Here is a 43655-nt window from a genome sequence, read left to right on the forward strand (position 1 = left end):
GAAGCGCCAGAAGGACATCGGCGGCTTCGAAGAGCTCATCCTTTCCATGTATGCCAAGGGGATGAGCACCCGCGATATCCAGCACCACGTCAAGGAAATCTACAACCACGATATCTCGCCCGAGACGGTCAGCCGCATCACCGATGCCGTCATCGACAAGGCCAAGGAATGGCAGAACCGACCGTTGGAGCCGGTTTACGCCATCGTGTTCATGGACGCGCTGTTCCTCAAGCTCCGCATGGATGGTCGGGTCAAGAACGTTGCGGCCTATCTGATGGTCGGCATCGACCTGGAGGGACGCAAGGAGTGCCTCGGGATTTGGCTTGGCCAAAGCGAATCCGCCAAGTACTGGCTCGGCGTGCTCAATGAGTTCAAGAACCGGGGCGTGAACGACGTGCTGATTTTCGCCGTGGATGGGCTGACCGGCTTCTCTGAAGCCATCAGAGCCGTGTATCCCCAGGCTGAAATCCAGCGTTGCCTGGTTCACCAGGTCAGGAACTCACTGGCGCAGATGGCCTGGAAGGACCGCAAGGAGGTTGCCAGCTCCCTGCGCTCGATCTACACCGCTCCAACAGAGGAAGCCGGCCTCATGGCACTGGCCGAATTCGAGGAGACCTGGGGCCGGAAGTACCCCCATGTCGTGCTGTCCTGGAAACGGCACTGGCCGGAGCTGGCGACGTTTTACAACTATCCCGAGGCAGTACGACGGTTAATTTACACCACCAACCCCATTGAGAGCCTCAACAGCCGGGTCAGAAAAACCGTGAAGGGGAAAAGCGTCTTCCCGACGGAGATAGCCCTGTTCAAGGCCCTGTATCTGGCGGTGGCCGAAGCCGAGAAGCGCTGGACGATGCGGACGAGGAACTGGCAGGAGATCATGGCCCAGCTGTCGATCTTCTTCCAGGAAAGGCTCAAAGACTATCTCTGCTAAACCATCAACCGGGGTGGTTTACACAGTTTTTGGGACACTCCCTTCTGGGTTGGCCCATCCACTTTTTAACGACACTTACCGGCATCAAAACTATCAATTCAAAGAGAGAACTAAATGCTCTGAACATTTCAGCCTTGCCTCCAGTGATTCTAATACCACACAACAAGTCAATTGTCACGCGATACTATTTTTTTAATTAAGCAAAATATAAAATACAAAATTACTACAAACACAATAAATAAAAAACACAGTCTCATATATTCAAAAACAATGTTGTCAAACGACTTCACTGAAAAAATTAGTTCAAATATGACTCCAATTACGATGAACACTAGATAGTCAATAGCTGAGCTATATTTTTTTAAATAGGCTGTCAACTTCTTAAATAACAAGCTCCGGGGAAAAAATGTGTCAAGCAGTATGCTTAAAATATAAACTATGAACACAAGAAGAAACATGAAAGCCAATACGCTTATTCGCATATCACTTTCATTGTATATCCTTTTGACCAACAATGCCAACACAATTGCCGAGCATAAAATCGCCACAAACTTTCGCATAGATCGTTTCACTAGTAGATGGGATAGATGTTTATTTTTAGCAGCTGCTTTGCAAACTGCAGAATATCCCGGCACCTAAGTTCCTTTCGACAACGAGAGCTAGAAACGTTAATCAATCGAACTCTAAAATATAAACGCAATTGAGACTCAAGGGCACACTTCTTCAATATGCTATCAAGGGCAGGGAGCTTTACCAGATCCACCCGAACCGCTACCAGATCCACCCGAACCGCTACCAGATCCACCCGAACCGCTACCAGATCCACCCGAACCGCTACCAGATCCACCCGAACCGCTACCAGATCCACCCGAGCCATTTATTGACCCATCAGCGTCTTTTGGATTTATAATTGCATCAGCAATAATTCCTATAGCAGTACCAAACTTGCTTCCCAAAGCGAACCCTTCACCAGCATCTCCTCCAACCATCGCTCCGGCAAAGAAATCCCCAGCCGCTAACCCTAACGGACCAACTATCCCTGCACCGGCTAGTCCTCCTGCAACAGCGCCAACAGCCCCCCCTATTAATGCACTTGTAGCAGCAGATGTAATAATAGCACTCGCATTGCCACCTGTAATGATAGCAGAAGCTGCACCTGTTATTGCACCAGCAAGTGAACCACCTATCGCACCAGCCACAGCGCCTCCGACGATAGATGCAAATTTTCCTATTGGGTCTACCCTGTTTATCGGATCCCCAACCACATACCCATACAGATCCGTATCCCCGCCCTCGAACAGGATCGGGTCCTTCGCCGTCCACCGTCCCACGTCGGCGTCATAATCCCGGAAGCCAAACCGCGTCAGCCCGGTGTCCGTGTCAAAGAGCCCGCCCGCGAAGCCAAAGGGCACCGCAAGGGCGGCATTGCTGTCGGTGATGACGTTGCCGAAGCTGTCGTAGGCGACGGTCTTGACCGCGCTCCCTGAGCCGTCCGTCACCGCCCGCAAGGACCCGACCTGGTCGTAGACCAGGAAGTAACGCGTGCTGCCAACCGTCATGGCCACGGGCAGGCGAGCGTCGGCGTACTCGAAACGCTGTTTCAAGGAACCGGAGCCGTCGTAGACGGCCAGCAGCCGGGTACGGCCCTGCCACAGGTATTTCTCAACGATGGCCCCGCCCACCTTCTTGGCGATGCGCCGGCCAAGCGGGTCGTGGACGTACTCTACCACCGTCCCGTCAGGCAGGTCCACCCGCAGCAGTTCCCCACGGCTCGAATACGTGTACCCGGTCGTCTGGCTCCCCACGGTCTTCCCCGTCAGGAATCCGTCCTTGTCGTAGGTGAAGCTCGCGTCTCCGGCCGATGTCAGATGGTCTTCGTCGTCGTAGGCGTAGGTCCGGTTGGTCAGGCCGCGCAGCGTGTTGGTCTCGGACGTGCGACCGGTCCCCGGGCCGGCGTAGGCGTAGCGCTCCACCACCGTGCCGTCGCGCGTCACCTGGGTCAGCCGGCCGACGTTGTCGTAGGTGTAGGTAAAGTCGTGGCTCTCGCCGGCCACGGTTTCGGTGCGGGTGGCGATGTTGCCGGCCGCATCCCGGGTCAGGGCATACGTGGCCGCCGTCTGGCCGCCCACGGTCACCGTCCAGCCGTCCGGCTCGCCGTACTGGTTGAAGGTCCGGCTCTCGCTGAAACCGTTGCCGGCAACCGAAATCGGCAACCCGTTCTGACTGTCGCGGCCAATGGTGTAGCCGCCGGAACCAGTCAACAGGTTGTCATTGTCATAGGTGTAGGCGTTGGCCGAGCCGGCGTAGGTCAGGCTCTTGACCTTGAAATCGCTGTTGTAGGCATAGCTGATGGTCTGCGCCAAAGTGCCGGACTGGGCCACGGATGTGACGAGTGGCCCGTCGTGGCCATAGGTGATGCCCTCCGTGCCGAAGGAGAGGCTTTTCACCGTGGAGCCGCACGTCTCATAGGTGTAGTTGACCGTGCCTTCCGGCATGGCCACACTGGCAAGCTGAGCATCCTGGTAAGTACGCGTGATGGCCTTGCCCGAGGGAAAGCTGATTTTGGTCAGCCGACGGTCGCGATCGTAGCTGTAGACGTAGGAGCCAGAACGCGGCGTAACATAGGCCGAGTTGCGATTGACGGCATTGTATTCGAAATCGTGGGGCACGTTGGCCGGCGTGGTCAGCACGATCATATTGCCCATCTTGTCGTAAGTAAAACGCACCACCGAGTTGTCCGGCCGGAAAATGGCCGTGCGCCGCCCCAGATCGTCGTAAGCGAAGCTGGTGGTCAGGTTGCGCGGATCGGTGACCGAGGCCACGTTGCCGGCGGTATCGTACGTGGCGGTGACACTGCGCGTTCCGGCGGACTGGCCGCTGATACGGCCCCGAGCGTCGTAGCTAAGGTTCGTGGTGGCCAGGCCCGGCACGGCCACCGATGCGGTGAGCAGGGAGGTCGGGTCATAGGTGACCGTGGCCGTGCGGCCCGCTGGCGTGGTCAGGACACGGGTAGAGGTGGTCAGGTCGGTGCGGAGGGTGCTGGCTTTGCTGTTGACCGTCACCGTGCGCAGGATGGACTGCAACGTATTATCCGTGCCGGCAGTGTAGGCCACGGTGGATTCGGTGACCCGTTTGAGTCCGGACGGCGTGCTTTTCTCCTCCCTTTGCTCATACGGATAGAAGAAACGCGGATCGTCGGCGTACGTGAGCTTGAAGGTCCAACCGCAGGAGGTGGTCTTGGTCACGCGCTTTTCGTCAGGAGTTCTGGAGTATGCGGTCTCTCCGCCGCTTGGGTCGATAATGGTGGAAAAATACCCTGTGGAAAGATTCTGGTCCTCGTAGGTGGTGATGAGCCCTTCAGCGGTCGTTTCCTCATAGACCGTGTGATCGGGCTGGATAGACTTGGTGTAGGTCCACTTGCCGCCCAAAGGATCGGAGACGGTGCTCACGCGGCCGTTGGCGTCATAGGCGTGGACGAAGTGATTGCCGTTGGGATCGGTCTCGGTCAGGAGCAGCCCGCCGGCATCATAGTTGAACCCGTAGGCGCCGCCATCTTGATAGGCGGCCTGGGTGAGAAGTGCGCTGTCGTTCACGGACAGGGCCATGCGCTGGCCGTCCGGAGAGACGATGGCGGTAGCTGCGTCGCCGCTACGCTCGATGGTCAGGACGGCGCCGAAACGGTCCGTGACGGACGTCAGGTTTCCTTCCGCGTCATAGCCGAAGGAGTAGATGGTCTTGCCGGTTTCCTGGTCCTCGGTGCGCAGATGCTGGCCGGCGCTGGACATGACGTAGCGCTGGCCGTTATCATCGTTGATGACAAGTGAAGACGGCGCCAAGCGGCTGATGTTTGTATTTTGTTTGTATAAATTGTCTGTATAGAATAGATCTCCATTGGGCGCTACTGTTATGTGAAATGACTCTGCAGGAATGTCGAAGTTAAATCCAACATTTGCTGGGGTTCCAACTGTTATTTTCCCAGCTATTGTAGAAACTATGCCATCTGAGTTTATTCTTAAGATAGAACAATAAGCCCCTGGAGCGGTTGATACAACATAAAATCCGCCATCGTTGTCAATTTTTATATCAAAAAAACCAAAATTAATATAACTTGTTATGGAAGTGTTTGGCTGAATATGGTCAGACGACCTCTTTCCGCATCCGCCAAGGACTGTTACATTCCCAGTTTGTTCAATCCGATAAAGTCTCGATGAAGTTCCTACAAGAAGCCGGCCTTCCGCATCGATGTCCATGCCTCCGAAAGGCCCGAGAGCCAACGTATCGGCTCGGACGTCAGCCGGAGGACAAGAACTGGACGCCCCGGCCCCTGTGCCGGCAAACGTCGTGATGATGCCGTTCTGATCAACTTTTCGGATGCGGTTGTTATACTGATCAGCGATGTAGAGATTGCCTTGGGCGTCAACAGCCAAGCCATTTGGGTGATAAAGACTCGCGGCTGTGGCCGGGATGCCGTCGCCGTTGTAGTGCGTGGATCCGTTGCCGGCCACGACCCGTATCGTCCCGTCCGTATCAAGCCGAAATACCTTGGTGGCGCTCACCATGTACAAACTGCCGTTCGCAGCAAAGCGCATGACTTTTACGCTGCCGAGGCTCGCGGTCAGCGCCTCAATCGGTGTCGTTGTGACACTCTTGGTGCCGCCTCCGGCGATCAGGACAGGATTGCGGCCATCTAACTCCATGCGATATATTCTTTCCTTCGCGTCACCGACATAGAGCATTCCATCTGGGCTGATACCTATAGGTTTTTGATAATACCAATCAAGCGTGGGACCATTGGTGCCATTTGTCTGTTGAACAATAGCGAGTGGGCCTTTGCCGGCATTCTTGAGAATACTGCCGTCGCCTTTATACAGAATGCCTGGGTTTACAGGATTCATCCGATGATGGACGGAAAGTGTCCAACCCTGGGCAATATCACCACCCATGTCGAAATCTGAGCGGTTTAGCGTCACTGTCTGTTGCTTCCAAACAGTGTATTCCTGTCTGGTCCTGACCGCAGTGATGATGTCCCCGAGCCGAGCAAAGGCTGGAGTTGGGGTCTCGGCGGCTTTTGACGGGTCGGGCTTATAATACACCGCATCATAGGTGAAACCGATTTCCACCTGTGCTGTGGCAGCCTTGGAGTGCTCTCCCATCTGATCCAGACCGTCCCAGACGAATTCCACCGTCTTGTTCGGTTCGGGCGGCAAGACCTGCTCAAAGACTCTTCCGGCAATTGTGGCTCGAGCCGTCATGCTTTTGAGCGTGGCCGGCACCGTGGCTCCGCTGACAGGTACAGTAATGATGTGTTTATATCCAGGTACGCGGTCACTAGCGTAATGCACTGTCAGATCTGTACCGGGGACGGGAATGTCCTCGTGAAGAAACCGCATGCGATTGCTGACCGAGGAGCCGGATGAGGTTTTGCAGTCGTCGTCGTCCGATCCTCCGCCGCCATCGGGATTCTGCCCGGGATTGGGCGGCTCATCGCCCGCTGCCGGCCCATAAGGGAAATTGCAGTCCCATGGCGTGAAATGGCTCATGCTAAAGCGCCAATAGGTCTCCCCGGGCTTGTAGCGCGTGGAGTCGCTTAACCCTTCCACTTCATCGACGAAGGAACCGTCGCCGTTTAAATCATCGGGCTGCCCGTCGCCGTCCGCGTCCAAGGCATCCACGACCCCGTCGCCATTGGTGTCGAGTAGTTTGACCACGAGACCATTGTCGGAAGGTACCCATACGGCCTTGTCCCTATCGTAGTAACCGACCGGAACAATCGTCCCCACCTCGAAACCGAGAAAATTGTCCAGCCAACCAATGACCGGCTTGTCGAAACGCACCCGGCTCGCGCCGTCCACGACCATGTCCGCACACCAGGTGAAGGCCGAGGTCGGTGGAAGCTTGGCCGGCATGGACGCTGGCGTGGTGAATTCCGTGGTGCTGACATTGACCTCAGTCAATTCTCTTAACGTATTGCCAGAGGCGTCCACCTCGAAGGCCTTATTGTCACCCGTGAACACCAGGGTAGCGGAGCGCTTGCCAAAAGCGTCTGTCACCGGCGAGCTCTCATGCGTCATAACCGAGCCGGGATTACCGTTAAAGATGACGCTCGTTGTCTTGGCATCCGGCATCAGGAGCAAAGTGTCTTCGACCACGGCCGTATCGTTCCAGCGGACCGGAACCGTGCGCTGGGCCGGCAGGTAGCCGGCCAGGGAATAGACCACGGTCATGCTCCCAGTAGACTCGAGAGGCAGGTTGTAGCGGCCGTCGGCGTCGGTATGCGTGGAGCCGTATTCGGTCCGGCCGGCCACCGAGACCGTTACCCCGGGGAGTGGTGTGCCTGCGGCGCTAAGGACCCGCCCGGTCACCAGAGCAAAACGCTTGGCGTCATACGAGGCGAGCTTGGTGTTCCAGGGGATGAGATCCTGATATTGCGCCCCGAAGCTCCCCTCGGGTTGTGGCGCGACATCGGCGCGTAAGCGAATGGAAGCCTGTGCCGTGGCCTGGCCCACAGCGTTGGCCGCTGTCAGGGTGTACGTCGTCGGCTGTGCCGGTGTTACGGACAGAGAGCCAGAAGTGGGCACCTGGCCGATGCCGTTGTCGATGGTCACGGTGTCGGCGTTCTGGCTGGTCCAGGTCAAGGTGGCCGAATTGCCCACGGTTACCGCCGTGGGATCGACGGTCAGAGAGGCCGTGGGAGGCAGGGCCTGCTTCTTGATCCGAAATTCCACGGTCACAGCCGAGCCCTTTTGGCCGTGCCAATAAATCCAGAGATTGTTTTTTTTCTTGAGTGTCACCGGGACTTCAAAAACGGTTTTGTCGCCGTGCAGGTCGTTTTCGCCAAGCAATTTTTTGTCGTTTAGCCACAGGAAACCGCTTTTGAATTTCTTGCCGTTGTCCACCTTGGTGACGACGCAAGTCGCCTCCTGGGTTTCGTTCACGGAAAAGGCATCATGGGAAACGAGCACGGTGGGCCAGCCGACGGTGTAGGTCTTGTCGAAGACCACCGTGTCGGCCTGGGCCAGAGAAAATGTTCCTGGAACGAGCAGGAACAGGCCAAGAATAAGACCCAGAGCGCGGCGCGACATGATGCCTCCTCTCGGGAACGGGCTAGAAAATCTGTGCTCAACAAAAACAAGGAAACAAAACTTTGATATGAATAGGTGATAAATTTGCCCTTGTAAATAATTTCACGTTATACAGATATTAATTCCGTAGCATTTTAAGTTTTTAGAAATTATTTCAAATAAATATAGCCCGCAATATATACTGACTCCGCGTGGTTGCTCGGGTGCGACAAGGTATTTGGTTTCATGAGAGAGAGTCTCTTCCACCTATCTTACTGAAATAAAAATCAATACCGCTTGATTGCCCGGAATTCGGTAGAGTCCACGGAGGTGGTGTAAATTCTGGAGTCGTCCAGGCCGGGGGGGGGACCTCCAGCCTGGACGGGATGAGCGAGGTGGCCATCGGGCCGATTGGCTGTAAGGTGAAGTTGCGAAGCCGCACCTGCAACCAAAGGAGACCACGATGGCCGAGGACAGCATGGCATTAATCGAGCTGATGCAAAAGGCCGACGGCGGCGATTTTCTCCGCTCCCTGGCGGAAGCGGTCTTGCAGCTTCTCATGGAAGCCGATGTGGACGGTCTGATCGGAGCCTGCCGCCACGAACGAAGCGCCGAGCGGGTCAGCTATCGCAACGGCTATCGGGACCGCAGCCTTGATACCCGCGTCGGCTCCCTGCAACTGCGCATCCCCAAGCTGCGCCAGGGCAGCTACTTTCCGCCCTTCCTGGAGCCACGCAAGACCAGCGAGCGCGCCTTGGTGGCCGTCATCCAGGAGGCCTGGATCGGCGGCATATCGACGCGGCGCGTGGATGATCTTGTCCAAGCCATGGGCCTTTCCGGCATCTCCAAGTCCCAGGTGTCCAAACTGCGCAAGGACATCGATGAACGGGTCCATGCCTTTCTTTCTCGGCCGCTGACGGGAGAATGGCCCTATTTGTGGCTGGACGCGACCTACCTCAAGCAGCGTGAAGGCGGCCGGGTGGTCAGCGTTGCCGCCATAATCGCCGTGGCCGCGAACACGGAAGGCCGTCGGGAAATCGTGGGGCTGCACATCGGCCCCAGCGAAGCTGAGCCGTTCTGGTCTTTTTTCCTCAAAGGCCTTCTTCGTCGAGGCCTCGCCGGTGTGAAGCTGGTCGTCTCCGATGCCCATGAAGGTCTCAAGGCCGCCATCGCCAAGACGTTCGGAGCCACGTGGCAGCGTTGCCGGGTCCACTGGATGCGAAACGCTTTAGCTCGCGTCCCTAAATCGCAGCACGCCATGGTTTCCGCCGCCCTACGTCAGGCCTTTTTGCAGCCGGACGCGGCCAGCGCCAGCCAAACCTGGAGGCATGTCGCCGATCAGCTTCGCGGAAAATGGCCAAAGCTCGCCAGTTTCATGGATGAAACCGAGCACGACGTGCTGGCTTACATGACGTTCCCGACACAGCACCGGGTCAAGCTGCACAGCACCAATCCCCTGGAAAGGCTGAATAAAGAGGTGAAACGGCGGGCGGATGTGGTCGGCATCTTCCCCAACGAGCAGTCCATCATCCGGCTCATCGGGGCCATCTTGCTGGAGCAAAACGACGAGTGGCAGCTGCAAAGCCGCTACATGCAGGTTGAGGCCATGGCCGAACTCAACACCCAACCCAACGAGGCGCAGCCAGCCCAAATTCCACCTAGGGCAGCCTGACCGATTGCCACCTCAAGCACACTGGAATTTACACCACGTTGACGGACGTGACCGACTTCGAAGTTCAGATAGGAAGCTGTCTTCCCTGGATCCCATCTCCCAAAATGATTGTAATTGATGAGCCGGAGGCGTACAGTTTGTTGATTAATAATAGAACAAGCTCATATATTTCAAGGTATACGGAATGACGTTTTGGAATCATAAGCTCAAGGATTGTCCAGTACGCCGGAACTGGTACGAGAAGACGCCTTCTTGAGGATTCTGCCGTGATTTCCTTTAATTGCTGGCCCTGGCGAGCCAAAAACGTTTCGGGGCAGGATGAGCGCACTACGTGGGATGAAGCCGGCTTGCCTGTGCCGTACCTTGAGGATCTTCTGGTCGAGGAAAGTGGCAAGGACCGTCATGAAGTCCGTGGGATCCTAGAGTCGCTCAGTAAAGGGAAAAGCCGGGAGTCTCTTGGCCGATTGTTGGTGGAGCAAAAATATGTTAACGAGGATAATTTTCTCAATTTTTTCGCTCGCCTGTTCGGCTTTGAGATGCTTTCCTCCATCGAGGATGACAGGCTGGACTTCGGCCATGTCGAACCGTTTCCCATCGCCTATCTGAAAGCAAATCTGTCCGTGGTCCTGCGCGAGGAAGATGGAACCTTGCAGGCGGCTGTAGCCGATCCGTTCAACTTCAACGTTTTGGATGATTTTCGTCAGCTCCTAGGCTTGCCCCTGGCAAAGCCCAAACTGGCCCCGGCCCGGGTCATTCTTTCGGCGATCAACCGTTCGTATGGAAAAGCCGAGGGGCGACTCGACGCTGCCTTGTGGGACATGGACGAGAACGTGGGCCTTCAGTTTGAGGTCCCCGCCGAGGAAGGCATTGGCCGCGACCTTCTTGACGAGACCAGCAGTGCCCCCGTGATCAAACTCGTCAACCAGATTATTTTCAAGGCGATCAAAAATAACGCCAGTGATATTCACATCGAGCCCGGACAAGCCGACTTCAAGGTGCGGTATCGTCTCGATGGCGTGCTCCATCCCATAGACAATATCCCCAAGAACCTGCAGGCCCCAGTCCTGTCCCGCCTCAAGGTCATGGCCCGGCTCAATATCGCCGAAAAACGTCTTCCCCAGGATGGACGCATTGAGATTCGGCTGGGGGAGCAAGTAGTAGATATCCGCATCTCCATTTTCCCCACGGCCCTTGGCGAGCGGGCCGTATTGCGGCTCCTGGACAAGAACGCCAAAATTTTACGCTTGACGGAACTGGGGCTTTCCCCTGAATCCCTTGAGGATCTGCGTGCATCCGTGTCCCTGTCCCATGGCCTGATCCTGGTCACCGGCCCCACGGGCAGCGGCAAGACCACCTCCTTGTACGCTGCCCTCCAACACATCAATACGCCCAACAAAAATATCCTCACGATCGAGGACCCCGTAGAATATCAGATCGAAGGCATCGCCCAGATGCAGGTCAACCCCAAGATCGATCTGACGTTTTTCTCTGGGCTGCGGTCCATGGTCCGTCAGGACCCGGACGTCATTCTCGTGGGAGAAATCCGCGACCGCGAGACCGCCGGCATCGCTGTCCAGGCCGCGATGACCGGACACCTCGTGTTTTCCACCCTGCACACCAACGATGCAGCCACAGCCATCACTCGACTCGTGGATATGGGCATCGAGCCCTTTCTGTTGGCCTCCGCCTGCCGGGTGCTCGTCGCTCAGCGGTTAATCCGGGTGTTATGCCCGGCCTGCAAGCGGCCTGATGTCCTCTCGGACCAGGAAATAGCCAGCCTGAGGCTAGCCGACCGTCCTGCTCCACAGGTTTTTCGCGCCGTTGGCTGTGAACATTGCCTGGGCACCGGGTTTAAAGGACGAACTGCCATCTATGAAATGATCAAGATGACCGATGGTATTCAAGAGCTCATCATGGAGACCTCGGACACGCGGCGCATTCGGCAACTGGCCATGACCGAGGGCATGATCCCCGGGAGTGTCCCAAAAACTGTGTAAACGCCCCTGGTTGACGTTTCAGCAGAGATAGTCTTTGAGCCTCTCCTGGAAGAAGATCGAAAGCTGGGCCATGATCTCTGGCCAGTTCCTTGTCTTCATCGTCCACCGCTTCTCGGCTTCGGCCACCGCCAGATACAGGGCCTTGAACAGGGCGATCTCCGTCGGGAAGACGCTTTTCCCCCTCACGGTTTTTCTGACCCGGCTGTTGAGGCTCTCGATGGGGTTGGTGGTATAAATCAGCCGCCGCACCGCTTCGGGATAGTTGAAGAAAGTCGCCAGTTCCGGCCAGTGCCGTTTCCAGGACAGCACGACATGGGGGTACTTCCGCCCCCAGGTTTCCTCGAACTCGGCCAGGGCCATGAGACCGGCTTCCTCTGTTGGAGCGGTGTAGATCGAGCGCAGGGAGCTGGCAACCTCCTTGCGATCCTTCCAGGCCATCTGCGCCAGCGAATTTCTGACCTGGTGAACGAGGCAGCGCTGAATCTCAGCCTGGGGGTACACGGCTCTGATGGCTTCGGGAAAGCCAGTTAGGCCATCCACGGCAAAAATCAGCACGTCGTTTACACCCCGGTTTTTGAACTCATTGAGCACGTTGAGCCAATACTTGGCTGATTCACTCTGCCCAAGCCAAATGCCCAGACACTCCTTTTTTCCCTCCAGGTCGATACCGACCATGAGGTACGCAGCCACGTTTTTGACCCGGCCATCCACCCGGAGCTTAAGGAACAGCGCGTCCATGAACACGATAGCGTAAATCGGCTCCAGTGGCCGATTCTGCCATTCCTTGGCCTTGTCGATGACGGCGTCAGTAATGCGGCTGACCGTCTCGGGTGAGATGTCGTGGTTGTAGATTTCCTTGACGTGGTGCTGGATATCGCGGGTGCTCATCCCCTTGGCATACATGGAAAGAATGAGTTCCTCGAAGCCGCCAATGTCCTTATGGCGCTTCTTAACGATGGCTGGCGCAAACTCGGATTTTCGGTCCCGGGGCACATCGATGACGATGGGGCCGACCTTCGAGGCAAGCTCTTTCTGGCTGTAGCCGTTGCGTCGGTTACCAGGACCGCTGTCCGGAGTTTGGTAGCGGTCGTAACCGAGGAAGCCGGTCATCTCGGCTCCCATGGCCGTTTCGACCACGTCCTTGATCATCGAACGGAGAACGGAATTGAGGTCGTCCAGGCTGGTGATCTCTCCCTCGAGCACCTTCCTGGCCAGTTCGTCACGGTTGATCAGCACGGAAACCTCCTGGGGCTTTCGCCCCTTAGTGGAGGTTTACACAGATTTCGTTACAGGCCCTCATGAAGCGCTGGCTGACCTGGGTGAAGAAGTCAGATCTGTCCCCGATGCGCAACGTCGGGCGGCACCTGGACAACATCCTGACCTTTTGCCGGCATCGGATCACCAACGGCGTGGTGGAGGGGCTCAACAGCAAGATCATGGCCATCAAGCGGAGGGCCTGCGGCTACCGGAATCGAGAACTCTTCAAGACAGCCATTTACTTCTTCTGTGGCGGATTGGACCTCTATCCTAAACAGGTATGAGTGTCTGGTTACCCACGGAAACCCGGAAGGACAAAAAAAAGCCTAATTTTTATAAACGCATGTAGTAATAAATATTAATTGAACTATTGCTAGTGATTCCTGGAAATCGATTTGCCGCAATTTGAAAACATCTGCTAGGAATATATTCCAAAAATACTTCAAAATTGCGACGGCTGAGATTATTATTGTTATTATAAAAATAACGACCAAGGCAATTGACATATTTGGATAGAGGGCGTCAAATCTATCCCAAGGAGTTTTTATTTCGTTGTCAGCAGTAAAAAAATATTGTAAGGCATTACAGTAAATGTAAAAAGAAAACAACGCCGCATTAAACTTAGTTGAAATTTTCATATGATAAAATCCTTGTCATAGGTGTTTATTTATCAGGGCAAGAATTTCCCCCGCCATTCTTATCCTTGCCGGCATCATCACCATCCCCATCGCCACTGTTTGCTGGATCTTTTTGACCTGAGTTTGGATCCTTGTTGCTATCATCATCTAAATACTTTTGCAATTGTTCCTTTTCATATTGCTCTGGCCATTCATCAGTATCTCCTCCAGCTAGCTTGTCGCCAATCTTTTTCCCAATTTGTTTAAAAAGCTTCTTCACAAGATAGTTAAGTAATCGACCATCTGGATCCACTCCATTTACCGGATCATTGACAACATACCCATACAGATCCGTATCCCCACCCTCGAACAGGATCGGGTCTTTGGCCGTCCACCGTCCCACATCGGCGTCATAATCCCGGAAGCCAAACCGCGTCAGTCCCGTGTCCGTGTCAAAGAGCCCGCCCGCGAAGCCAAAGGGGACGGCAAGAGCCTCGTCGCTGTCGGCGATAACATTGCCGAAGCTGTCGTACTCGACGGTCTTGACCACGCTCCCCGAGGCGTCCGTCACCGCCCGTAGCGATCCGACCTGGTCGTAGACCAGGAAGTAGCGCGTGCTGCCAACCGTCATGGCCACGGGCAGGCGGGCGTCAGCGTACTCGAAACGTTGTTTCAAAGAACCGGAGCCGTTATAGACGGCCAGCAGCCGGGTACGGCCCTGCCACAGATACTTCTCGGTAACCGTGCCGTCCACCTTCTTGGCGATGCGCCGGCCGAGCGGGTCGTGGACGTACTCTACCACCGTCCCGTCAGGCAGGTCCACCCGCAGCAGTTCCCCACGGCTCGAATACGTGTACCCGGTCGTCTGGCTCCCCACGGTCTTCCCCGTCAGGAATCCGTCCTTGTCGTAGGTGAAGCTCGCGTCTCCGGCCGATGTCAGATGGTCTTCGTCGTCGTAGGCGTAGGTCCGGTTGGTCAGGCCGCGCAGCGTGTTGGTCTCGGACGTGCGACCGGTCCCCGGGCCGTCGAAGGTGTAGTTCTCCACCACGGCGCCGTCCTTGGTCACCTGGGTCAGGCGCCCCACGTTGTCGTAGGCGTAGGCATACTCGTGGCTCTCGCCGGCCACGGTTTCGGTGCGGGTGGCGATGTTGCCGGCCGCATCGCGGGTCAGGGCGTAATTGGCGACCTCCTGGCTGCTCACGGTCACCGTCCAGGCGTCCGGCTCGCCGTATTCGTTAAACGTCCGGCTCTCGGTCAGGCCGTTGCCGGAAACCGAGGTCGCAAGCCCGTTCTGGCTGTCGCGGGCAATGGTGTAGCCGCCGGAACCGGTGAGTAGGTTGTCGTTATCGTAGGTATAGGCATTGGCAGAGCCTGCGTAGGTCAGGCTCTTGGCCTTGAAATCGCTGTTGTAAGCATAGCTGATGGTCTGCGCCAAAGTGCCGGACTGGGCCACGGAGGTGACGAGTGGCCCGTCGTGGCCATAGGTGATGCCCTCCGTGCCGAACGAGAGGCTTTTCACCGTGGAGCCGCACGGCTCATACGTATAGTTGACCGTGCCTTCCGGCATGGTCACACTGGCAAGCTGGGCATCCTGGTAAGCACGCGTGATGGACTTGCCCGAGGGAAAGCTGATTTTGGTCAGCCGACGGTCGCGGTCATAGCTGTAAACGTAGGAGCCGGACAGCGGCGTGTCATAGGCCGAATTGCGATTGACGGCATTGTATTCGAAATCGTGGGGCACGTTGGCCGGCGTGGTCAGCACGGTCATGTTGCCCATCTTGTCGTACGTAAAGCGCACAACCGAATTGTCAGGCCGGTGGATGGCCGTACGCCGGCCAACGGCATCGTAGTCGAAGCTTGTGGTCAGGTTGCGCGGATCGGTGACCGAGGCCACGTTGCCGGCGGAATCATAAGTGGTCGTGATGCTACGCGTCCCGGCGGATTGACCGGTAATCCGACCACGACCGTCGTAGGTAAAATTCGTGGCGGCAAGGCCGGTCATGGCCACGGATTTGGTAAGCAAGGTGGCTGGATCATACGTGACAGTGGCCGTGCGGCCGACAGGCGTGGTCAGCGTGCGCGTGGCGGCGGTCAGGTCGGTGCGCAAGGTACTGGCCTTACTGTTGACCGTTACCGTGCGCAGGATGGACTGCAACGTGTCGTCCGTGTCGGCAGTATAGGCGACTGTGGATGTGGTGACACGGGAGAGCCCGGAGGGAGTACTTTTGGTCTCGCCCTTCTCATAAGGATAGAAAAAGCGGGGGTCGTCGGCATACGTAAGCTTGAAGGTCCAACCGCAGGAGGTCGTTTTTTTGATTTGCTTTTCGTCAGGGGAGCGGAAGTAACTGGTTTCACCGCCGTTGGGGTCGGTGATGGTGGAATAGTAGCCGGTAGCCAAATGCTGATCCTCGTAGGAGGTCACCAATCCTTCGGCCGTAGTTTCCTCATACAAGGTGTCGTCTGTCTGCAACGTTTTGCTGTAAGTCCACAGCCCCCCCAAAGGATCGCTGACTGTGGTCACCCGACCGTTTGCATCATACGCATGATTAAAATTATTGCCGTTTGGATCGGTCTCCGTAAGGAGCAAGCCGGCCGTGTCGTAAGTAAATCCGTACGAGCCGCCATCTTGATAGGCAACCTGAGTGAGGCGTTTGGATCCATCCACGGTCAAGGATGTGCGCTGGCCATCCGGAGAAACGATGGCCGTGGGCGTGCCCCCGCTTCCGCGCTGAATAGTCACGGCACTGCCAAATTGATCTGTGACGGAAATTAAATTCCCATCTGAATCATAGCCAAATTCGTAGATTGGTTTGCCGGTTTCCTGATCCTCCGTGCGCAGATGCCGCCCAGTCTCGGACATAACATAACGTTGCCCATTATCATCGTTGACTGTAAACGATCCAGGAATGATTCGGCTGACATTTGGATCATTTAAGTTGTCAGTGTAATAGATATCTCCATTTGGAGATGCCGCAATATACCAAGACGACGCAGGAATGTCGAAATTAAATCCTGCATTATCTGGCGTTTCATAAGTAACTCTACCTGCAACGGCATGCAGTATTCCGCACGAGTCTACTTTATATATAGAATTCTGACAACCACTAGTTGATGAAACAAGATATATATTCCCGTCTTTATCAATCTTCAAATCAGTCGAATGAAAAGTAGAATACTTATTCAAGGGCAGATTTGGCGTTGGCCAATAGGGACCACTTGTATTGCATCCGACAAGAGATTCCACAGTTCCAGAAGCATTAATTCGAAAAACCTTTCCAACCCAAGTCGTAACAACCAATCTATTTTCATTGTCGAAAGCCAAACTCCTAGGTGAAAAATTGAGATTCAAGGCTTGAGTACCCTCAGGAATGCAATTATATGACTCACCTTGGCCAGTTCCGGCAAATGTTGTTATTATTCCGTTTTTATCTATTTTTCGGATGCGATTGTTTCCTCGATCAGCAATATAAAGGTTGCCTTCTGAGTCGAGAGCAAGACCTGTTGGTAGATTGAGATTGGCAGTTACGGCTGGAATTCCGTCGCCGTTATAATTGGATGACCAGGTTCCAGCGACAATCCGTATCATCCCGTCGGTATCTAACTTGAGAATTCTAGGGCTGCTAATGATGTATAGGCTCCCATCTGGAGCGGGGAGAATTGGTCCAACAACAGTAATCGAGACATCCAGGGCTGACTGCGCAGTCGTACTTAACTGTTTTGTTCCACCGCCTGCGATTAATACTGGATTTGTCCCGTCAAGTTCTGATTGGAATACACGAGACTTCCGATCGACAACATAAAGTTTTCCCGCAGAGGATACTGCGATTGGGTGTGGTGTTGAATCGAGTTCCGGGCCTGAAGTGCCGTTGTTTAGCATAAAAACACGATGTACATTCTTTCCAGAATTTTGAATTGTTGTCCCATCGCCTTTATATAAAATATCCAGATCCTGTGGATTCATACGATGATGGATAGATAGTGTCCACCCGCTCGCAACGTCTCCCCCATAGTTAAAATCTGATCGATTTAGTTTAACTATACTACTTTTCCATTTTGTATTACTGCTTCGAGCTAGAAACGGGGTTGCCGTCTCTCCAATTTGCCCAAAGGCTTGTTGCGAACCGCTCTGTGGCAAATAATAATATGCGTCATATATATATCCAATTTCCACATATGCATATGAAGCATTTGACGGAAGTCCCAAATAGTCAAGTCCATCCCAGACAAATTCTAAGGTTTTGCTTGGTCCCGGCGCTATGATTTGGGAGAAAGATCGCCCGGCTACAAGCATTCTCGCGGTGACAGTTTTAAGCCCAGCAGGATAAGTGCCATCGGTCACTGGGAGAGTGACAACATGCTTATATCCGTCGACACGATCACTCGCGTAATGCAAAAATAATCCTGTCCCAGATACGGGGATATCTTCATGCAGAAATCGCATCCTATTACTAACGGATGAACCTGAAGATGTCTTGCAATCATCATCATCTGAATCACCATCACCACCAGGTTGTTGAGCAGGGTTTGGGCCGGAGTCACCAGAACCTGAAGCCGAAGGCCAGTTGAAATCCCAAGGCGTGAAATGCGAGACACTAACTCGCCAATACGTATCTCCTGGTTTGTAACGCGTGGGATCAGAGAGGCCATCAACTTCATTGTGAATAGAGCCGTCACCATCAAGATCGTCAGGTTCTCCGTCGCCATTAGCGTCCAGAGCATCAACAATTCCATCGCCATCAGTATCAAGTAACTTTACGACAACGCCGTTTTCAGAAGGTATCCATGCGGCTTTATCCAGATCATAATACCCAACTGGCACGACAGCTCCAACATCGAAGCCAATAAAGTTATTGAGCCATACAACTACTGGCTTCTCGAAGCGTACTCGCTGTGCGCCATCAACTAGAATGTCAGCGCACCAGGTGAAGGCCGAAGTCGGCGGCAGCTTGGCCGGCATGGACTGCGGCGTGGTAAACTCCGTGGCGCTGACCTTGATTTCAGTCAGCTCCCGCACGGTATTACCCGAGGCATCCACCTCGAAAGCCTTGTTGTCGCCGGTAAAGACCAGAGACACCGAACGCGTGCCGGAATCGTCCGTCACGGGTGTGCTCTCATGCGTCATGACGGAACCAGCGTTGCCGTTGAAGACGATGGCCGTCGCCTTGTCATCCGGGACAAGGAGTGCGGTATCCTCTACTGCGGCAATATCATTCCAGCGAACGGCGACGGTGCGCTGGGCCGGCAGGTAACCGGTCATGGAATATGCGACGGTCATGGTCCCGCTGGATTCCAAGGGCAGCGTATACGTCCCGTCCGTACCCGTCGCCGTGGTGCCGTATTCGGAATGATTGAGCACCGAGACTGTCACGCCGGCAAGTGGCGTGCCGGCAGCGGAGAGCACGCGACCCGTCACAAGGGAAAAGCGTTTGCTGTCGTAGGACGCGAGTTTCGTGTCCCAGGGGATGAGGTCCTGGTACTGCGCTCCGAAACTGCCTTCCGGCTGGGCCGCGACATCGGCTCGCAATTTGATGGTGGCCTGGGCTGTGGTTTCACCCACCGCGTTGGTGGCGGTCAGCGTGTAGGTTGTTGGTTGTGTCGGCGTGACTGTCGTACTGCCGTTGGCGTCGACTTGGCCGACACCGTTATCGATGGTGACGGTATCAGCATATTGGGTCGTCCAGGTCAACGTGGCGGAATTTCCAACGGTCACTATCGTGGGATCTACGGTGAGAGACGCGGTTGGAGGGAGGGCTTGCTTTTTAATACGAAATTCGACGCTAACGGATGCCCCCTTTTCACCATGCCAGTAAATCCAGATATTATTTTTTTTCTTAAGTGTTACCGGGATCTCGTAAACCCTTTTATCGCCTTTGAGATCATCGTTGCGCAGCAGAGGTTCGTCGTTAAACCAGAGGAAGCCGCTCTTGAACTTTTTGCCGTTGTCGACCTTGGTGACAACACACGTCGCCTCCTGCGCTTCGTCCACGGAAAAGGCATCGTGCGCAATGACAATGGTCGGCCAGCCGACCTTGTAGGTTTTGCTAAATACGATCGTATCGGCCAGAACTGGGGAGGAAAGCGCGGAAATGAACAAGAGTAGGCCAACAGCAAGACTCAACAAACGGCGCGACATGATGCCCCCTTCTGGAAAAAGGCCATGAATGAGCCACGCGGAACGGAATACTTGCGAAGCAAATTATATAATCGATAGATCGAAAACGATTACTTGTAAACAATTACGACATGAAACCTGTATTTTTTATTCTAAGTGGTTATTTTTTTGCGATATTATTGGCGGGCTGCAATGACACAGAATATGTTGAATACGCCTATTGCCTGTAGTATTCTTGATACTACCACGCGATATCGCGGCAAAAGCTATTTAATTTTATAAAATTTTACTACATTACATTGATTAAAAATTTTTATTTTCATCACAACACAAATAGTATGGACGATTATATTCAAACAAAGTATATCACCACGCCTAATTTTCTTTATATTTAACAAACATTAAGCAAAAAATTGAATGCAGATTGCCTTACCTAGCAAATACACACACACTTTTAACAAAATATACACCTTGCTTTACCAATTGTAAGAAATTTTAAAGATTATTACGGATGACTATAGCCATTACTTCCTCCTGACTTGAAAACAATAAAGACAAAGAATCCTTGGTGGTAATGATATATTGCGTAGAAATAATATCCTCATTTTTTATATAGCTTTTCAAAATCAAATCTACGACAAACAAGTCAAATAAACTGCCCGCAACTGATGGTTTAAAGTGTGTTATAAAATATAATCGTGGTTATGCACACCATTGCTTTAGTTGTTTACAAATTTTATTTAACTATCTTATATTCGAAACTAGTCTAATGTTTACTAAATTGTAATTTCTTACCCTTAAGGATATTTATGCGCTATACGCCATTTTATAGACAAATATTTTCCTGATGAAATAAATTACTACCACTAATTCTTGATGCCTGACATTCACGAGCGGCGCACTTTTTTTCCGCAATGTGTTTAGATATATGCACATGGTCAATACTTACCAGCAACCCACGCCTTTATATTGTAACGATTATTCACAATATAAAACAAAGATGAAGACAGCATCTCCTTCCAAGACGTTGCCCTTTTCGCAAGCAACATGCAGAAATCGCGATTATTTTCTAATCCTGACAACGTAGTTGCGGATCTTTGCCGTATGAAGTAATTATTTCCACATGCTATTTCGACAGACAATGCCGGCTCCAACGTGGCTAAAAAAAACCACCTCATTCATCGGCGAGGGACACCAGACATGCCCAGAGTGATGAGGCTCTTGTCGCTTGTCATGCTGGCGGTGGGCTCGATTGTCCTTGCATGTACCTCGACCTTAGCTGCCGGCTCTGACGCCAATAAAACCGCCAGTCAACATCCTTCTTCCGTCTCGGCCAAGTCCCCGCTCAGCGGGGACTTGACCATGGATTTCGAAGGAATGGACATCAGAAGCTTTGCCCGGTTCATCAGCGACCTCACCGGGAAAAACATCATAGTCGCCGACGACGTCAAGGGCGACATCACCTTGATTTCCCCTAAGAAACTCACTCCAAAGGAGGCTTACGAGGTTTTCCAGTCAATCCTGGAGGTCAACGGCGCCACCATCGTCCCGGGTAAAAACGCACTGAAGGTCGTCATGGCCAAACAAGGAAAGACCATGGGGCTGGAAACCCGTCCCGAAAGCGGCCAATCCGGCGATGAACATCGTCTTGTCACTCGGATCATCCCTCTGACCAATGCCGATGTCACCGACGTGGTCACGATCCTGACCCCCATGGTCTCGCCCAATGGACTTGTCTCGGGCTACGGCCCAAGTAACACCATCTTTTTGACCGACTACGGCGCCAACATCGAACGTCTGCTACAGATCATCAAAGGTCTCGACGTCGAACAGGCAAAACTGATGGTGTTTACACTCAAAAACGCCGGAGCCAAAAAGCTGGCCGAGCGCTTGAGTGAGTTCTGGAGTACACAATCCCAGAAAAAAGGCGGGGCCAAGCGGATACCTGGCGTCTTTGCCGACGAACGCACCAACACTCTAGTCGTTATGGCCGACCCGACCCAGATTCAGCAGGTTCGGGAACTTGTCCAACAACTTGATCAGCCCACCCTTAAGGCTAATGGCAATTACCGGGTCTATAACTTGAAAAACGCCGAGGCTGAGGAACTGGCCAAGGAGCTTGGGGAATTGGTGAACGCAACCAAGACCGGAGGGACTACCAAAAAGGAGCTGAACGCCGAAGGAGTTAGAATCATCGCCGACAAGGGCACCAATACTCTGGTGGTCATGGCCCCGTCTGAAGAATTCCCTTTGTTCGACGAGATCATCGCCCAGCTGGATCGTCCCAGGCGGGGTGTGTTCGTGGAAGCCCTCATCATGGAGGTGTCCACGGACAAAAGCGTGACCTTTGGCGTCAACTGGGTCGCGGGGGGGCGAGTGAACGCCGTCGGCGACAACAAAAAGGGTGGGCTTGTCTACGGCGGCTTCGAATCCAGCAGCACCTCGGTCGGCACCCAAAACAGCTTAACGTTACCTGGAGGCTTGTCTGTGGGGATGCTCACCTTCCCCGTAAAAATTGGCGATTTCGTTTACTCCAACATTCAGGCCCTCATCTCCGATGGCAAGAGCAACAACACGTTTAATATCCTCTCCACGCCCCAGTTAATGACCTTGGACAACGAGGAGGCATCCATCACCGTGGCCGAGAACCGGCCCTACTTGACCGCAACTGATTCAGGACAAAACAAGCAGGATCGCACCTATCAGCAGTTCGACTACAAGGACGTTGGCACCAAGCTCAAGATTACACCGCACATCGGGCAGTCCGACTCAATCCGACTCAAGATTCTTCAGGAAGTCAGCCGGGTGGATAAAGCCGAAACCCTGGATACCGGTTCCCTCCAGCCCACCACCCGCAAACGGGCCACCCAGACCACGGTGCAGGTGAAAGACGGCCAGACCATTGTCATCTCCGGGCTCATGGGGGTTAGCGACCAAGACTCTTTCTCCAATGTCCCGGGTATCAGCGACATCCCGGTCCTGGGCTGGCTGTTCAAGCACAAGAGCAAAACCAGGGAGAAGACCAACCTCTACGTGTTCATCACCCCTCGGATTGTTCAATCGCCGGCTCAAGCTGCAGCTATTCACCAGGAAAAGGCCTCTGCCTTGTCCCATGCCATAGAGGCATCCCAGGTGGAGGAGCCTAGGACCGAGGGTGTGCCCGTGAGGTCAGGAGCAATGCCGGCGAGCGAAATGTCAGGTAATGAAGGGGCTCACCCTGTGCTCAAGCCACTTATCCTCCTTGACCCGATGTTCCGGGATGATGCCAAGGTGTCGGGAAATCCATGACATCGAGCGCGCACCGGCAAGCGCCTCCGAAGTCCCCGTCGAAGGGCAAGGGGAACCAAAAACGACCGAATTTCCCCCAAAGAAGAATCCTGGCCGGCATCCTCGTTAAGAGCCTACCTTGGAGACGCGCCCATCGCCTCAAGTCTTCCGACCCAGCGCAGGCCCAAGATGTCGGCTTGCCTCTACCCGACCTCGTCACCCTCGTTGGCGAGGAAAACGGGCTTGATATACCTGAAGCAAAACGAAGCCTTGAAACTTTGAGTAATCAACACCATCGAGGCTCTTTAGGACGGCTGTTGGTAGAACAAAAGCAGGTGGACGAGACCCGCCTGCTCGATTTTTTCGCCACGCGCCTTGGATTGGAGATCCTGCCCAACATTCCTGACGCCTGGCTGGACTTCCGTTATGTTGAACCGTTTCCCATCGCCTACTTGAAAAGGAATTTGGCCGTGGTGATTGCGCGACAAGAGGGGATTTTGGAAACGGTGGTGGCCGATCCATTGCATCTTGAGATCATTGATGATGTGCGACATCTCCTGGGAGACGTTCCGGTCCGACCCGCTCTTGCGACGGCTCGAACCGTTCTTTCGGCCATAAACCGGTCCTATGGCAAGGCTGAAGGCCGGCTAGACGCTTCCTTGTGGGACATGGCCGACGAGATGGACCTACCCTTTGACAGCCCCAATGAGGATGGGATCAGCCGCGATCTCCTGGACGAGACAAGCGCCGCTCCGGTGATCAAGCTAGTCAACCAGATAATCTTCAAGGCGATAAGGAACAACGCCAGCGACATCCACATCGAACCCGGCCAACACGGCTTCAAGGTGCGCTATCGACTCGACGGGGTGCTCCATCCCATCGAGGATGTCCCTAAAAGTCTACAGGCCCCGGTCCTTTCCCGCTTGAAGGTCATGGCCCGTCTCAATATAGCCGAAAAACGTCTGCCTCAGGACGGCCGCATTGAGATTCGCCTGGGGGAACAGCACGTGGATATCCGCGTTTCCATCCTGCCCACCGCCCTGGGTGAACGGGCCGTGCTACGGCTGCTGGACAAAAATGCCACTATCCTGGGCTTGGGCGAGCTCGGCCTTTCGCCCGAGGGGTTGGCGGAGATGGAGAACTTGGTGGCACTTTCCCACGGCATGATCCTGGTCACCGGTCCCACGGGCAGCGGCAAGACCACCAGCCTGTATGCCGCCATCAACCATATCCATTCGCCAAACAGGAACATCCTCACCATCGAGGATCCCGTGGAATATCAGCTTGAGGGCATCGGTCAGATGCAGGTCAATACCAAGATCGACCTGACTTTTGCCGCCGGTCTGCGGGCGATGGTCCGCCAGGACCCAGATGTCATCCTGGTGGGAGAAATTCGGGACGCCGAGACTGCCCGCATCGCCGTCCAGGCGGCTATGACAGGCCACCTAGTCTTTTCCACTCTGCATACCAACGATGCGGCCACGGCTGTCAGCCGCCTCCTTGATCTCGGCATTGAACCTTTCCTGCTCACCTCCGCCTGCCGAGTGCTCATGGCCCAGCGCCTGATTCGGGTCCTATGCCCGTCCTGCAAACGCGAAGATGTCCTGTCCGACGAGGAAATGGCCGGCTTGCGCCTAGAGGAGCGCCCTGCGCCTCGTGTCTACCGGTCTGTGGGGTGCCCGGAGTGCCTGCATACCGGTTACAAGGGGCGAACCGCCATTTATGAGATGATCAAGATGACCGAGGGGATGCAGGAGCTGATTATGGAAACGCCTGACATGCGTCTTATCCGACAACTGGCCGTGACCGAAGGCATGATCCCCCTGCGTGATGACGGTATCCGCAAGGTCCTGCTCGGGCTTACGACTGTCGAGGAAGTGCATCGGGCCACAGCCCTTTTGTAGCCCCCGACCGCGTGAGTGAAAATCATGCCCGTCTACGAGTACCAAGCCATCGATGCTGCTGGGAAAACCTGCAAGGGCAGGCTCAGCGCGGACAGCCAGGGCGCAGCCCTACGCCGGCTGCGAGCCCAGGGCCTCTATCCCAAGGGTGTTGCGGAAGCGAGCGGGGCCATAAGGCGCGCCCGCCGCACCGGTTCTCGCCACCTTTTTTTCCCCTTGTGCCGGGTAAGCAAGGTGGAACTGGCTGTGACTCTGCGGCAACTGGCCAATCTCCTTAGCGCCGGATTTCCCTTGCTGCGAGCCGTGACCATGGCCAGGGAGCAGACCCGTTCTAAAGCTCTCGCCCATGTCCTGGCCCAGGTGGAGGAGCGTCTCAAGGAAGGGGCGGCCCTGGCCCAGGCCCTGGAGGAGCACCCAGGTGTTTTCCCCCATATCCAGGTGGGCCTGGTTCGCGCCGCTGAGGCTTCAGGCACTTTGGAAATCGTCATGGGCACCCTGGCTGGCATCACCGAGGAGCAGCTCGCCCTGCGGCGAAAGCTCGCCAACGCCCTCACCTATCCCCTTATCATGCTCGTGGTGGGGTTGGGTGTGGTTTTGCTGTTGGTGACCTTCGTGGTACCGCGCATCACCCGGATTTTTGCCGATCTCAAACAGGAACTTCCCCTTGCCACAGTGGTGCTGATCCAGTGCAGCGAGTTCTTGCAGCGCGCCTGGCCGGTCCTGCTGGCGTTGCCGGTTTTGGGCATTTTGGCGGGACGGCACGCCCTGCGTACGCAAAAAGGACGCCTGTATTGGGATCGCATGCGACTGGCCATCCCGGTCGTGGGGAACATGCTGACGGGATTCGCCCTGACACGTTTCGCCAGGATGCTCGGCACAGTGCTGCGCCACGGCATTCCGGTTCCTCAGGCCCTGCTGGCCGTCACCCCGGTCCTGGGGAACGTCGTTTTGGAACAAAACCTGACCGAAGTGCGCCGGGAAGTGGAGGAAGGCGTCAGTCTCACCCTAGCCCTAGGCCGCAAACCGCGCATCCCCCCCCTGCTGGTCCAGATGGCCGCAGCCGGGGAAGCCGGCGGCAACCTGGACGACATGCTGCTTTCAGTCAGCGCCATGATGGAAAACGAGCTGGTCAGCCGGTTGACCATCCTCACGGCCCTGTTCGAACCGGCCATGATCCTCCTGCTCGGCGGTGGCGTATGCTTTATCATCATGGCTGTGCTTTTGCCCATCTTTGAGATGAGCACACTCATTCACTGAAACCGCCATGAACGGGAGATCAAAGACCCAGGACTCGGTAGGCTTCACCTTGATAGAACTCCTCGTTGTTCTCGCCATTCTGGCTATCACTCTAGCACTGGCTGTGCCTCGCCTGACGTCCTTTCTCGAAGGCGACCCAAACAAGGCGGCCCAAGATATCCTGGCCCGGGCCGTCCTGCGGGCCCGGGAGCGTGCCGCCTTTACCCAAGATGCCTGGGAGGTCCATCTCGACCTTACCGCACGGCGGGTATGGCTGGCACCCCAGGAGCCTCAGGAAGGCAAAACGGTCGCTTTCGACTGGACCTTGCCCGAGGAGGTTGTGATCCAAAGCATCACTCTGGCCGGAGGCACGACGACCTCGGGGCAGGTGGCCCTGCGCATGCTCCCCACAGGTCTGACTGAGCCTTGTCGCATCACCCTGGTTAATACCGGCGGCCGAACTCGCCACCTCGTACTCGAAGCCGTAAGCGGGCGCCTCGTCGAAGACTCCAAACCCAGGGAAACCACGGATACCCAGTTGGCCGGTAGCGCCCTGCCGCGTGATCCGGTCTGGGAGCATCTGCCATGACCGCGTGTCCACGATGCCGCGCAGGGTTCACCTTCATTGAGGTGCTTGTGGCAGTGGCCATCTTGTCTGTGGCCCTGGTAGCCATTCTGGCCAGTTGCCTCGGCCTGGAGGAAGGGCTTCTCCGCTCCCGGGACATCGCAACGGCAGCCGAGCTGGCCAACGCGAAACTGGCCGAAGTGGAGCGCGTCGGTGCATATAACTGGCGCGAGGGCGACGGGGATTTCGCCCCTGAGTTCCCCCAGTACAAATGGCATGTGGACCTGTACAGGGGGCTTGCCGGCGGCCTGGTTTTGGTGACGGTCACAGTTGCATCCGAGGGGAAGGCATGGGCGACCACACGATTCGACAAGCTCCTCCTCCCCTAAAGCGTGCCTGCGGTTCATGGTCGGCCGGGTTTACTTTGATCGAACTTGTCCTGGCACTGGCCCTGGCCTCCTTTGTGCTGGTCGGCTTGTATGCCGTCTATGACGGTACCGTGCGGGTCGTTGCCACAGTGGATCGAGGGGCCGGGCAGGATGGGCTCATGCGGACGGTGATCGGCCTTATGCGAGACGATCTTCTTGGTGTCTATTCCCGCAAATGGGGTAAGCCGCGCGAGGCATCCCCCCTGCGTTTTGCAGTGCACCCTTTGGCCGAGCAGCACCGATTCCCACGGGCCGAGAGTGATGTGGTGATTCTGGAATTCGCCGCTGCCGCCTCGCCACTTTTCGTCAAGTCCTCGGGAGGGGAACGCCTTACCCGGATTGTCTATGCCCTGCGGCCGCAACCGGAGGCGCCACAGCGCTATCTCCTGGTGCGTAAGGAATTGCCTTTTGCGCACATGCCCTGGCGCGGTGAGGCGCGGCAACCCTGGCAGGAGATGGTGCTGACCGACGCGGTAACGGCCTTTGCGGTGACGGTCCTTGCCGGCGGGAGCTCCCGCCTCACGACCTGGGACAGTCTCAAGGAGGAGCGGCTCGGCCACCCTCCCCTGCCTGATACCCTAGACATCAGCCTGGAACGCAATGTCGGAGAGCGCACGGTCGCCGTCTCCACGACCATAGCCCTGCCGCCGTTTACCTTGCGTTTTAATCGGGAGCCGAATTGAATGCGCGCCATGTTCCACTGTGACGGGCCGCCGGGCCGTGACCGGGGAGCAGTCCTTCTATTTGTGCTTCTGGTGGTATTGGCCCTGGCTATGGTACTCACGGCCGGAATCGAGGGTCTTGGCCTGGAGGAAACCGGAGCCCGGGTGCAGCGAAATCGTCTTCGCGCCGAGGCGTTGGCCGAGTCAGGCATCTGCTTGGCCGCCTTCCTGCTGGCCAGAGAAGTCTCCGGAAGCGGCGTGGTCCATCGCGGGCAAGTGTGGTCGCGTTTTTTTCACGATCCCCAACTGCGCCAGACCTTTTTTGATCAAAACACCGTCGAGGGCGCTGCCATATTGCGCCTTTTCGCCGATGATGTCTTGAGGGTCGAAATACAGGACGAATCGGGGAAAATTCCCATCAACGCGCTGGCTGGGGCCAATTTCGAGATCTACAAAAACATGCTTCTAGCCCTGCTGCAAAGTTCCCTGTTCCATCTTTCCGAACCGGAGGCCCTACGGCTCATCTACGCCCTGCGCGACTGGCTTGATGCTGATGACACCACCTTCTCCTCGCTCGGCAACAACCAGATCGTCGGGGCCGAAGACGACTATTACCGCACCCGCCAGGCGCCATACCGCTGCAAAAACGGCCCATTGGAAACCCTCTCCGAGCTGTTGCTCGTGCGGGGAATGACCGTCGAACTTTACAATGGGAAAAACGGCCAGCCCGGGCTCAAGGATCTCCTGACAGTCTGGGAATCACGGACCATCAACATCAATACTGCCCCAGCTCCTGTTCTGCGAGCCCTTGCCTGGCGACTAGACGAAGTCCGGGGCAATGCCTTCGCCCAAGCCATTATCGATTATCGGGAAAACAGGTTTCACACCGGGTCCTTGGAAAAACCCGGCTGGTACCGCACCATGTTGCCAGAATTCCAGGATGTGCTCCTGCCCGAGGGCATCATGTCCCTGAAAAGCTCCCATTTCACGGTGACGGCCACGGCACGGGCGGGAGCCACCACCGTGACGCGTTTCGCCAGCCTGGAACGGATCCGGCCTGAGGTCGCGGGATGGCATACGATCAAGGTGCTCTACCAGGGACTACGGGCACCGTCCGCCTCGCGCTGAAGACAGCAGGACGGCGGCAAGGAACGAAACATGGGTGAAAACATTGTCGGCATCGATATCAACGGTCCGGGAGTCGTGGTGGTACGCCTCGGGCACACGGCGCTTCAAACCCGGTTTCTGGGCTACGCCGTGATCGAGGCGCCGGCTGATGCCGACGTTTCCAAACTGGCGGCTCTGGCACGCCAGGGCATCGAAGCCAACACATTGTCCGGTGACCGCTATGTCCTGGGTATCCCGGCACATTGGGCCTTTTTGCGACGATTTCCCTTCCCTTTTGCTTCCGCCAAAAAAATCAACCAAGTGTTAGCGTTGGAATTCGAACCGTATCTACCCGTGCCTTTGGAAAGTGTGGTGATCGCCTCACGCCGGGCGACTCAAGGCGCGTCCAGGGGGCAGACCGTCTTAGCGGCGGCCCTCCCTAGGACCACCCTGACCAAGCTCCTGGAAGCTTTTCAAAGAGAGGGATTGCCCCTGACGGCGGTCGGTCTTTCCCTAGATGCCCTGGAGGACATGGTCCGCGAGGTGGGCGAGGCGTTACCGGCGCGCTCCCTGTTGCTGGATTTTGCGGGTGAGCGGGCTCAGATCATCTACCGGGCGGATGGGGCACCGGCTCGTTACCGCTCCATCCCTTGGGCCGCTGCCGCGTGGTACCCTCCTAAGGATCAAGAGGAGCAAACGGTACCCTCCCTTCCCGCTGGCCAGGCTGATCTTGAGACGTTGGCCCGGGAGGTCGTCATGACGGTGCAGGCCGTCAGTCCTGATGTCACTAGGCTGCCGGAACTGACCGTGGTTTGCGGCGAAGGGGCGGCTCGGCCGGGATTGCTGCCGGCCCTTGGCAGGCGGTTGCCGGGACGGATCAGGCATCTAGCTGATTTCTCTTGGAAAATGCCAGTCGCCGACTTGGCGCTCCGCCCCCGGCTGGACATCTTGGCCAAGGCCCTGGGCCTAGCTTTGGGTGCGGCCCGCCCCGGAGGCGGGATCAATTTCCTGCGCGGTGAATTTGCCGTGGGACTGTCTCGGCGGGGACATCGCCGCCCCATGCTGCTCCTGGCTGCGTCCTTCATTTTGTTTTTGCTCTGCCTTATTGTGTCCTGGGTCGTAGATATCCAATCCCAGCAAAAACGACTGACAGGCCTAGAGCAACAAGCGCGGCAGATCGTGGAGAGTCTGGCTCCCGAACTCGATCCGAAGTTTAGTCTCATGGAAGATGTCAGCATCATAAAAAACCGCCTCAATCAACTTGAGGAAAAACAGCTAGTCGCCGTAAAACGGGATCAGGAGACGGGGCTCCTGGAAACGTTACGCCTGCTCAGCACGACTATTTCCAACCAGGAGAAGGTCATTTGCCGATCCCTCTCTTTTGATGCGCACCATGTGACCATAAAAGCTGAGGCTGACACCTTTGAGACTGTTGAAAAAATAAATAAGCAACTCAGCTCACTCAAACGCTTTCAGGAAGTACACATCAAAGGCATCAGGGCCAAAGCAGGGAATGATGGCGTGGGATTCGATTTCGAATTGATCCGAAAGGAGTGACGCCTTGGAAATATCAACAAAATTTGCATTGGAAAGAAAATGGTTGCTGCTGGTCCTGGGGGTGGTCTTAACCATGGCTGTCTTCCAATGGGGCATTGCTCCGGCTTTCCGTTACGAGGAGGCCCTGCGTGGGAAAATTGCCGCCATGCACAGGATTTTGGGCGAACTGACTGTTTTGGAGAAACGCTTTCAGGAAATGGCCAGAGCCCAGGTCGCGTTGGGCAGACAGATAAGCCCCCCGACGTTTCAACTTCTTTCATACATCCAGGAGAACACCGATCGCCTGGGTATCAAACCCTATATTAAATCCATGCGCCCCACGACAAAGGACATCGCCCCCACCCACCGCGAGGATTCCGTCAACTTGGCATTGTCCAAAGTCCCCTTGGCAACACTTGTCCCCTACCTCCATTATTTGGATACCGGTCTGGACTCAGTATGGATCGCCCAAGCGGCCTGTCATCCCGATTCGGTCGAGGGAATGGACCTGGAATTGGTTATTTCCGCTATCGTGGAAAAACCACTTACCGAGCCGACTCGCCAGCAGGACAAAAAGAGGAACCGCGCCACTGGAAAACATTCTTAAGGTGCTAACAGGTTCGCTCCGGCGATCTCATCAGCCTGCAGGCAAAGCCCGTGTTTCCTTCGATACTTGCACCTTTCGGGAGGGAGCTTCCTGGCTTGCGTAGTCGGAGGGTACGCCACCACACGCTCAGGGAGCCGTTCTGCGAGGGGTGCGGGGTGATCTTGTCGGTCGTCTTTTGGTGTTCCCCTGGGGCTTTTGATCTTCCTCATCGGATTTCATAGTCAACATTATGTTTTCCTGGTTATTTTTGAGCAGCACCTGACGGCGCATGATTTTCAATATCCGTATCCCGCCTATGGTGTCGCCTTCGTGGTAGAGCGCTTCCTTTTTGTTTGTTGCATCATTGATAATGGCAACGCTGGCATGCTCTTGCTCGGAGAGGATGGTTCCGACAAGACGTATGTTGGCGAATGAATCTGTCTGTGGGACGTTCTGCAGGGGTAAGGAGGCTTCTTGTAGCTTTGGCTCTGCTGTGCGTGCGGAAAAAATATTTCTATCTATGATAACGGTATACGCCTCAAGGGGGAGTTTGGCTTGCTGTTGCTGTATTGGCTTGTCCTGATCAAGATGCGGCCGCATGGGCTGCGACAAAAAATTGTCGGAGGTTGCAAATATTTTTACAAGGATAGCGATTGAGACAATCCCCAACAAGACAGATGCGCCATAAAAATAGTATTGTATTTTATGAAAATGTGAAATATGAACAATAGTTGTCCATCTCATGCTGGATGCACCGCTTATTGGTCGATTTCCCAGTTCCTGATTTCACCGTTTGTGCCATCGCCACCATCGCCTTTGTTGGGGCCAGGGGAAATCAAATCAAAGTCACCGTGTTCCCCAGGACAGATATAGACGTAGTCGCTCCCCCAGGGATCCTTAGGCAGCCGTTCAATATATCCATGTAACGGGTAATTTTGAGGAATGCGGCCAGTCGCCGGTTTTTCCTTAAGAGCGTCAAGTCCCTGTTCGGTAGTCGGATAAAATCCATTGTCCATCTTGTATTGTTTCACTGCCATGGACAGGCTCTCGATCTGCATCTTGGCCTTGACGACCCTGGCCTTGTCCGGTTGATCAATAATGCGGGGCAAAACAAGTCCAGCTAAGACGCCAAGAATGACAACAACGATCATAAGCTCGATGAGAGTAAAGCCTCTCATGTCGAGTGTGCGCATTCGCCCATCGAACGATATTGGTTTATAGTGCGTGCTGTTCTTCAAAAAAACCTCCGTCAATCGGCACAGCCATGCTTATTGAAAAAAACAATCGAAGTTGCTTGTAAAAGTAGTTTTTTACCTGTGAAAGCCTAGCCATCACTGTAGACAGCAACTCAAAAATCATATTCATCACTCTACAAACGACCACACTGAGCATATTCTACTAGTTTTATAGCACCAATTTAACCAACAACCTTCTCTTCATCAGCATGGATCACAAGAAGTTATATTTTTTTGCAGGCTCATGCTAATCGCATAAACCGAACTTTTTGACCTTTTCAAGCTGGGTGCACAACCCGAGACTGCAGGCGTGGCGCAAATCATCACAACCCTCATGATTTTTCTGCACTTGCAGACGCAATACACCTCGGTTGCGATAAGCTTGGCCAAAATGCCCGTTCAAGGCCAGGGTCCGGTCGTAATCCGACTGGGCTTTTTGAAGATGCCCCAGACGTTCGTGGGCAAGTGCTCGATTGAACAAGAGATCCGGATCGTTCGGGGCGACCGTGATGGCGGCATCTAGGACCAGGATCGCTTGGTCAAAGCGGCCAAGGCCAATGAGGATGTCGGCCTTGTTGTTCAGGGCGGCAACGGTGTCGGGCTTTTTGGCCAAGACCATGTCGTAATCGGCCATAGCCCGATCATGGTCCTTCATGGCTTGAAAGGCCATGGCACGGTTGAACAAAGCCGCCATGCCCCCTGCATTGGTGGATTCGGCAGCCTTGGAAAAGTCGGCCACCGCCTTGGCGTACTCGCCCAGAAAGTAATAGGCCACACCCCGGTTGTTGTAGGCACGAGCCAAACCGGCGTCGAGAGTTAGCGCCCTAGTAAAGTCGTTGACGGCCTCGTTGTAGTGTTGCTGCCGGCAGGCCGCAGTGCCCAGATTAAAAAAAACCATGGCCGACTGCCCATCCATCCGGCGTGCCTGGTCGAAGTCATTTCGGGCTTGGTCGAACCGGCCCAACCGGTAGTAGGCATGCCCCCGTTCCAGGTAGTCCGCCGGAGTGGCCTGACCGGCGGCTATGGCCGAGGATAACTGTCGCACCGTCTCCTCGAGGCGTTGTACGGAATCGGAAGCTCCAAGCAACGCGGGGGCTGAAGGGCTGTTCGTGGCACAGCCTGTCAGGAGCATATAGGCGAGCAAGGCGCTTACAACGGCGACTGACCGCATCCTTTGAGAAAGGCCAAAAAAAGATGCACGCTTGACGGTGGGCCTACGGGCGAATGCACGCTGCGGACAGTGACCGCAGCGTAAGCGACGACAAAAAAAATTTTTGTCGTAACCGTTCCTCATCACGGACATTCTCTCTGGCTTGCCTGGCTGGTTGGCAATAAGGTCTGCAATCGATCCCTGAACATAACTTGGCAAATATACGGATTGACTACAAACATCAAGACAAGGCTGTAACATCAGTGTGTTTGGGCGAACATTCATGGACGCACTTGATACCCCAGCCACAACGCAACCCCGCCTTGAGGAACTACTTACAAACTAGAACGGTCTCGAACTCAAATGTGAACACCAAAATGGAACGACCTCCTTTCCCTACTAACAGGATCCCACCTCATAGTTAAGTAATCATAAGAAGAATACTGTATCGTTAGCGACTGATTTCGGATGTTTGATTTCTTGCGAGATGGCCAATAATATTATCCCTCAACTTGACGTTCTTTCCCCACTTGGCCTTTGCGTAAAGCAGAGCTGCCTCATAGGATACTTCATTCATTGAAAAAATTATCTGTTTCCCTGTGTCGCGGAGCGCACCTCCGTTGGCCAAGCTGAGAAATACTGTACCCTTGGCGTCAATCGAGCTTTTAAAACCTAAAAAAAGCTGCTTTCCACTTGGTGTCGAGGCCTCCAGCTCTGCGAGCTCATCAGCCTTGGCAACAGCCAAGAGGCCACGCCGCGTCCACGAACTTACGTCGGCGGAGGTCGCAATATCCAATTGTTTATTAAGCCACTTCTCCTGGATATCCGCGCGACTGCCACGCTGAGGAGGTAAGCACTCTGGTTCAACCACCCGATCCTTTGAGCGCAGGATGGCCAGAGCAGTCTCATTACCGTTGGCGGCTTTCCAACGCAAAAAATCCGTCCAGTACGTGTATGGCGCTTCCTGCTTTACCTTCTCCCGTTCGGCTTTGATCCGTTTCCGGACCTGGAGCCGGTGCTCTGCTTCATGGAGGCGCGCGATCTTGAGCAACTCAAACCGGTGGCGCCCGAAAAAATCTCGGGAAATCTTTTGGCGCTCCTGGTCCCACCTGATCCGGACGACATCAAGCTCGGCCCGAGCACGGCTATTGATGTTTTCCAGAGCCGCCTTCCGAGTGGCGATCCCGGCTTGATATTCTTCATAGAGGGCACCGCGATTAGGATCGCGTTGTACGGGCTTGGCCGTGAACCGCTCATCTTCGGGATAGTGTTCTTTCGCCTGGTCAGGCGGGACGTAGGCCCCAAAGCGGCGGACCAGGTTTACCATGGACAAGGACCGATCCAGCGAGCTGGCTTTGATGGCATGTTTGCCGTTGCGGTCCTTGATGACCAAGCCATTGCCGTGCGGCCTGATCTCAAGGTCGTACCGCGCGAAGGCGGCATGAACTTGCTGCCATCCAACGGCCTGCCCCAGGGCTTCAACGATTGGCCTCCGCCGCTCCTTGGCATAGCCGTCAAAGGACTGCTGCCCCGTCCGGGCCTCAACCGTGGCCGCTACTGGTGTCAGCTTCGGCTCCGCGCTCTCCACGGAATGGCCATTGTCGATGGTCAGGCAAAAACGTCTTGACGCCCATGACAAACAGGAGCTTGTCTCTCGGGCTGTCGGCCAGCAGACACTTGATGCTGCGTACGTGGCGCAAGTCGGTGACGGGCTGTACCTTCATGGGGCAACCTCCTGGAAAGCATGTTCTTCTGGGGGGAAGGATCAAACCGATCATTGAAAATGGCACGGGGGCACCGGTCAAATGGACAACCCTGGATATCCCATTGAAGTCAATCGACTTTTTGTGGAATCCTAGCCCAAAGCCGCTTCTTCATAAGAAAGCGGCATTGGCTCTGCCCCCGGTTGTTGCGCATCCGGAAATCAAAAAGCCACGCCGCCTCCACGACGTGGCTGGTTGGAAACCACCTCGGTCAAACTCTGGTCAGGATGATCCGGTTGCTGGTGAAGTCCGTTCCGTGATCGACATGTAGAGCGTCGGGGATGCCGCAGACCGGCCAATCCGCACGCGGCTTGCGCCAGATTGCCTGGCGCAAGGCCAATGACGTATTGAACGCGGCCGGAGCGCCGAGGAACACCAAATATCCTGCGATGGCGCGGGAATAATCGTCTAGGACCGTCGTCAGCCACGGGCGAGACTCTACGCCGTTCGCATCAAGGATCACGATATCGAGCTGGGTGTGATCGGCCTGCCACCTGACGTTCGGGCGTTCTGCCCGGTGCCGATACACCAGCTCATATCGGTCGCGGAAAGCTGCCCCGCCCTCGTGGGCCAGAATCATCATTGCCGGATCGAGGCTGCGGATGATCGTGTGGACGCAAGCATAGGACGGAGCATGCCATCCTTTCTCCCGCGCGACTGCAACTGCGCGGCGGTGGATGGTCGCGATCGACAGACGGGGTTTCATAAGCGCCAGCCCCTCGACCAGCGTGACCAGATTGTCGGCAAGCCTCCTCTCCCCGGCATCCAAACGTAATTTGCGCTGGAGAGCGGCCGGACCTCCATCACGCACTCGGGCGACCCAGCGTCGAGCGGTTCGAAGTGCGATGCCAGCGTTGGCTGCCACCTTCGCCAGCGGAGCGTCGCCATCGAGGTAGGGGCGGAGCATTGCCAATCGCTTGACGGCTTCCGTTATCTCGGGTCCCGCCTTGCCCTTCTGATCAGCCCTCATAGCGTCCCCCCTGTCCGAAAGAGGATCGTTCAACGGACACTCGGCCGCATCCCGCCTTGGGTACGCGATATCACCATACACGGTGTCTCAATTGAGTGGTACTATTTCTTTTGCATTGAAGGAGCCCTTAACGTTACAGTTCTCGGCATGGCACCCACACTGATCGGCTACGCTCGCTGCTCGACGGATAAGCAAGATCTCGCGGCCCAGCAGGAGACCTTGCTCAGGCTCGGGGTCGCACCTGATCGCATCTATACCGACCGTGGCTTCACCGGCACGAACCGCGAGCGGCCCGGTCTTGGCCAAGCGCTCGCGGCTGTACGCAGCGGCGACACGCTGGTGGTGCCGAAGCTTGACCGTCTCGCCCGCTCAGTGCCGGATGCCCGCGCCATTGGCGACAGCCTTGCCGCGCGTGGCGTAAAGCTTCAGCTTGGGGCGAGCGTTCATGATCCCACTGACCCGATGGGAAAACTATTTTTCAATATCCTGGCCACGTTCGCCGAGTTTGAGGCAGACCTCATCAGGATGCGCACCCGTGAGGGCATGGCTGTCGCTCGTGCGAAAGGAAAGTTACGCGGGAAAAAACCAAAACTGACCGATCTTCAGCAAAAAGAACTACGTCGTATGTACGACACAGGGAACTACTCGATCAGCGACCTTGCCGAAGTATTTTCGATATCACGGCCGACTGTTTATCGAACGCTTGGTCGGCAGGCAGGTGGAGTCGCGAAGACGAGACAGTAACCTCCCGGAATAGATACCTTACCGTTCCAGATGCCACATAGTGCCGATAATCAGTGCCATTTAGCGATCAAAGTCACAATAACTGAGGGGGCTGGATCGTTGCGCAAACGAACGGTTTTTCAATTACCCTAAAATGATTGAAGTACTTCATTCAGGGAGTATCTTTTGGGGCGCACACTGTGGGGTGTGGAGGACGGCCGACTGCGCCCGGACAACAACTTGGCCCAGAACGCCATCCGTCCCTTTGCCGTGGGCCGCAAAAACTGGCTGTTCTCAGGCCATCCGCGCGGAGCCGATGCCTCGGCCACCCTGTACTCCCTCATCGAAACTGCCAAGGCCAATGGCCTGGAGCCGTACCGCTATCTGCGCCACCTCTTCGAGCATTTACCGGCTGCAAACACCGACGCCCAACGCAAGCTCCTGCCGCAGCACATCGATCCTCAGAGCCTCATCATTCCTGCCTGAACTTCTGACGCTTCCCGCTCGCCATGACAAAATGCGCCTTATTGAGCGCTTACGCTCCACCCAGGTCACGACAACAGGGTTCTCGACCAAGGTATCCGTGGTGATGACATGAACCTTCTTGCGATTGCGCTTCTCGGACGGCAGTTTTTCCAACGCCTGCCAGAGGAATTGCACCACGGCGGTCGAGTCCTTCCCGCCGCTATAGCCAATAACCCACGGCCGATCATTTTCCAGGAACAGCTCCTGGATTTCGGTATGGAGCTGTGCCAAGAACGTCTTGACGCCAAGGGGTTCAAAAACAGAATTATCCATAAAATTCCATCAATTCCTGGAAGCGCGGGATGATCAACGGTCGGGGACAGAAAAATCCCTGAAGCGGTTAGGTGGGGTATAGCCGCTCTTGGCCAGGCTGAAAATGGAAAAGCAGGAAGGGTTTTTTGTTTGAAAATTCAAGGAGAATAAGAGCCCAGGCTTTACACTGACACACAATCCGAATTAGATCTTATTATTTTTTTGACTCCCGCCACTCCTGATGGTATCGGACCCTCGAAGTGTGTTAGGCAATTGCCACCTAATAAGCACATACATAGTTGAGAAAAAACCTACAGACGTGAGCACTGCTCGGATGACAAATTACAATATGATATTCTTAATTTCCAGAAAAAATATCTTCAGGTCACTAGTCTTTGCTTCGATATTTTCCCCTGCTATACTTTTTTGCCATATAGCACAGGCGCAACCATTAGAAAGCCATTTACTTTCCAAAGATAAAAACCAAAACGAATCTAACACGTCACCCAAAACGCCAGAAGACAACAACACCAATATATCCAACGCTGATAAGTTAAATTTGATTGAACTATTAATCGATCTTAAATCAAAAATGCAATCAATGTCAGAGAAAATTGACACTGTTGACCCAAGAAAGATTGTTACAAAATACGACCTAAAGGACTTAGAGTCTAGGTATGACAACCTTCGCGCAGAAATAGAGAAGGAAAAAAATAAAACAAACACAGATTTGAGACAGGATAAGGAGATAAACGATGCAAAATCATTTTACTTTGACAGAATTACAAGCTTATTCATAATTATTATATCACTAATTGCCATTGGACTAACATATCATACGTATAGATTTAGAAAAGCAAAAGAATCGATACAAGACAACCTCAGGGAAACAGAGAAGATCATAGCAGAGCTTAAAGACAAAATAGTTGATCTTAAAGGTGAATATGATTTTTTGGCAGACATAAGACAACTCGCTCAAGAGGTAATCGAGATGTCCCTCCTGGGCTACTCTCCTGGCAGCGAACTAGATGAAAGAATCTTGCGCTCGGCAAAAATCATACTCAACAAATATGAAAAACTTCCAATCTATCACATGGCAAATGCAATATTACATCAACAACAAGGCGAATGGAGCGAGGCATGCGCAGCATGGCGACAGTACATAACATACGATAATAGTGAAAATATTCATCTAAACTTAGCGCATGCACTTGAACAGAGGATTGCAAACACAGAAGACACTGCCTCCATTAACTCTTTAACGAACGAACTACAATTAGAATATTCAAAAATATTAGAAAAAAATAGAAAGAATTACCAAGTAAAACATCGGCTGGGAAACGCACTAATAAAATTAGTAAACATGAAAGCTGAGAAAGGTAGCGACAATATTGAAGAAGAACTCCTTCTACTAATAAATGCTATACGAAAATATGCGGAGGCATACAACGCCAACACTTCATGGAATGAAAATACAATTAGCCTTGGCTTGGCTCACTACCAAAAGGCAAATCCGAGATACAATTTAAGCACATCCGACAGATGCGCACTCCTTGACAATACAATTCAATTCCTTCAGCAAGTTAAGGACAGCCCAATAGCAACCTATGGCATTGAGCGCTGTCGTATAAAACTAGATGAAATAGTAAACCCCAAAACACAACCTGCAAAGACCGAGGTACAGATGAAAAACGAACCATCACCTGATATTAGAAAAAAATTTTCCTGGTGATAAAATTAGGGCAAACAAGTACTTTTCTCTAAATCCTGAGCCGACATATTCTCGGCGGATTTCAATATGAATTTGTAATTTATATCTAACATCCTCCCCATATAAGAATCAGTTTTTATTTCAATGGTACGCTGAAAAACGGCTGAGCCAGCCTCAACCACCTTATTGCTTTCTTCACTATAGTTAGTATTCCAAAGCGGAGTAAACCAGCAATAATTTTCAACTCTCAAATACAGACCAAAGGGGAATATTTTGTAGAGCCAATATTTTATATTTGGATTATCCCGATACTCAACAATAAAATTGTAACTATCGTCATGAACAATATTCGTATAAGTACTTTTCTCCCATTTTATTGACTTTCCACGAGTAGTCACAACATCCTGATCAAGAGTGAACAAAATATTAACATTTGCCCTCTTGTCGTGCAAAACATCACATATCGGCTTAGAAAAAAATGGACCTAGCCCAATCAACAAAATATCACAGGATGTATTCTCTTTTATTGCAAGATCAGGTGGAAACTCAATACCCCCAAAACCTTTCTCAATCACCCGCGTAACACCTGTACTGTCATTAGAAAGCATACCATTCTCCTCTATTGTTAGCATCTTATCAATCTCCTCTTTTGGCGCAAAGTCTGTTTCTCCTGAATATACTTTATGTATAACAAACTACTTCGCGACAAACCTTTAATCATGGTTTCTCTATATCACACATCATGGCAACCCACATAATAATCTGCTGAATTAGTCAAGGGGCCAAAAATATTCACCCGGCTTACGAGTCACCAGTACTTATTTTTTGCAGTTTCTGCAACATACCCACTATGTTACCAGAGGCAGTCAGATACCCCCGGCAAAGCCGGGGGCTTGCACTTGTGAGCCGCTCAAAGCGGCTTAATATTGGGGCCGCCTAAAGGCGGCTATTCCGCGACCAGTTTGAGCTGCTCAAGCCGCTGGTCTTCTTGCTCCTGCCGGCGGATATATTCTCGGATCACCTTTTCATCACGACCAACGGTCGATACAAAATATCCGCGTGACCAAAAGTTTTGACCTGCGAAATTGCGCGCCCTACCCTGCACTTCTCGGGCAATATGGATCGCGCTTTTTCCCTTCATAAATCCTACGACCTGGGCAACTGCATACTTGGGAGGAATCGCAATATACATGTGAACATGATCTTTGCACAAATGTCCTTCCAAAATGTTGCTCTCACGCTGCCGAGCCAAAACGTGAAACATTTCGCCCAAGCACCCACGAATTTTACCAAATAGCACTTTCCGACGACACTTCGGTATCCACACAATGTGATACTTGCAGTCCCACGTCGTATGGCATAGACTTGATACACACTTCATCGAAAGCCTCTCCATCGCTCACTTTGAACTGCTCACAGATGGAGAGGCTTTCTTCTACTCCCGCATAAGTCAAACTTTTGAGGTCCCCCGGCAAAGCCGGGGGGTTTCCCATTGGACTAAATCCCTATCTCGGGCATACCAGTACACCACCAACCCTGAGCATATGCCCAAGTCCCATCAAGAAGCTGCTGGCTGGACTCCCAAACGATTCAAGTCGTGGGGCGGCAAGATCGGTCCCTTTGTCCTGGGAATGGTTGAGGACATCCTTGGGCGGCGTCAGCATCCAGAGCAAGGCTATCGAAGTGCTCTTGGTCTGCTGCGGCTGGAATCTTCCTTCGGGGCAGAGCGCCTTAACCATGCCTGCCAGAGAGCATTGCGTTACGGCCTTATCGGTCGCCGGGCTGTGCTCGAAATTCTCAAGAAAAAGCAAGACATGCTGACCATTCCAGAACAGGAGCAGCTGCCGTTGCCCGTCCATGACAATGTCCGGGGCGCAAATTTCTACCAGTAAAAGGAGGACCTGATGCTCAACCACCAGACCATGGAACGGTTATCGCAAATGAAATTGACCGGAATCCGTGAAGGTTTCAAGGAGCAGCTCGACAATCCGGCCTTCAGCGACCTGGCTTTCGAAGAACGTTTCGGATTGCTCGTAGACCGGGAATACCTCCTACGCGACAATCGTCGTCTCACGAAGCGCTTTCAAGAAGCCCATCTCAAAGTTAAGGCGTCAGTCGAGGACGTGGATTTCCATGCCCCGCGTGGCTTAGACAAAAGGCTTTTCCTCGAACTGGCCACCTGCGGCTGGATCGGCCGAAGACATAACCTGGTCATCACCGGACCGACCGGCGGCGGCAAAACCTATCTGGCATGCGTCTTGGCGCAAAAGGCCTGCCGCGAAGGGAAGCGCTGTCTGTACTTCCATTTCCCGGAGCTACTCCAGGAACTCAGCATCAGTCGGGCCGAGGGATCGCAGCGCCTCCTTGTCCGAAAACTCGCCACACGGGATTTGCTTGTCATAGATGACTGGCTCAGGGAGCCGGTCAGCGCGGAAATAGCACGTGGTCTCGCCGATCTGATGGATGATCGATTTCGAAACAAATCCACGCTGTTTGCGACACAGTTTCCCGTGGCGGAATGGCATGGGCGTTTCCAGGATCCGACCCTGGCGGATGCGGTCTTGGACAGGATCGTCCATGACTCCTACCGGATCGAGCTGTCGGGGGATTCCATGCGGAAGCGGACATCGGACTTGACCAAATCGGCCACCTGAAGCAGGACCAAAACACCAGCGCGCTCAACCCCTCAAGGGTGGCCGAATATTCCGAATTGGGTGGCCGATTTCACCGAAATCCGCATGCCCTTCAATGAGAAGGAGGAGGTTGACGGCACGACCAGAAAATGGCCCTATATTACGGCATTTCAAGAGCTCAGAGGGGTTTTGCTCGCGCGAGTATTAGCCCAAGGGCGGCCTGTTCACATCCTCGAGATTCAACGCCGGCCGAGAACGAAGAAGGATGCGAATGGCAATGTAAAAGAAGTTGAAGATTCCTACAAAGGATTGGCATTCGTCCTTGATGATCATTACAAGTTTAAAATGTACTTGAAACAGTTGTTGTCAAAAATACGATACGTTAAAGGTGTAGTACAAAAAATTACAGGAACATGTCCTGGCAAGGCAGCCGCATTCAAACATACCTCTTCGGTGGAAGAGGAAGTCCCATGCGTGGCCGCAGTGATAAATGCGCTGCGAAAGATGAACGTGACATTATAACTATAATAGATTTAGTGGAGAATAGAATTAATTGGTAATTATTTTGTAAGATAAATTTTATATGCTAAACTTATCTTACGGGATTCATCTTGTAGCATCCATATCTTTGGTTATTTGTCGCAACAACACAGCATAATAGTGTTTATATTAACTGGCATAATATATTGTTATAACGGCTAAATCATGAACTTGGAGATATATTACCAGAGGCACAACGCTCCTCAGGCAAGAACAAATAAGACAACTGTATAGTTTGAGAGGAACGATGCACATAGTTGGTGGGCTTTATCATGAGTTGTGTTGTGTGCCAAAATGGGACGCCATCTATGGATCCGGTGGACGGGCGGCATCAGTGTTATCGACTCTTTCGCCAAACAGCACCCTCCACACATATGTAGAAGACATGAATAGCCCAGGCATCACTTCACTCAGGGCATTAGGAATAAATTTGAAATGCAGCCCTCGTCAAAGTAATATTGTTTTTTCGTATTTTCACCCTCTATCACGGCCACATATTCAGCCACAAGCGAATGTTATTCAGAGACAACCCGCCATCAAAGTTAGTGGGGAGGCTGTGCTGCGTTTTGGATTTCTTGAAGGTGACGCTGTCATTGATGCACATCGCGCCGTCTACGACCCGCAAACTTGGCAAAATTCTCCAGCATTTAGCGAAAACGAATCTATCGCTAGCGAACTAGCAGTCGTGTTGAATGAATTTGAACTACAATCAACCACAGGAATAAATGAACTAGATTTGGCATCTTCATATTTAATGGAAAGCCAGGATATTGCGGTGATAGTTGTTAAAAGAGGGCCTCAAGGAGCGATGGTGTTTAAACGCGGCTGTCAGGCCGCTTATGTGCCCGCCTATCGCTCCTCGCGCGTTTTTAAGATTGGCACTGGAGATGTATTTAGTGCAATATTTGCGCACAATTGGGCAGAAAGACGATATTCTGCGTTAACTGCAGCAGATACGGCTTCTAGGTCTGTTGCAGTATACTGTGGCACTGGACGGACACCACTCGATGCAGGCGATCTTAGCGCTCTAGTGGCGGTAAAAAGTAACACCAAAGGAACGGTTGCTCTTGAAGGGGCATACAACACGATCGACAGCGATCCCGGCAACCGCCGCAACGGCTACAGCCAGAAAGAGCTTGCCTCGAAGGTCGGTCCCATCGTCATCGATGTACCCCGGGACCGAAAATCCGAGTTTGCGCCGGCCATCGTCAAGAAGCG

General features: G+C 53.9%; 30 protein-coding genes and 3 pseudogenes. 23 read left to right on the plus strand and 10 right to left on the minus strand.

Annotated features, from left to right (window positions below):
- Positions 1 to 931: IS256 family transposase (locus DESFRDRAFT_RS17450; protein WP_005996157.1), on the plus strand; the 931-nt coding region annotated here is incomplete at its 5' end.
- A 734-nt stretch (positions 932 to 1665) separates the two neighbouring features.
- Here the strand turns inward: DESFRDRAFT_RS17450 and DESFRDRAFT_RS17460 are convergent.
- A complete protein-coding gene (locus tag DESFRDRAFT_RS17460) occupies positions 1666 to 8013 on the minus strand; it encodes an RHS repeat-associated core domain-containing protein (RefSeq protein ID WP_005996161.1) in 6348 nt (2115 codons plus the stop codon).
- Positions 8014 to 8455: 442 nt separating this feature from the next.
- Here DESFRDRAFT_RS17460 and DESFRDRAFT_RS17465 point away from each other — a divergent pair, with 442 nt between their 5' ends.
- The gene (locus tag DESFRDRAFT_RS17465; RefSeq protein WP_005996163.1) at positions 8456 to 9664 is read left to right on the plus strand and encodes an IS256 family transposase; all 1209 of its coding nucleotides are present in this window, start codon (positions 8456 to 8458) and stop codon (positions 9662 to 9664) included.
- Positions 9665 to 9930: 266 nt separating this feature from the next.
- Positions 9931 to 11661 (plus strand): GspE/PulE family protein, encoded by a 1731-nt coding sequence (locus DESFRDRAFT_RS17470; RefSeq protein ID WP_005996164.1) that lies wholly within the window; start codon positions 9931 to 9933, stop codon positions 11659 to 11661.
- Positions 11662 to 11679: 18 nt separating this feature from the next.
- Here the strand turns inward: DESFRDRAFT_RS17470 and DESFRDRAFT_RS17475 are convergent, their stop codons facing one another.
- Complete coding sequence (locus DESFRDRAFT_RS17475; protein WP_005996165.1) at positions 11680 to 12897, minus strand: IS256 family transposase; 1218 nt, start codon at positions 12895 to 12897, stop codon at positions 11680 to 11682.
- A 59-nt stretch (positions 12898 to 12956) separates the two neighbouring features.
- Between DESFRDRAFT_RS17475 and DESFRDRAFT_RS17480 the strand changes: the two are divergent.
- Positions 12957 to 13202, plus strand: a pseudogene (locus DESFRDRAFT_RS17480) (transposase); the annotation flags it as partial.
- Between the two features lie 379 nt (positions 13203 to 13581).
- On the opposite strand, the gene DESFRDRAFT_RS21535 reads toward DESFRDRAFT_RS17480, so the two are convergent.
- The gene (locus tag DESFRDRAFT_RS21535; protein WP_081458510.1) at positions 13582 to 19668 is read right to left on the minus strand and encodes an RHS repeat-associated core domain-containing protein; all 6087 of its coding nucleotides are present in this window, start codon (positions 19666 to 19668) and stop codon (positions 13582 to 13584) included.
- A 1179-nt stretch (positions 19669 to 20847) separates the two neighbouring features.
- On the opposite strand from DESFRDRAFT_RS21535, the gene gspD reads away from it, so the two are divergent.
- The 10 genes and pseudogenes from gspD (at position 20848) to gspM (ending at position 30956) form a co-directional block, all read left to right on the plus strand.
- Positions 20848 to 22935, plus strand: a complete 2088-nt coding sequence (gspD, locus tag DESFRDRAFT_RS17500; protein ID WP_005996171.1) for a type II secretion system secretin GspD — start codon at positions 20848 to 20850, stop codon at positions 22933 to 22935.
- Between the two features lie 176 nt (positions 22936 to 23111).
- Positions 23112 to 24818: a GspE/PulE family protein gene (locus DESFRDRAFT_RS17505; protein WP_233489647.1), complete on the plus strand. Its 1707-nt coding sequence runs from the start codon at positions 23112 to 23114 to the stop codon at positions 24816 to 24818.
- 24 nt (positions 24819 to 24842) lie between these two features.
- Complete coding sequence (locus DESFRDRAFT_RS21540; protein WP_005996174.1) at positions 24843 to 26072, plus strand: type II secretion system F family protein; 1230 nt, start codon at positions 24843 to 24845, stop codon at positions 26070 to 26072.
- 7 nt (positions 26073 to 26079) lie between these two features.
- Positions 26080 to 26172, plus strand: a pseudogene (locus DESFRDRAFT_RS23300) (type II secretion system protein); the annotation flags it as partial.
- A gap of 3 nt (positions 26173 to 26175) precedes the next feature.
- Entirely contained in the window at positions 26176 to 26640 is a 465-nt protein-coding gene (locus DESFRDRAFT_RS20895; protein ID WP_233489648.1) for a hypothetical protein, read from the plus strand.
- Positions 26637 to 27005 (plus strand): type IV pilus modification PilV family protein, encoded by a 369-nt coding sequence (locus DESFRDRAFT_RS17520; protein ID WP_005996179.1) that lies wholly within the window; start codon positions 26637 to 26639, stop codon positions 27003 to 27005. Before DESFRDRAFT_RS20895 ends, DESFRDRAFT_RS17520 begins: the two co-directional genes overlap by 4 nt.
- Complete coding sequence (locus DESFRDRAFT_RS17525) at positions 26966 to 27727, plus strand: PulJ/GspJ family protein (protein ID WP_005996181.1); 762 nt, start codon at positions 26966 to 26968, stop codon at positions 27725 to 27727. Before DESFRDRAFT_RS17520 ends, DESFRDRAFT_RS17525 begins: the two co-directional genes overlap by 40 nt.
- Positions 27728 to 28834 carry a type II secretion system minor pseudopilin gene (locus DESFRDRAFT_RS17535; RefSeq protein WP_005996182.1) on the plus strand — a complete coding sequence of 369 codons (1107 nt, stop codon included), beginning with the start codon at positions 27728 to 27730 and terminating at the stop codon, positions 28832 to 28834. It abuts the gene before it with no gap.
- A 30-nt stretch (positions 28835 to 28864) separates the two neighbouring features.
- Positions 28865 to 30370, plus strand: coding sequence for a hypothetical protein (locus DESFRDRAFT_RS17540; protein WP_005996184.1), 1506 nt, complete (start codon positions 28865 to 28867; stop codon positions 30368 to 30370).
- A 4-nt stretch (positions 30371 to 30374) separates the two neighbouring features.
- Positions 30375 to 30956, plus strand: a complete 582-nt coding sequence (gene gspM, locus DESFRDRAFT_RS17545; protein ID WP_005996185.1) for a type II secretion system protein GspM — start codon at positions 30375 to 30377, stop codon at positions 30954 to 30956.
- A gap of 126 nt (positions 30957 to 31082) precedes the next feature.
- Here gspM and DESFRDRAFT_RS17550 read toward each other — a convergent pair whose 3' ends face one another.
- The 4 genes from DESFRDRAFT_RS17550 to DESFRDRAFT_RS17565 form a co-directional block, all read right to left on the minus strand.
- On the minus strand, positions 31083 to 31679 hold the full coding sequence (locus DESFRDRAFT_RS17550; RefSeq protein ID WP_005996186.1) for a type II secretion system protein N: 597 nt from the start codon (positions 31677 to 31679) through the stop codon (positions 31083 to 31085).
- Positions 31680 to 31693: 14 nt separating this feature from the next.
- Positions 31694 to 32173, minus strand: a complete 480-nt coding sequence (gene gspG / locus DESFRDRAFT_RS17555; RefSeq protein WP_005996187.1) for a type II secretion system major pseudopilin GspG — start codon at positions 32171 to 32173, stop codon at positions 31694 to 31696.
- A 244-nt stretch (positions 32174 to 32417) separates the two neighbouring features.
- On the minus strand, positions 32418 to 33215 hold the full coding sequence (locus DESFRDRAFT_RS17560; protein ID WP_005996188.1) for a tetratricopeptide repeat protein: 798 nt from the start codon (positions 33213 to 33215) through the stop codon (positions 32418 to 32420).
- A 556-nt stretch (positions 33216 to 33771) separates the two neighbouring features.
- Positions 33772 to 34908: a hypothetical protein gene (locus DESFRDRAFT_RS17565; RefSeq protein ID WP_233489649.1), complete on the minus strand. Its 1137-nt coding sequence runs from the start codon at positions 34906 to 34908 to the stop codon at positions 33772 to 33774.
- Between the two features lie 92 nt (positions 34909 to 35000).
- Here DESFRDRAFT_RS17565 and DESFRDRAFT_RS22595 point away from each other — a divergent pair, with 92 nt between their 5' ends.
- Positions 35001 to 35354 carry a hypothetical protein gene (locus DESFRDRAFT_RS22595; RefSeq protein WP_158306984.1) on the plus strand — a complete coding sequence of 118 codons (354 nt, stop codon included), beginning with the start codon at positions 35001 to 35003 and terminating at the stop codon, positions 35352 to 35354.
- Here DESFRDRAFT_RS22595 and DESFRDRAFT_RS17570 read toward each other — a convergent pair.
- Complete coding sequence (locus DESFRDRAFT_RS17570) at positions 35295 to 36053, minus strand: helix-turn-helix domain-containing protein (RefSeq protein ID WP_005996191.1); 759 nt, start codon at positions 36051 to 36053, stop codon at positions 35295 to 35297. The two genes, DESFRDRAFT_RS22595 and DESFRDRAFT_RS17570, sit on opposite strands and share 60 nt — an antisense overlap.
- A 147-nt stretch (positions 36054 to 36200) precedes the next feature.
- On the opposite strand from DESFRDRAFT_RS17570, the gene DESFRDRAFT_RS17575 reads away from it, so the two are divergent.
- The 4 genes and pseudogenes from DESFRDRAFT_RS17575 (at position 36201) to DESFRDRAFT_RS22370 (ending at position 39285) form a co-directional block, all read left to right on the plus strand.
- Positions 36201 to 36797: a recombinase family protein gene (locus tag DESFRDRAFT_RS17575; RefSeq protein ID WP_005996192.1), complete on the plus strand. Its 597-nt coding sequence runs from the start codon at positions 36201 to 36203 to the stop codon at positions 36795 to 36797.
- Positions 36798 to 36983: 186 nt separating this feature from the next.
- Positions 36984 to 37262, plus strand: a pseudogene (locus DESFRDRAFT_RS17580) (transposase domain-containing protein); the annotation flags it as partial.
- A 108-nt stretch (positions 37263 to 37370) separates the two neighbouring features.
- Positions 37371 to 37607 carry a hypothetical protein gene (locus DESFRDRAFT_RS22365; protein ID WP_144005077.1) on the plus strand — a complete coding sequence of 79 codons (237 nt, stop codon included), beginning with the start codon at positions 37371 to 37373 and terminating at the stop codon, positions 37605 to 37607.
- A gap of 295 nt (positions 37608 to 37902) precedes the next feature.
- Positions 37903 to 39285 (plus strand): hypothetical protein, encoded by a 1383-nt coding sequence (locus DESFRDRAFT_RS22370; protein ID WP_144005078.1) that lies wholly within the window; start codon positions 37903 to 37905, stop codon positions 39283 to 39285.
- A gap of 5 nt (positions 39286 to 39290) precedes the next feature.
- Here the strand turns inward: DESFRDRAFT_RS22370 and DESFRDRAFT_RS22375 are convergent, their stop codons facing one another.
- Both DESFRDRAFT_RS22375 and tnpA read right to left on the minus strand, forming a co-directional pair.
- Positions 39291 to 39872, minus strand: a complete 582-nt coding sequence (locus DESFRDRAFT_RS22375) for a hypothetical protein (protein ID WP_005996197.1) — start codon at positions 39870 to 39872, stop codon at positions 39291 to 39293.
- Between the two features lie 338 nt (positions 39873 to 40210).
- The gene (gene tnpA / locus DESFRDRAFT_RS17585; protein ID WP_043795228.1) at positions 40211 to 40645 is read right to left on the minus strand and encodes an IS200/IS605 family transposase; all 435 of its coding nucleotides are present in this window, start codon (positions 40643 to 40645) and stop codon (positions 40211 to 40213) included.
- 163 nt (positions 40646 to 40808) lie between these two features.
- On the opposite strand from tnpA, the gene DESFRDRAFT_RS22380 reads away from it, so the two are divergent.
- The 4 genes from DESFRDRAFT_RS22380 to DESFRDRAFT_RS22390 form a co-directional block, all read left to right on the plus strand.
- A complete protein-coding gene (locus DESFRDRAFT_RS22380) occupies positions 40809 to 41156 on the plus strand; it encodes a hypothetical protein (RefSeq protein WP_144005079.1) in 348 nt (115 codons plus the stop codon).
- A 12-nt stretch (positions 41157 to 41168) separates the two neighbouring features.
- Positions 41169 to 41918, plus strand: coding sequence for an IS21-like element helper ATPase IstB (istB, locus tag DESFRDRAFT_RS17595; protein WP_005996198.1), 750 nt, complete (start codon positions 41169 to 41171; stop codon positions 41916 to 41918).
- Positions 41919 to 41978: 60 nt separating this feature from the next.
- The gene (locus tag DESFRDRAFT_RS22385) at positions 41979 to 42419 is read left to right on the plus strand and encodes a hypothetical protein (RefSeq protein ID WP_144005080.1); all 441 of its coding nucleotides are present in this window, start codon (positions 41979 to 41981) and stop codon (positions 42417 to 42419) included.
- 403 nt (positions 42420 to 42822) lie between these two features.
- Positions 42823 to 43655, plus strand: an 833-nt coding sequence (locus DESFRDRAFT_RS22390) for a carbohydrate kinase family protein (RefSeq protein ID WP_233489650.1), incomplete at its 3' end; no start/stop codon positions are given.

The organism is Solidesulfovibrio fructosivorans JJ], assembly GCF_000179555.1.
GTDB lineage: Bacteria > Desulfobacterota > Desulfovibrionia > Desulfovibrionales > Desulfovibrionaceae > Solidesulfovibrio > Solidesulfovibrio fructosivorans.

What these genes read in the sequence shown, in the direction of transcription:
- DESFRDRAFT_RS17550 (WP_005996186.1), bottom strand. Translation starts at nt 31,679, where the DNA reads ATGAGATGGACAACTATTGTTCATATTTCACATTTTCATAAAATACAA.
- DESFRDRAFT_RS17540 (WP_005996184.1), top strand. Translation starts at nt 28,865, where the DNA reads ATGGGTGAAAACATTGTCGGCATCGATATCAACGGTCCGGGAGTCGTG.
- DESFRDRAFT_RS17535 (WP_005996182.1), top strand. Translation starts at nt 27,728, where the DNA reads ATGCGCGCCATGTTCCACTGTGACGGGCCGCCGGGCCGTGACCGGGGA.
- istB (WP_005996198.1), top strand. Translation starts at nt 41,169, where the DNA reads ATGCTCAACCACCAGACCATGGAACGGTTATCGCAAATGAAATTGACC.
- DESFRDRAFT_RS22375 (WP_005996197.1), bottom strand. Translation starts at nt 39,872, where the DNA reads ATGCTTTCTAATGACAGTACAGGTGTTACGCGGGTGATTGAGAAAGGT.
- DESFRDRAFT_RS17460 (WP_005996161.1), bottom strand. Translation starts at nt 8,013, where the DNA reads ATGTCGCGCCGCGCTCTGGGTCTTATTCTTGGCCTGTTCCTGCTCGTT.
- DESFRDRAFT_RS17570 (WP_005996191.1), bottom strand. Translation starts at nt 36,053, where the DNA reads ATGAGGGCTGATCAGAAGGGCAAGGCGGGACCCGAGATAACGGAAGCC.
- DESFRDRAFT_RS22595 (WP_158306984.1), top strand. Translation starts at nt 35,001, where the DNA reads ATGCTGCGTACGTGGCGCAAGTCGGTGACGGGCTGTACCTTCATGGGG.
- DESFRDRAFT_RS17520 (WP_005996179.1), top strand. Translation starts at nt 26,637, where the DNA reads ATGACCGCGTGTCCACGATGCCGCGCAGGGTTCACCTTCATTGAGGTG.
- DESFRDRAFT_RS22380 (WP_144005079.1), top strand. Translation starts at nt 40,809, where the DNA reads ATGCCCAAGTCCCATCAAGAAGCTGCTGGCTGGACTCCCAAACGATTC.
- DESFRDRAFT_RS21540 (WP_005996174.1), top strand. Translation starts at nt 24,843, where the DNA reads ATGCCCGTCTACGAGTACCAAGCCATCGATGCTGCTGGGAAAACCTGC.
- DESFRDRAFT_RS22365 (WP_144005077.1), top strand. Translation starts at nt 37,371, where the DNA reads ATGAACCTTCTTGCGATTGCGCTTCTCGGACGGCAGTTTTTCCAACGC.
- DESFRDRAFT_RS17465 (WP_005996163.1), top strand. Translation starts at nt 8,456, where the DNA reads ATGGCCGAGGACAGCATGGCATTAATCGAGCTGATGCAAAAGGCCGAC.
- tnpA (WP_043795228.1), bottom strand. Translation starts at nt 40,645, where the DNA reads ATGAAGTGTGTATCAAGTCTATGCCATACGACGTGGGACTGCAAGTAT.
- DESFRDRAFT_RS21535 (WP_081458510.1), bottom strand. Translation starts at nt 19,668, where the DNA reads ATGTCGCGCCGTTTGTTGAGTCTTGCTGTTGGCCTACTCTTGTTCATT.
- gspD (WP_005996171.1), top strand. Translation starts at nt 20,848, where the DNA reads ATGCCCAGAGTGATGAGGCTCTTGTCGCTTGTCATGCTGGCGGTGGGC.
- DESFRDRAFT_RS17525 (WP_005996181.1), top strand. Translation starts at nt 26,966, where the DNA reads ATGGGCGACCACACGATTCGACAAGCTCCTCCTCCCCTAAAGCGTGCC.
- DESFRDRAFT_RS22370 (WP_144005078.1), top strand. Translation starts at nt 37,903, where the DNA reads ATGATATTCTTAATTTCCAGAAAAAATATCTTCAGGTCACTAGTCTTT.
- DESFRDRAFT_RS17575 (WP_005996192.1), top strand. Translation starts at nt 36,201, where the DNA reads ATGGCACCCACACTGATCGGCTACGCTCGCTGCTCGACGGATAAGCAA.